The sequence below is a fragment of the Klebsiella sp. KTE92 genome (genome assembly GCF_000398905.1).
In the GTDB taxonomy this organism is placed as follows: domain Bacteria; phylum Pseudomonadota; class Gammaproteobacteria; order Enterobacterales; family Enterobacteriaceae; genus Klebsiella; species Klebsiella variicola.
In genome coordinates, this window is record NZ_KB976100.1 from 3,198,581 (window position 1) to 3,255,090 (window position 56,510).

The 56,510-nt window shown below is 59.3% G+C and carries 46 protein-coding genes, 1 other RNA gene and 2 pseudogenes; 13 read left to right on the top strand and 36 right to left on the bottom strand.

What is annotated here, in order from left to right:
• Nucleotides 1-77: non-coding RNA, RtT sRNA (locus A1WC_RS26380), on the top strand.
• A gap of 201 nt (nt 78-278) precedes the next feature.
• On the opposite strand, the gene A1WC_RS10305 is transcribed toward A1WC_RS26380, so the two are convergent.
• On the bottom strand, nt 279-722 hold the full coding sequence (locus A1WC_RS10305) for an Lrp/AsnC family transcriptional regulator (protein WP_004152249.1): 444 nt from the start codon (nt 720-722) through the stop codon (nt 279-281).
• 107 nt (nt 723-829) lie between these two features.
• Here A1WC_RS10305 and A1WC_RS10300 point away from each other — a divergent pair, with 107 nt between their 5' ends.
• On the top strand, nt 830-1,726 hold the full coding sequence (locus A1WC_RS10300) for a DMT family transporter (protein ID WP_008804405.1): 897 nt from the start codon (nt 830-832) through the stop codon (nt 1,724-1,726).
• On the opposite strand, the gene narI is transcribed toward A1WC_RS10300, so the two are convergent.
• The 5 genes from narI to A1WC_RS10275 all read right to left on the bottom strand — a co-directional run bounded on the left by narI (nt 1,723) and on the right by A1WC_RS10275 (nt 10,176).
• Nucleotides 1,723-2,400, bottom strand: coding sequence for a respiratory nitrate reductase subunit gamma (gene narI / locus A1WC_RS10295; protein ID WP_002910189.1), 678 nt, complete (start codon nt 2,398-2,400; stop codon nt 1,723-1,725). The genes A1WC_RS10300 and narI overlap by 4 nt on opposite strands.
• Nucleotides 2,400-3,110 (bottom strand): nitrate reductase molybdenum cofactor assembly chaperone, encoded by a 711-nt coding sequence (gene narJ, locus A1WC_RS10290; protein WP_012541353.1) that lies wholly within the window; start codon nt 3,108-3,110, stop codon nt 2,400-2,402. The genes narI and narJ overlap by 1 nt, the downstream gene beginning before the upstream one ends.
• Complete coding sequence (gene narH / locus A1WC_RS10285; protein WP_002910193.1) at nt 3,107-4,642, bottom strand: nitrate reductase subunit beta; 1,536 nt, start codon at nt 4,640-4,642, stop codon at nt 3,107-3,109. The genes narJ and narH overlap by 4 nt, the downstream gene beginning before the upstream one ends.
• Nucleotides 4,639-8,382 carry a nitrate reductase subunit alpha gene (locus A1WC_RS10280; RefSeq protein WP_012967818.1) on the bottom strand — a complete coding sequence of 1,248 codons (3,744 nt, stop codon included), beginning with the start codon at nt 8,380-8,382 and terminating at the stop codon, nt 4,639-4,641. Before A1WC_RS10280 ends, narH begins: the two co-directional genes overlap by 4 nt.
• Nucleotides 8,383-8,787: 405 nt before the next feature.
• Nucleotides 8,788-10,176: a NarK family nitrate/nitrite MFS transporter gene (locus tag A1WC_RS10275; RefSeq protein ID WP_016161319.1), complete on the bottom strand. Its 1,389-nt coding sequence runs from the start codon at nt 10,174-10,176 to the stop codon at nt 8,788-8,790.
• Between the two features lie 311 nt (nt 10,177-10,487).
• Between A1WC_RS10275 and narX the strand changes: the two genes are divergently transcribed.
• Both narX and narL read left to right on the top strand, forming a co-directional pair.
• Nucleotides 10,488-12,266, top strand: a complete 1,779-nt coding sequence (gene narX, locus A1WC_RS10270) for a nitrate/nitrite two-component system sensor histidine kinase NarX (protein WP_008804401.1) — start codon at nt 10,488-10,490, stop codon at nt 12,264-12,266.
• A gap of 10 nt (nt 12,267-12,276) precedes the next feature.
• Complete coding sequence (narL, locus tag A1WC_RS10265) at nt 12,277-12,927, top strand: two-component system response regulator NarL (RefSeq protein WP_002910198.1); 651 nt, start codon at nt 12,277-12,279, stop codon at nt 12,925-12,927.
• On the opposite strand, the gene A1WC_RS10260 is transcribed toward narL, so the two are convergent.
• From A1WC_RS10260 to nasR, 7 genes are all read right to left on the bottom strand, one after another.
• On the bottom strand, nt 12,924-14,306 hold the full coding sequence (locus tag A1WC_RS10260; protein ID WP_008804400.1) for a YchO/YchP family invasin: 1,383 nt from the start codon (nt 14,304-14,306) through the stop codon (nt 12,924-12,926). The two genes, narL and A1WC_RS10260, sit on opposite strands and share 4 nt — an antisense overlap.
• Nucleotides 14,307-14,457: 151 nt before the next feature.
• Nucleotides 14,458-17,064, bottom strand: coding sequence for a nitrate reductase (locus A1WC_RS10255; protein WP_016161320.1), 2,607 nt, complete (start codon nt 17,062-17,064; stop codon nt 14,458-14,460).
• Nucleotides 17,064-21,131, bottom strand: coding sequence for a nitrite reductase large subunit NirB (nirB, locus tag A1WC_RS0125210; protein WP_016161321.1), 4,068 nt, complete (start codon nt 21,129-21,131; stop codon nt 17,064-17,066). Before nirB ends, A1WC_RS10255 begins: the two co-directional genes overlap by 1 nt.
• Before the next feature lie 10 nt (nt 21,132-21,141).
• Nucleotides 21,142-21,930, bottom strand: coding sequence for an ABC transporter ATP-binding protein (locus A1WC_RS10250; RefSeq protein ID WP_004145418.1), 789 nt, complete (start codon nt 21,928-21,930; stop codon nt 21,142-21,144).
• Nucleotides 21,931-21,939: 9 nt separating this feature from the next.
• Nucleotides 21,940-22,824 (bottom strand): nitrate ABC transporter permease, encoded by an 885-nt coding sequence (gene ntrB, locus A1WC_RS10245; RefSeq protein WP_008804396.1) that lies wholly within the window; start codon nt 22,822-22,824, stop codon nt 21,940-21,942.
• A gap of 1 nt (nt 22,825) precedes the next feature.
• Nucleotides 22,826-24,082 (bottom strand): CmpA/NrtA family ABC transporter substrate-binding protein, encoded by a 1,257-nt coding sequence (locus tag A1WC_RS10240; protein WP_032691413.1) that lies wholly within the window; start codon nt 24,080-24,082, stop codon nt 22,826-22,828.
• 242 nt (nt 24,083-24,324) lie between these two features.
• Nucleotides 24,325-25,506 (bottom strand): nitrate regulatory protein NasR, encoded by a 1,182-nt coding sequence (gene nasR / locus A1WC_RS10235; protein ID WP_012967812.1) that lies wholly within the window; start codon nt 25,504-25,506, stop codon nt 24,325-24,327.
• Nucleotides 25,507-25,574: 68 nt separating this feature from the next.
• Between nasR and A1WC_RS10230 the strand changes: the two genes are divergently transcribed.
• Both A1WC_RS10230 and A1WC_RS10225 read left to right on the top strand, forming a co-directional pair.
• Complete coding sequence (locus A1WC_RS10230; RefSeq protein WP_012541343.1) at nt 25,575-25,928, top strand: DsrE/DsrF/TusD sulfur relay family protein; 354 nt, start codon at nt 25,575-25,577, stop codon at nt 25,926-25,928.
• A 238-nt stretch (nt 25,929-26,166) separates the two neighbouring features.
• On the top strand, nt 26,167-26,409 hold the full coding sequence (locus A1WC_RS10225; protein ID WP_002910387.1) for a DUF1883 domain-containing protein: 243 nt from the start codon (nt 26,167-26,169) through the stop codon (nt 26,407-26,409).
• A gap of 218 nt (nt 26,410-26,627) precedes the next feature.
• Here A1WC_RS10225 and A1WC_RS10220 read toward each other — a convergent pair whose 3' ends face one another.
• Nucleotides 26,628-27,308 carry a gamma-glutamylcyclotransferase gene (locus A1WC_RS10220; protein WP_004203203.1) on the bottom strand — a complete coding sequence of 227 codons (681 nt, stop codon included), beginning with the start codon at nt 27,306-27,308 and terminating at the stop codon, nt 26,628-26,630.
• Nucleotides 27,309-27,444: 136 nt separating this feature from the next.
• Entirely contained in the window at nt 27,445-27,675 is a 231-nt protein-coding gene (gene chaB / locus A1WC_RS10215) for a putative cation transport regulator ChaB (protein WP_008804392.1), read from the bottom strand.
• A gap of 263 nt (nt 27,676-27,938) precedes the next feature.
• Here chaB and chaA point away from each other — a divergent pair, with 263 nt between their 5' ends.
• Nucleotides 27,939-29,039, top strand: coding sequence for a sodium-potassium/proton antiporter ChaA (chaA, locus tag A1WC_RS10210; protein ID WP_008804391.1), 1,101 nt, complete (start codon nt 27,939-27,941; stop codon nt 29,037-29,039).
• A gap of 87 nt (nt 29,040-29,126) precedes the next feature.
• On the opposite strand, the gene kdsA is transcribed toward chaA, so the two are convergent.
• From kdsA to hemA, 6 genes are read right to left on the bottom strand one after another with little or no spacing between them, the layout of a single operon-like run.
• Nucleotides 29,127-29,981, bottom strand: a complete 855-nt coding sequence (kdsA, locus tag A1WC_RS10205) for a 3-deoxy-8-phosphooctulonate synthase (protein WP_002910393.1) — start codon at nt 29,979-29,981, stop codon at nt 29,127-29,129.
• A 39-nt stretch (nt 29,982-30,020) separates the two neighbouring features.
• A complete protein-coding gene (sirB1, locus tag A1WC_RS10200; protein WP_008804390.1) occupies nt 30,021-30,833 on the bottom strand; it encodes an invasion regulator SirB1 in 813 nt (270 codons plus the stop codon).
• A 3-nt stretch (nt 30,834-30,836) separates the two neighbouring features.
• The gene (gene sirB2 / locus A1WC_RS10195) at nt 30,837-31,229 is read right to left on the bottom strand and encodes an invasion regulator SirB2 (RefSeq protein ID WP_008804389.1); all 393 of its coding nucleotides are present in this window, start codon (nt 31,227-31,229) and stop codon (nt 30,837-30,839) included.
• On the bottom strand, nt 31,229-32,077 hold the full coding sequence (prmC, locus tag A1WC_RS10190) for a peptide chain release factor N(5)-glutamine methyltransferase (RefSeq protein ID WP_016161323.1): 849 nt from the start codon (nt 32,075-32,077) through the stop codon (nt 31,229-31,231). Before prmC ends, sirB2 begins: the two co-directional genes overlap by 1 nt.
• On the bottom strand, nt 32,077-33,159 hold the full coding sequence (gene prfA / locus A1WC_RS10185; RefSeq protein WP_008804387.1) for a peptide chain release factor 1: 1,083 nt from the start codon (nt 33,157-33,159) through the stop codon (nt 32,077-32,079). The genes prmC and prfA overlap by 1 nt, the downstream gene beginning before the upstream one ends.
• A gap of 42 nt (nt 33,160-33,201) precedes the next feature.
• A complete protein-coding gene (gene hemA, locus A1WC_RS10180) occupies nt 33,202-34,458 on the bottom strand; it encodes a glutamyl-tRNA reductase (RefSeq protein ID WP_016161324.1) in 1,257 nt (418 codons plus the stop codon).
• A 271-nt stretch (nt 34,459-34,729) separates the two neighbouring features.
• Here hemA and lolB point away from each other — a divergent pair, with 271 nt between their 5' ends.
• The 4 genes from lolB to dauA all read left to right on the top strand — a co-directional run bounded on the left by lolB (nt 34,730) and on the right by dauA (nt 39,250).
• A complete protein-coding gene (lolB, locus tag A1WC_RS10175; protein ID WP_008804385.1) occupies nt 34,730-35,341 on the top strand; it encodes a lipoprotein insertase outer membrane protein LolB in 612 nt (203 codons plus the stop codon).
• Complete coding sequence (gene ispE, locus A1WC_RS10170; protein ID WP_012541338.1) at nt 35,341-36,189, top strand: 4-(cytidine 5'-diphospho)-2-C-methyl-D-erythritol kinase; 849 nt, start codon at nt 35,341-35,343, stop codon at nt 36,187-36,189. Before lolB ends, ispE begins: the two co-directional genes overlap by 1 nt.
• A gap of 183 nt (nt 36,190-36,372) precedes the next feature.
• Nucleotides 36,373-37,320, top strand: a complete 948-nt coding sequence (prs, locus tag A1WC_RS10165; protein ID WP_002910407.1) for a ribose-phosphate diphosphokinase — start codon at nt 36,373-36,375, stop codon at nt 37,318-37,320.
• Between the two features lie 250 nt (nt 37,321-37,570).
• A complete protein-coding gene (dauA, locus tag A1WC_RS10160) occupies nt 37,571-39,250 on the top strand; it encodes a C4-dicarboxylic acid transporter DauA (RefSeq protein ID WP_071599422.1) in 1,680 nt (559 codons plus the stop codon).
• Here the strand turns inward: dauA and A1WC_RS10155 are convergent, their stop codons facing one another.
• Both A1WC_RS10155 and ychH read right to left on the bottom strand, forming a co-directional pair.
• Nucleotides 39,251-40,297, bottom strand: a complete 1,047-nt coding sequence (locus tag A1WC_RS10155; RefSeq protein ID WP_016161326.1) for a MerR family transcriptional regulator — start codon at nt 40,295-40,297, stop codon at nt 39,251-39,253. It abuts the gene before it with no gap.
• A gap of 220 nt (nt 40,298-40,517) precedes the next feature.
• The gene (gene ychH / locus A1WC_RS10150; protein WP_002910437.1) at nt 40,518-40,793 is read right to left on the bottom strand and encodes a stress-induced protein YchH; all 276 of its coding nucleotides are present in this window, start codon (nt 40,791-40,793) and stop codon (nt 40,518-40,520) included.
• 272 nt (nt 40,794-41,065) lie between these two features.
• On the opposite strand from ychH, the gene pth reads away from it, so the two are divergent.
• Nucleotides 41,066-41,650, top strand: coding sequence for an aminoacyl-tRNA hydrolase (gene pth / locus A1WC_RS10145; RefSeq protein ID WP_004180389.1), 585 nt, complete (start codon nt 41,066-41,068; stop codon nt 41,648-41,650).
• A gap of 117 nt (nt 41,651-41,767) precedes the next feature.
• Complete coding sequence (gene ychF / locus A1WC_RS10140; RefSeq protein WP_008804380.1) at nt 41,768-42,862, top strand: redox-regulated ATPase YchF; 1,095 nt, start codon at nt 41,768-41,770, stop codon at nt 42,860-42,862.
• An 82-nt stretch (nt 42,863-42,944) separates the two neighbouring features.
• On the opposite strand, the gene A1WC_RS10135 is transcribed toward ychF, so the two are convergent.
• The 13 genes and pseudogenes from A1WC_RS10135 to A1WC_RS26400 all read right to left on the bottom strand — a co-directional run.
• Complete coding sequence (locus A1WC_RS10135; RefSeq protein WP_016161327.1) at nt 42,945-43,274, bottom strand: DUF1869 domain-containing protein; 330 nt, start codon at nt 43,272-43,274, stop codon at nt 42,945-42,947.
• 83 nt (nt 43,275-43,357) lie between these two features.
• Nucleotides 43,358-44,272 (bottom strand): annotated as a pseudogene (locus A1WC_RS0125215) (sugar ABC transporter substrate-binding protein).
• 131 nt (nt 44,273-44,403) lie between these two features.
• The gene (locus A1WC_RS10130) at nt 44,404-45,807 is read right to left on the bottom strand and encodes a VasL domain-containing protein (protein ID WP_016161330.1); all 1,404 of its coding nucleotides are present in this window, start codon (nt 45,805-45,807) and stop codon (nt 44,404-44,406) included.
• Between the two features lie 19 nt (nt 45,808-45,826).
• Complete coding sequence (gene tssE / locus A1WC_RS10125) at nt 45,827-46,270, bottom strand: type VI secretion system baseplate subunit TssE (protein WP_004152261.1); 444 nt, start codon at nt 46,268-46,270, stop codon at nt 45,827-45,829.
• A gap of 2 nt (nt 46,271-46,272) precedes the next feature.
• On the bottom strand, nt 46,273-46,809 hold the full coding sequence (tssJ, locus tag A1WC_RS10120) for a type VI secretion system lipoprotein TssJ (RefSeq protein ID WP_016161331.1): 537 nt from the start codon (nt 46,807-46,809) through the stop codon (nt 46,273-46,275).
• On the bottom strand, nt 46,790-47,806 hold the full coding sequence (gene tssG, locus A1WC_RS10115; protein ID WP_172437961.1) for a type VI secretion system baseplate subunit TssG: 1,017 nt from the start codon (nt 47,804-47,806) through the stop codon (nt 46,790-46,792). Before tssG ends, tssJ begins: the two co-directional genes overlap by 20 nt.
• Before the next feature lie 29 nt (nt 47,807-47,835).
• Nucleotides 47,836-49,599: a type VI secretion system baseplate subunit TssF gene (gene tssF, locus A1WC_RS10110; protein ID WP_016161333.1), complete on the bottom strand. Its 1,764-nt coding sequence runs from the start codon at nt 49,597-49,599 to the stop codon at nt 47,836-47,838.
• 134 nt (nt 49,600-49,733) lie between these two features.
• Nucleotides 49,734-53,150 carry an ImcF-related family protein gene (locus A1WC_RS10105; protein WP_016161334.1) on the bottom strand — a complete coding sequence of 1,139 codons (3,417 nt, stop codon included), beginning with the start codon at nt 53,148-53,150 and terminating at the stop codon, nt 49,734-49,736.
• Nucleotides 53,134-54,291 (bottom strand): hypothetical protein, encoded by a 1,158-nt coding sequence (locus A1WC_RS10100; RefSeq protein WP_016161335.1) that lies wholly within the window; start codon nt 54,289-54,291, stop codon nt 53,134-53,136. The genes A1WC_RS10105 and A1WC_RS10100 overlap by 17 nt, the downstream gene beginning before the upstream one ends.
• Nucleotides 54,292-54,294: 3 nt before the next feature.
• Nucleotides 54,295-54,561 carry a PAAR domain-containing protein gene (locus A1WC_RS10095; protein ID WP_004175522.1) on the bottom strand — a complete coding sequence of 89 codons (267 nt, stop codon included), beginning with the start codon at nt 54,559-54,561 and terminating at the stop codon, nt 54,295-54,297.
• A 297-nt stretch (nt 54,562-54,858) separates the two neighbouring features.
• Nucleotides 54,859-55,308: pseudogene (locus A1WC_RS28395) on the bottom strand (DUF6392 family protein).
• Nucleotides 55,309-55,422: 114 nt separating this feature from the next.
• On the bottom strand, nt 55,423-55,650 hold the full coding sequence (locus tag A1WC_RS0125220; RefSeq protein WP_162536011.1) for a DUF6392 family protein: 228 nt from the start codon (nt 55,648-55,650) through the stop codon (nt 55,423-55,425).
• A 134-nt stretch (nt 55,651-55,784) separates the two neighbouring features.
• A partial coding sequence (locus A1WC_RS26400) for a formylglycine-generating enzyme family protein (RefSeq protein WP_016161336.1) occupies nt 55,785-56,510 on the bottom strand: 726 nt, incomplete at its 5' end.

Genomic DNA, 56,510 nt, shown 5'->3' on the forward strand with positions numbered 1-56,510 from the left:
AAGGTTCGACTCGAGCGCCAGCGAGAGAACGTTGCCGCAGGCAACGGCCCGAAGGGCGAGGCGCTTTAGCGCCGAGTTATCCTTCCCCCTCTATTCCCGCGCTCTCTGCAACCACCTGTACTGCTACCTCCTCGCTCGCGCTTCGCTTAGCGAGGCTACACACAATATTCTGCCTTACGGGCTGTACTGCTACCCCCTCGCTCGCGCTTCGCTTAGCGAGGCTACAGGTGGCGCCGTCTGGTAGCCCGGACAGGTGCGCAGCACCGCCTCCGGGAAACTCACAGCGGTGGCAAACGCCTTTTTACCGGCGAGCTTTTCACCACCGAGGTGTTACACTGCGCATACTCGGCCAGACCGTCCAGCAGGGTATCCAGCTGGGCAATATCGCGCACCACGAGGCGCATCACGAAACAATCTTCCCCGGTCACTTTGTCACTTTCAATGCATTCCGGCATCGCCTGGATATATTTATCCACTTTCTGCAGCAGCCCAGGCAGCGGCCGGACCCGCACCAGCGCCTGCAGGCTGTAGCCCAGCGCGGCGAGATTCACCCGCGCCCCATAGCCCTGAATGACGCCCCGCTCCTCCAGGCGCTTCACCCGCTCGGCCGTGCTCGGCGAGGTCAGCCCTACTCGCGCGCTCAATACCTTTAGCGAGACTCTGGCATCCTGAGTCAGGCAAGTGAGGATGGCCCGGTCAATTTCATCAAGTACGTCATTCATGTTTTTCACCTAATTATAAAAGGCATTCGCGTCTTTCTACCTTAATTCAGCCATATCACCCTGTCAGGGTTTTTCGCACAATAACTGAAAAATGATGGAGGTGAAAAATGCAACTTACCCGCGGCGTCTGGCAAATGAGCCTGGCAATGATAATCTCCGGCTCGATCGGCGCGTTCGTGCTGCTCTCTGGTTTGCCGGTGATGGATGTGGTGTTCTGGCGCTGCCTGATTGGCGCGCTAACCTTACTGGTGTTTATCGTGTTAAGCGGCCAGCCCTTCAGCCGGCTAACGCGTTTCACTCTCGCTCTGGCAGTGATTGGCGGCGCGGCGCTGGTCGTCAACTGGCTGCTGCTGTTTGCCGCCTATTCGCGGATCTCAATCGGTATGGCCACCGTGGTCTATAACACCCAGCCGTTTATGCTGGTACTGATGGGGATGGTGCTGGGGGAACGGGTCAGCGCCGTGAAATGGGGATGGCTACTGCTGGCCTTTGGCGGCGTAGTGATCCTGTTGTCAAGCGAGCTGACGTCTGCGCATGGAGAGGGGCTTACCACCGGCGTTTTGCTGGCGCTGGGCGCGGCATTCTTCTATGCCCTGACCGCCATTATCGCGCGCAAATTGCATCCGCTCCCCGCGCAGCATATCGCCTTTATTCAGGTGCTCGTTGGCGTCGTGATGCTGCTGCCGCTGGTCCATGCCCCCGAATGGACGGCCAGCTTCCCCTGGCGCTATCTGCTGATCCTCGGCATCGTCCATACCGGGATCATGTATCAGCTTTTATATAGCGCGATACAGAAACTGCCGACGCCCATTACCGGTTCGCTCTCCTTTATTTATCCGCTGGTGGCAATGGTGGTCGACTATCTGGTCTTCCACCATGCGTTGACCCCTGTGCAGTTGATTGGCGGAATGCTTATTCTGTTTGCCGCCGCAGGGAATAACCTCGGCTGGGGCGAAAAAAAACCCCGCCGCGGCGGGGTCAGTGAGCAATCGCAGGCCAGTTAGCGACGGGCGCGGACAATCTGGTATTTGCGCGTCAGGTATTCGACCGGCGCGCTCCAGATATGAACCAGACGGGAGAACGGGAACAGCAGGAACAGGGTCATGCCCAGCACCAGGTGAACGCGGAAAATAAACGCCACGCCATCCAGATGCTGCGACGCGCCGCCGTGGAACGTCACCACCGACTGCGCCCAGCCGACCAGCTTCATCATTTCACTGCCGTCCATATGCTGGGCTGAGAATGGTATCGTCAGCAGGCCGAGCGCACACTGCACCATCAGCAAGGAGAGGATCAGAATATCCGCTCCGGTGGTGGTGGCGCGAACGCGCGGGCTGAGCAGACGACGCTTGAGCAGCAGTAACCCGCCCACCAGGGTCATCACGCCGCAGGCGCCGCCGGCGATCATCGCCATCTTCTGCTTGACGTCGATCGGCAGAAAGGACTCATACATCCAGTGCGGGGTCAGCATGCCGAGGAAGTGGCCGGCGAAAATACCCAGGATGCCGATATGGAACAGGTTCGACGCCAGGTTCATCCCCTTACGATCCAGCATCTGGCTGGAGGCGGCGCGCCAGGTGTACTGGCCATAGTCATAGCGCAGCCAGCTGCCGATCAGAAACACCGAGCCCGCAATGTACGGATAAATGTCAAAGAAGAACATATTCAGGAAGTGCATTATTGCTGTCCTCCGTTAGAGATATTCAGATATTGCGGGGCTACGGCTCCGGCAAAACGACGCTGGTGAGCGGAAATTTCCGACTCGCCGCAGCCCTGGTCGGCAAAGAATTTGACCTGTTCTTCTTCCCAGACCGCGTCCAGCGCCTGCGGCGTATCGTCGCGCGCCTCGTCGGCAATCTTCTCCGCCACCTTCTGGCTGTCGACCTGAGTATTAGCCAGCTTCAGTAACAGCTCGAACAGCACCGCATAGCGACTTTCGCGCTGCTGCAGGCGCGCGCTGAGCAGGCCGAGGATCGGCGCGACGTCCCGCAGGCCGCCGAGCGCTTCCTCTTCCGGCAGTTGCGCCAGATACTCCAGATACAGCGGCAGATGATCCGGCAGCTCGTGGCTGTCAAGCAGCAGACCGTGGCGCTCATACTGCGCCATCAGATCCACCATCGCCTGTCCGCGATCGCGGGATTCGCCGTGGACATGTTCAAACAGCAGCAGCGAGGTGGCGCGGCCGCGGTCAAACAGTTCGCTATAGGCCGCCTGGGCGTCCAGCGGATCCTGAGCCACTAAATCGCGCAGGAAAACGCCCAGCGCGTGGGCATCCTCTTTGCTGAGTTTCTCTGATGACGCGAGCGCCTCGAACATCTCCTGCTGATGCTGCCATAAGGCAGCGTCAGGGTATTCGAGCAGACGCGACATAATCACGAGTTCAATCATGCGTGCGGCTCCGTTTTGCTGGTCACGTCGATAGCGTCGATGCGACGGCTGTTGAACAGGTTGAACTGGCTGTCCGAGCCGTGGCAGCCATCGCCAAAGCTGAAGCCGCAGCCGTTTTTCTCCGGAAACGCTTCTCGCGCCTGTTCACGGTGGCTGCTCGGCACCACGAAACGATCTTCGTAGTTAGCGATCGCCAGATAGCGGTACATCTCCTGGGCCTGCGCTTCGCTCAGCCCCACCTCTTCCAGCGCGCGGGTATCGACGACGCCGTCAACGGTTTCCGCACGTTTATAGTGGCGCATCGCCAGCATGCGTTTCAGGGCCAGCAGGACCGGCTGGGTATCGCCCGCGGTCAGCAGGTTCGCCAGGTATTGCACCGGAATACGCAGGCTTTCCACGTCCGGCAGAATACCGTTGCTACCCAATTCGCCAGCGTCCGCAGCCGACTGAATTGGCGACAGAGGCGGCACGTACCAGACCATTGGCAGGGTGCGATATTCCGGGTGCAGCGGCAGGGCCAGCTTCCAGTCCATCGCCATTTTGTAGACCGGCGACTGCTGCGCAGCCTCAATGACCCCCTGCGGTACGCCATCTTTTAACGCCTGTTCAATCACTTTTGGATCGTTTGGATCGAGGAACACATCCAGCTGGCGCTGATACAGATCTTTCTCGTTCTCGGTGCTGGCGGCGTTTTCAATCGCATCTGCGTCATACAGCAGTACGCCAAGGTAGCGGATACGGCCCACGCAGGTTTCGGAGCACACCGTCGGCATTCCGGATTCAATACGCGGGTAGCAGAAGATGCATTTCTCGGATTTCCCGCTCTTCCAGTTGAAATAGATCTTCTTGTACGGACAGCCGGTGATACACATCCGCCAGCCGCGGCACTTGTCCTGGTCGATCAGTACGATGCCGTCTTCTTCACGCTTATAGATAGCGCCGCTCGGGCAGGTCGCGACGCAGGCCGGGTTCAGGCAGTGCTCACACAAGCGCGGCAGATACATCATGAAGGTGTTTTCGAACTGACCGTACATCGCCTTCTGCATGTTGTCGAAGTTCTGATCTTTGGCGCGTTTTTCGAACTCGCCGCCGAGGATCTCTTCCCAGTTCGGACCGCTGGTGATCTTGTCCATCCGCTGGCCGGTGATCAGCGAGCGCGGGCGGGCGATCGGCTGATGTTTGCTTTCCGGCGCGTTATGCAGATTCTGGTAGTCATAATCAAACGGCTCGTAGTAATCATCGATCCCCGGCAGATGCGGGTTGGCGAAGATTTTACCCAGCAGCATCGCGCGGTTGCCCATGCGCGGCTGCAGTTTACCGTTGATTTTGCGGATCCAGCCGCCCTTCCATTTTTCCTGGTTTTCCCAGTCGTTCGGGAAGCCAACGCCAGGTTTGCTCTCCACGTTGTTGAACCAGGCGTATTCCATCCCTTCCCGGCTGGTCCAGACGTTTTTACAGGTCACCGAACAGGTATGGCAGCCGATGCACTTATCGAGATTCAGCACCATGCCGACTTGTGAACGAATTTTCATTTTACGCTCTCCTGTACCTGGTCGTTGCCTTCGCCGTCTAACCAGTTAATGTTCTTCATCTTACGTACCACTACAAACTCATCGCGGTTGGAGCCGACGGTACCGTAGTAGTTAAAGCCATAGGCCAGGTGGCCGTAGCCGCCGATCATGTGGGTCGGTTTTGGCGTAATACGGGTGACGGAGTTGTGGATCCCCCCGCGCTGACCGGTGATTTCAGATCCCGGCAGGTTCACGATGCGTTCCTGCGCGTGATACATCATGGTCATCCCGGCCGGTACACGCTGGCTCACCACCGCACGCGCCGTCAGGGCGCCGTTGGCGTTAAACACTTCGATCCAGTCGTTATCTTCGATACCCAGATCTTTCGCATCCGCTTCGCTCATCCAGACGATCGGCCCGCCGCGCGACAGGGTCAGCATCAGCAGGTTATCGCTGTAGGTCGAGTGGATACCCCATTTCTGGTGCGGGGTCAGGAAGTTCAGCGCCTTCTCCGGGTTGCCGTTGGACTTCTCGCCCATCACCGCTTTCACCGAACGGGTGTCGATCGGCGGACGATAGACCAGCAGGCTTTCACCAAAGTCGCGCATCCACTGATGATCCTGATACAGCGATTGACGGCCGGACAGCGTCCGCCACGGGATCAGCTCGTGAACGTTGGTATACCCAGCGTTATAGGAGACATGTTCATCTTCCAGGCCAGACCAGGTCGGGCTGGAGATAATCTTCCGCGGCTGCGCCTGAATATCGCGGAAGCGGATCTTCTCGTCTTCTTTGTTCAGCGCCAGGTGCGCGTGCTCGCGACCGGTGATCTCGCTCAGCGCTTTCCACGCCTTCACCGCCACCTGACCGTTGGTTTCCGGCGCCAGGGTGAGGATCATTTCCGCGGCGTCGATGGCCGTTTCCAGCTTCGGCTGGCCTTTCGCCGGGCCTTCCGCCTTGGTGTAGTTGAGCTTACGCAGCAGGTCCATCTCGCTCTGGGTGTTCCAGGCGATGCCTTTCCCGCCGTTGCCGATGGTTTCCAGCAGCGGACCGATCGAGGTGAAACGTTCGTAAGTCGCCGGGTAATCACGCTCAACCGGAATAATATGCGGCGCGGTTTTCCCCGGAATGAGATCGCATTCGCCTTTTTTCCAGTCTTTGACATCCAGCGGCTGCGCCATTTCCGCGGCGGAGTCGTGCTGGATCGGCAGCGTGACGACGTCGGTTTCTTTGCCGAGGTGGCCCACGCAGACTTCAGAGAATTTCTTCGCGATACCTTTATAGATATCCCAGTCGCTCTTCGATTCCCAGGCCGGGTCAACGGCGGCCGACAGCGGGTGAATAAACGGATGCATATCCGAGGTATTCATGTCGTCTTTTTCGTACCAGGTGGCGGTCGGCAGCACGATGTCGGAGTAGAGACAGGTGCTCGACAGACGGAAATCGAGGGTCACCACCAGATCCAGTTTGCCGTCGAGGCCGTTATCCCGCCATTCGACTTCTTCCGGCTTCACGCCGCCCTGCTTGCCGAGGTCTTTGCCCTGAATGCCGTTCTCGGTACCCAGCAGGTACTTGAGCATATACTCATGGCCTTTACCGGAGGAGCCCAGCAGGTTGGAGCGCCAGATAAACAGGTTACGCGGGTGGTTTTTGCCGTTTTCCGGCTGCTCGGCCGCAAAACGAATCGAGCCCTCTTTCAACGACTTCACGGTGTAATCCACCGGGGTCATGCCGGCTTTTTTCGCTTCATCAGCGATACGCAGCGGGTTCACCCCTAACTGCGGCGCAGACGGCAGCCAGCCCATGCGCTCTGCGCGCACATTAAAGTCGATCAGGTGGCCGCTGTAACGGGATTTATCCGCCATCGGCGACAGCAGTTCCTGCGCAGTCACGGTTTCATAGCGCCACTGACTGGAGTGGTTATAGAAGTACGAGGTACTGTTCATGTGGCGTGCCGGACGCTGCCAGTCAAGGGCGAATGCCAGCGGCTGCCAGCCGGTCTGCGGACGCAGTTTTTCCTGGCCCACATAGTGCGCCCAACCGCCGCCGCTCTGACCGACGCAGCCGCAGAAGACCAGCATATTGATCAGGCCGCGGTAGTTCATGTCGAGGTGGAACCAGTGGTTGAGGCCCGCCCCGACGATAATCATCGAGCGACCATGGGTCTTATCGGCGTTATCGGCAAATTCGCGTGCAGTGCGGATAATGTGCGCGCGGGAGACGCCGGTGATCTTCTCCGCCCAGGCCGGGGTGTAAGCTTTCATGTCATCGTAGCCGGTGGCGCAGTTTTCATCGTTCAGACCGCGTTCCAGGCCATAGTTGGCCATGGTCAGATCGTAAACGGTGGTCACCAGAGCGGTGGAGCCGTCGGCCAACTGCAGGCGTTTGGCCGGCAGTTTGTGCAGCAGAATATTTTCGAGGTCGACTTTGTTGAAGTGCTCAGAACCTTCGCCGCCGAAGTACGGGAAGCCGACGTTCGCCACTTCATCATGGCTGCCCAGCAGGCTCAGACGCAGCTCAATCTCTTCGCCAGTTTTACCGTCGCGCTGTTCGAGGTTCCATTTGCCTTTGTCGCCCCAGCGGAATCCGAGGGAACCGTTCGGTACGGTCATGTCGCCCTTCTCGTCAAAGGCGACGGTTTTCCATTCCGGATTGTTCTCCTGACCAAGGGAATCCACGAGGTCGGAGGCGCGCAGCGTACGGCCAGCGGCATAATAACCGTCGCGCTCCTCGAGCATCACCAGCATCGGCATATCGGTATAGCGGCGCACATAATCGGTGAAGTACTGGCTCGGTTTATCGAGATGGAACTCGCGCAGCATCACATGGCCCATCGCCAGCGCCATCGCAGCATCGGTACCCTGCTTCGGCGCCAGCCACAGATCGCAGAGTTTGGCGATTTCGGCGTAGTCTGGGGTGATCGCCACGGTTTTGGTGCCTTTGTAGCGGACTTCGGTAAAGAAGTGGGCATCCGGGGTACGGGTCTGCGGCACGTTGGAGCCCCAGGCGATAATGTAGCTGGAGTTATACCAATCCGCCGATTCGGGGACGTCGGTCTGTTCGCCCCAGGTCATCGGCGAAGCTGGCGGCAGGTCGCAGTACCAGTCGTAGAAGCTCAGGCAGGTGCCGCCGATCAGCGACAGATAACGGGCGCCGGAGGCGTAGGAAACCATCGACATCGCCGGGATCGGCGAGAAGCCGGCTACGCGGTCCGGACCATAAGTTTTCACGGTATAGACGTTGGAGGCGGCAATCAGCTCATTCACTTCCTGCCAGGAGGAGCGGACAAACCCGCCGCGACCGCGAGCCTGTTTGAAGCTTTTGGCTTTGTCGGCGTCTTCAATAATCGAGGCCCATGCCTCAACCGGATCGCTATGCTGAACTTTCGCTTCCCGCCACATCTTCATCAGACGTTTACGCATCAGCGGGTATTTCAGGCGGTTCGCGCTGTACAAATACCAGGAGTAGCTGGCGCCGCGCGGGCAACCGCGTGGTTCGTGGTTCGGCAGATCCGGACGGGTGCGCGGGTAGTCAGTCTGCTGCGTTTCCCAGGTCACCAGACCGTTTTTCACATAAATCTTCCAGCTGCATGAGCCGGTGCAGTTGACACCGTGAGTGGAACGCACAATTTTGTCATGCTGCCAACGTTGACGGTATCCATCCTCCCAGTCCCGGTTGGTGTTTAGAAGCTGGCCGTGCCCATCGGCAAAGGTTTCACCCTTCTGTTTGAAGTAGCGAAACCGGTCCAGGAATTTACTCATCGGGTTTCTCCTGATATGGAGCCTGACGGCTCTCTGATAAATCGACATTGCTGGATTTGCAGCGAAGGTAACGCTATGAAAGAGGGCGAGAATTGATGGCGATCAATCCGGACTGGCTTGTCAAAGCGGAGGGAAACCGCAATTACCACCAAGGTGGTATGAGATACTATTTTTTAATTTTATGTTTTATAAGCTTTTTTTCCTAAAAAGCCGTCATCATGGAAGGATTTGTTAACAAAGGAGGTATTAAGGGGTAGAGCCGTTTCGCTGGCAAGCCGTCCTTTCCCGGCTCTGTGGCCAATATGAATCAAATCATCCATTAGTATGTTGTAACTAACGAGTAACGTAAAAAAAGGCGCCGCCCTGGGAGCGCGCCTTTTCAAACGTCATGATGAACGCGGCGGATTACTGACGCTTACGGCCGTATACCGCCCAGGTGATGATCACGCAGGCGATATAGAAGATCAGGAAGATTTTCATCGCGCCGGCCGGCGAACCGGTCAGATCCAGCGAGATACCGAATGCTTTTGGAATAAAGAAGCCGCCGATGGCGCCAATAGCGGAGATAAAGCCCAGCGCCGCCGCAGTATCGGTCGCCGCCTCGCGCATCGCCTGCGCTTCGCTGCCGCCCTGGGCCTTCACGCGGTCCATGGTCAGCTTACGGAAGATCACGGAGATCATCTGGAAGGTGGAGGCGCTCCCCAGCCCGGCGGTCAGGAACAGCACCATGAACACCGCGAAGAAGGCGATGAAGTTGCCGCCCTGGCCGTTAGTCGGCAGGGTCAGGAACAGCAGCGCGCAGAAGACAGCCATCACCACGAAGTTGACCAGCGTCACGCGAGTCCCGCCGAGACGATCGGAGATCGCCCCGCCCATCGAACGCGCCAGCGCGCCAATAAAGGGGCCGAAGAAGGCGTAGTGCAGGATCTGCACGTCCGGGAACTGGGTTTTCGACAGCATGGCGAAGCCGGCGGAGAATCCGATGAAGGAGCCGAAGGTGGCCAGATAGAGCAGCGCCATAATCCACAGGTGCAGGCGTTTGAGCACCGGCAGCTGTTCGCTCAGCGAGGCTTTAGAAGACGACAGGTCGTTCATAAAGAACCACGCCGCCAGGGTGAAAATAATCAGGAAAGGTACCCAGATCCACGCGGCGTTTTCCAGATACAGCATTGAGCCGTCCGGCTGCTCGCTGCCGGTCCCGCCAAAAAAGGCAAACACTGAGACCGACACCACCAGCGGCGCGACCAGCTGCATCACGCTGACGCCCATATTACCAAGGCCGCCATTGACGCCGAGCGCCCCGCCCTGCTTCGCTTTCGGGAAGAAGAAGCTGATGTTAGCCATACTGGAGGCAAAGTTGGCCCCGGCGAAGCCGCACAGCAGCGAGATAATCACGAAGACGCTAAACGGCGTGGAAGTATCCTGGACCGCAAAGCCCAGCCAGACGCACGGAATAATCATGATCCCGGTGCTGAACGCCGTCCAGCGACGGCCGCCGAACAGCGGCACCATGAAAGCGTAAGGCACGCGCAATAAGGCGCCAGACAGCGCCGGCAGCGCGGTCAGCATAAACAGCTGATCGGTCGTAAACTGAAAGCCCACTTTGTTGAGATTAACGGCGACGGCGCTGAACAACATCCATACGCAGAACGCCAGTAACAGACAGGGAACTGAGATCCATAGATTACGGCTCGCCACACGGTGACCGCGCTGTTGCCAGAATTCAGGATCTTCAGGGCGCCAGTCGGTAATGACCGAGCGGTTAGCCTTCTCCGGGAGGGAAGATTGACTCATAGATACCTCTGATTATTCATATTTCCTGCCGCTACCTTAGGGGTTGCCCGGGGCGGTAAGTTGATATAAATCAAAGGAAAAGCGCGCACTAATTTGTGCAAAAATAAACCATGCTCCGAAGTGAGTAGAGAAAGGTGAGGAAAAAAGTGTGGTTTTTCACGCGGCTGCCGGGTTGCGTATAACCCCACCCCCAATAGCGCCTACCACCGACAATTAAGGAGTAACTCTTTAGGGGTATGGGTATACTCCAGGGGATAGCCGAGAATAAGCGCCACTCCCGGAGAGATCACCGGTCAGGAGCCACGCATTCCATGTTAAAACGTCTTTTTACTCCGCTGACGCTGGTCAATCAACTGGCGTTAATCGTGCTGCTCGCCACCATTATTGGCGTCGCCGGCATGGCGATCTCCGCGCGTCTGGTGAACGGCGTCCAGGGCAGCGCCCACGCGATTAACAAGGCCGGTTCATTGCGTATGCAAAGCTACCGGCTGCTGGCGGCGATCCCGCTGAATGAAAACGATCAAAAGCTGGTGGCGGACATGACCGCCACCGTCTTCAGCCCCGAGCTGCAGAATTCCGCCCGCCGCGACGGCCAGGAACAACAGTTAAAAGCGCTGCAGCAATACTGGCAGCAGGCGCTGGCCCCCGGCATGCAGCGTGCGGTTAACCAGGCTGAAGTGGCCCAGGATGTCGCCGACTTTGTCGATCGTATCGACCAGCTGGTCACCGCATTCGACCACACCACCGAGCAGCGTATCGAGCGGGTAGTCTGGATCCATCGCATTCTCGCCATTGGTATGGCACTGCTGCTGATTTTTACCATCATCTGGTTACGCGCGCGCCTGCTGCGGCCGTGGAAACAGCTGCTGGGCATGGCGCGGGCGGTCAGCCAGCGCGATTTCACCCAGCGGGCGCACATCAGCGGGCGTAACGAAATGGCGACCCTCGGCATGGCGCTGAATAACATGTCGGAAGAGCTGGCGGAAAGCTACGCGGTGCTCGAGCGGCGGGTGCAGGAGAAGACCGCCGGGCTGGAACAGAAGAACGAGATCCTTGCTTTCTTATGGCAGGCCAATCGCCGGCTGCATGCCAGCGCCCCGCTCTGCGAGCGGATTTCACCGGTACTGAATGGCCTGCAGGGGCTGACGCTGCTGCGCGATATCGAGGTACGGGTTTACGACCTGGAAGACGAAGATAATCACCAGGAGTTTACCTGCCACTCGGATGATGAGTGTGATGATAAAGGCTGCTACCTCTGTCCACGCAATCTGCCGCCGCTGCCGGATGGCGGAACAACGCTGAAGTGGCGGCTGTCGGATGCGCATAATCAGTACGGCATTCTGCTGGCGACGCTGCCGGTTGGCCGCCATCTCAGCCACGACCAGCAGCAGCTGGTGGACACTCTGGTGGAACAACTGACCAGTACCCTGGCGCTGGACCGCCATCAGGAGAAACAGCAGCAGCTGATCGTCATGGAAGAGCGGGCCACTATCGCCCGCGAGCTGCACGACTCCATCGCCCAGTCGCTGTCCTGTATGAAGATGCAGGTCAGCTGTCTGCAGATGCAGGGCGACGCCTTACCGGCGGAGAGCCGCCAGCTGCTGGGGCAGATACGCAACGAGCTGAATACCTCCTGGGCCCAGCTGCGCGAGCTGTTAACCACCTTCCGCCTGCAGCTGACCGAGCCGGGACTGCGCCCGGCGCTGGAGGCCAGCTGTCAGGAGTACAGCGCCCACTTCGGCTTTACGGTACAGCTTGATTATCAGCTTCCGCCGCGCTTTGTACCGTCGCATCAGGCCATTCACCTGCTGCAGATCGCCCGCGAAGCGTTAAGCAACGCCCTGAAGCATGCCAGCGCGACGGAAGTGACCGTGACGGTGTCACAACGCGATAATCAGGTCCGTCTGGTGGTGGCGGATAACGGCCGCGGCGTGCCGGATCACGCCGAGCGGAGTAACCATTACGGTTTAATTATTATGCGGGATCGCGCCCAGAGCTTGCGCGGTGACTGTCAGGTACGACGCCGGGAAACCGGCGGAACCGAAGTGATCGTCACGTTTATCCCGGAAAAAACGTTTTCCATCCAATAAGGAGACCCCCATGAGTCAACAGGAACGGGCAACCATCCTTCTCATTGACGACCATCCGATGCTGCGCACCGGCGTGAAACAGTTGATCAGCATGGCGCCGGACATCCAGGTGATTGGCGAGGCCAGCAATGGCGCGCAAGGTATCGAGCTGGCGGAATCGCTGGATCCGGACCTGATCCTGCTCGACCTCAATATGCCGGGCATGAATGGCCTGGAAACGCTGGACAAACTGCGTGAGAAATCCCTTTCTGGCCGGGTGGTGGTCTTTAGCGTCTCCAACCATGAAGAGGACGTTGTCACCGCCCTGAAGCGCGGCGCCGATGGCTATCTGCTGAAAGATATGGAGCCGGAAGATCTGCTGAAAGCGCTGCAGCAGGCCGCCGCCGGAGAGATGGTATTAAGCGAAGCGTTAACCCCGGTGCTGGCCGCCAGCCTGCGCGCTAACCGCGCCACCTCCGATCGCGACATCAGCCAGCTGACCCCGCGCGAGCGCGACATCCTCAAGCTGATCGCCCAGGGACTGCCGAACAAAATGATCGCCCGTCGCCTGGATATCACCGAAAGCACCGTCAAAGTACACGTGAAGCACATGCTGAAGAAAATGAAGCTCAAATCCCGGGTGGAAGCCGCGGTATGGGTCCACCAGGAGCGAATTTTCTAAGGCGAGTCCGTCCAGGAGACGCCTGGCGTGGTGAACTTGACCAGCGGCTCGGTCAGCGCCAGAGCGATCTCATTGGAGGAGACGCGCTGCCCCTGTTTATCCTCCACCACCACCGACAGGCGCCAGCGGTTCGCGGCGCCCGGTTCACTGTTCCACACCGGCATAATGACGCTCCAGCCATCCGCGCTGCTGGCATCCACCGGCGGCGTCAGGCTGAGGGCCTGGGTGTCACCCTGCCAGTGCAGCGCCTTGATGCCATGCAGACTATGGATCTGCAGCTTCAACTGCACCGTCTCCCCGGACTGCAGATCCCAGGGCGGCGTGGCCAGATAGACCGTCAGATTTTTGCGCTGACGATACTCCACCACCGGCAGATTATCCCGCTCCGGACTATCGAAGCGGCTCCCGCGCAGCGAATTGCTGATCGCTACCTCGTCTGCGGCCAGCTGCTGCTTAAGGGGGACGCCAAAGCGATAGTTTAGCTTCAGGCCCACATTGTTCTGGCTGACGCCATTTTCCCCCTGCTTATGCTTAGCGGTAACGGTGACCAGCGGGACCGGGGTGTAATTGAGCCCAACGGAGACGGCTACCGGGTTATGGTAGCCGGTACCGGTGTGAAAAAGATCGACGCTATCGCCGAAGTACTGTTCGACGCTGACGCTGGTATTAATGTGCTGGTAGAACGGTAGCCGCGCCTGGGCGGTGACGTCATACCCTGCGGCCATCCGCTGCTCCTGAGTCTGATTATCGCGCAGTTGCCAGTCGCCCAGCGGATGGTAATAGTTTGCCGACAGGCGAAGATATTCTCCCCACGCCTCCGCGCCGACGCTGCCGCGCGCCAGGCTTTCGCTCAACACTTTGTCGTAAAACGAGTTATAGCCCAGCAGCCAGCCGCCGACCCGCCAGCGCTGACCAAGCCCGATGTTGCCCACCAGATCGTTCTCGCGCCGGGTCACCGAATATTGGTTCCACGTCAGGTAACGGTCGTTATCCTGCAACGGCACGAACCAGCTCCCTTTACTGCCGGTGAATTTGCCCTCTTTATCGACCAGCAGGTCGACATTGGCGTTGCCCCACGGCGAGAGCCAGCTCTCCAGCTGATGGCTCACTTCATTGCCGATTTTACTGATGGCGAACAGCTGCGCCTGCTCGCCCGCCGTCAGGCCGTTATCGCTCATGCTGGCCTCGCCAAACTTCTTCGCCACCTCAGCAAAGTGCCGGGCGTCGTCATCGACCTGGGGAGCAATCCCCATATCGGGCAGCGGATCTTGCGCTGGCGCGGGGCGAGTGGTGTCGCTGGCGGTCAGCGCCCAGACGGGAACGCCCGGCAGCAGCAGGAGAAAGGTCAACGTTGGCAACAAACGGAAGGACACAGGCATCAACAGATTTTGAGCAGGCTCACAAAAATGGGAAGAAATGTTAGTTTATCGTTTTTTCCCTGCTCCCGCAGCCCTGTGGGCAATTCCAGGAATATACTGAAACCGGTTGGGCAAGGTGTCGCCCAACCGGAGCCGTCGCTGCGCGCCACCGTTACGCCTGGGTTCGGGTTCGTTGCGCCGCCAGCAGCGCGTTGAGTTCCGGCACGCAGGAGCCGCAGTTGGTCCCGCATTTCAGCTTTCCACCCAGCGCCCCGACGCTGGCGCAGCCGCTGGCGATAGCCTCGTTAATTGACCGTTCCCCCACGCCAAAGCAGCTGCAGACGATCCGCCCCCGCGGGGCGACGGCGGCGCCCGGTCGGCCGCTAAGCAACGCATGTCGCTGGACGGCATCGGACGGCGGCGCGGCAAAGGCGGCGCTTATCCATACGCTATCCACCGCCGGCTCGCGCGCATCGCTCCACCAGCCGAGCATCAGACTCCCCTGATGCCAGGCCAGCAGGTTCCATACCGCGCCGCCGTCAGCCACCTGTAGCTGCCAGCCGCGCCGGGCGCACCACGCGCTGATCCACTGTCGGGCAGACGCCTCCCCGGCCAGCGAATAGTGCAGCACGCCAGGCGCCGCCCGCCGCCGCCAGTGCCAGGCCGCTGGAAACGGCAGCGGTTCGCGACAAAGCAGCTCGCTGTGCCAGGCCGGTTGCCAGGCGGCGATGGCCACCGCCGCCTGTTTACTTTCCGGCTGGCCGGAATACGGGTCGGTGACGGCGGCCAGCAGGTTATTCACCCGCCCCTGACGGGCAAACTGATTGTTCCAGTGCATCGGAACAAACAGCGAGCCGGGGCGCTGCCCTTCACTGATCGTCACTTTCGCCACCATCACCCCATGCCGCGACCAGATCCGCGCCAGCCCGTCGGCGGGAAGCTGGTAGCGAACGGCATCCTGCGGCGCCACCTCCACCACCGGCTCCGCGATGTGCTGCATCAGCCGCGGCACCGCGCCGGTACGGGTCATGGTGTGCCACTGATCGCGGATCCGCCCGCTGTTGAGGATCAGCGGATAAAAGACATCGGTGGTCGCCCGGGTCGGTTGAGGCGTCACCGGCACCATCCGCAGCCTGCCATCGCCATGCCAGCCGCGCGCGATATCCCAGGCGGCCTCGCTGCGGCTGACCGGCCAGCGCACCGGCGCCATGGCGTCCCACGCCTCACGGCTGAGATCCGCCAGCGCGCCGATATCAAAGGCCCGCTGACCGTCGTTTTCGAAACCGGACAGCGCCGCATGCTCGCGGAAGACGTCATGCGGATGCTGCCAGGCAAACGCCTCGCGATACCCCAGCGCCTGCCCCACTCTGGCGATGATCCACCAGTCCGCTTTCGCCTCCCCCGGCGGCGGCAGAAAGCTGCGCTGACGGGAGATCCGCCGCTCCGAGTTGGTGACCGTGCCATTCTTCTCGCCCCAGGCCAGCGCCGGAAAGCGGATGTGGGCGAAATGTCCGGTATCGGTCTGGGCGGCGACATCCGAGACGATCACCAGCGGACAGGCGGCCAGCGCCTGGCTCACCGCGTGGCTGTCAGGGAGCGACACCACCGGGTTGGTGCCCATGATCCACACCGCTTTGACCTCGCCGCGGCCAATGGCGGCAAACAGCTCCACGGCGGTCAGTCCCGGGGTCTGCGCCAGCCGTTCCGTCCCCCAGAAGCGGGCCAGCCGCTGCAGATCGGCTGGCACAAAATCCATGTGCGCCGCCAGCATCGTCGCCAGCCCGCCGACTTCGCGGCCGCCCATGGCGTTGGGTTGACCGGTCAGCGAAAAGGGGCCGCAGCCGCGGCGGCCATACTTCCCGCTGGCCAGATGGACGTTGATGATGGCGTTACATTTGTCGCTGCCGCTGGCGGATTGATTGATTCCCATGGTGTAGAGGGTGATCGCCCGCTGGGCGGCGATAAACTCGCGATAGAAGGCCGCCACCTCATCGACAGTCAGGCCGCAAAAATCCGCTACCGTCGCCACGTCCCAGCCTCTCGCCTCGGCCAGCGCCTGTGAGCCATCGCGAAAGCCGTCGATGCAGGCTCCGGCCTCCGCCACGGCGTTAAGCAGCCCCACGAACAGCCCACCGTCGCTCCCCGGGGCCAGCGCCAGATGGCGGTCGGCGATCTCGCAGGTGGCGGTGCGCCGGGGGTCGATCACCACGATCCGCAGTCGGGGATTATCCCGCTTCGCCTGCGCCAGCCGCTGGAACAGCACCGGGTGCGCCCAGGCGGCGTTCGAGCCGACCAGCACCACCAGATCGCTGTTTTCCACATCCTCATAGCTACAGGGCACCACATCGGCGCCAAAGGCCCGTTTGTAGCCGGTCACCGCCGACGACATGCACAGCCGCGAATTGGTGTCGATGTTCGCCGCGCCGATAAATCCCTTCATCAGCTTGTTGGCGGCATAGTAATCCTCGGTTAACAGCTGGCCAGAGGCGTAGAAGGCCACCGCCTGCGGGCCGTGCTGGTCGATAACCTGTTGCAGGCGCGCAGCGGTCTCCGCCAGCGCCTGAGGCCAGGCTACTTGCTGGCCGTCCACCTCCGGCGCCAGCAGCCGCCCCGCCAGGCCCGTGGTCTCCCCGAGGGCCGCCCCTTTGACGCACAGGCGGCCGAGGTTGGCCGGGTGCTGATCGTCGCCGCGCACGCTCACCTGCCCCGCGTCGTCCACGCTCGCCAGCACCCCGCAGCCTACGCCGCAGTAGGGGCAGGTCGTTCGGATGGTCTGCATCAGGAGGCCTCCGCTCGGGCCAGCAGCTGCTGGCTGCCCACCCACACTTTGCCGTTTTCCACTTTCACCGGCCAGGCGCGTACCGCCTGTTCACTGCCGTCGCACGGCCAGCCGTCACGCAGGCGGATCCGCTGTTTGTACAGCGGGGAGATCACCACCGGCTCGCCGCCGACGTCCCCTAACAGCCCGCGTGACAGCACGTTGGCCGCGCTGCCCGGCTCGCGGTTGTCCAGGGCGTAGACCCGATCGCCAAAGCGGAACAGGGCAATCTGCCGCTCCCCTAAGCGGGCGCCGATCCCCGCCTGCGCCGGGATGGCGTCAAGGTCGCATACCGCCTGCCACGGCCGGGATGGGAGTTCGCCCTCGGGCAACGTCTCAGTCAGCAACAGCTGCGGCTGACCACGCAGCTCGTGACGCTGCACCGCCTCGTCCGGCTGGTCGCTGTTCACGAAGGAGCGGAACAGCGCCAGACGCTGCGGATCGTTGAGGGTGGTCTGCCACTCGCACTGGTAGCTGTCGACGATCCGGGCCATCTCCTGCTCCAGCTCCTCGCCAATGCCGAGACTATCCTCCAGCACCACCTGCCGCAGATAGGCGACGCCGCCCTCCAGGTTATCCATCCAGGTGCTGGTCCGCTGCAGGCGATCGGCGGTACGGATATAGAACATCAGCAGACGATCGATGCTGCGGATCAGCGTCGCTTCGTCGAGATCGCTGGCAAACAGGTCGGCGTGACGCGGTTTCATCCCGCCGTTGCCGCAGACGTACAGATTCCAGCCTTTATCGGTGGCAATCACCCCGATATCTTTCCCCTGGGCTTCGGCACATTCGCGGGTGCAGCCGGAGACCGCCATCTTGATTTTGTGCGGGGCGCGCAGCCCTTTATAGCGATGCTCGAGCCGCACGGCGAGCCCGGTGGAGTCCTGCACGCCGTAGCGACACCAGGTTGAGCCGACGCAGGATTTCACCGTGCGCAGCGACTTGCCGTAGGCGTGGCCGGTTTCAAACCCGGCGTCGGCCAGCTCGCGCCAGATAGCCGGCAGCTGTTCCAGCCGCGCGCCAAACAGATCGATACGCTGGCCGCCGGTCACTTTGCTGTAGAGCTGGTAACGTTTGGCGATCTGCCCGATAGCGATCAGCCCGTCCGGCGTCACTTCCCCTGCCGCCATCCGCGGCACCACCGAATAGGTTCCGTCCTTCTGAATGTTGGCGAAATAGCGGTCGTTGGTATCCTGCAGCGGCAGGTGCGCCGGCTTCAGCAGGTACTCGTTCCAGCAGGAGGCCAGCACCGAGGCCACCAGCGGTTTGCAGACATCACAGCCGTGTCCCTGGCCGTAGCGGCTAATCAGCTGCTCGAAGGTATGGATATGATTGACCCGTACCAGGTGGTAAATCTCCTGGCGCGACCACGGGAAATGCTCGCAGACGTCTTTTTTCACTTCGACGCCCTGCTCCGCCAGCTGGTACTCCATCACCTGTTTCACCAGCGCGCTGCAGCCGCCGCAGCCGGTGGCCGCTCTGGTGCAGCTTTTTATCGCCGCCATATCCTCCGCCCCATTGTTCACCGCCTGGCAGATATCGCCTTTGCTGACATTATGGCAGGAGCAGATCGGCGCGCTGTCGGGCAGCGCCGCGACGCCGAGCGCCTTCGGCGCGGCGCCCTCCAGCGCGGGCAGGATCAGGCTCTCCGGACGCGGCGGCAGCGCCATGCCGTTCAGCATCATCTGCAGCAGCGTGGCATAGTCGCTGGCCTCCCCCACCAGCACGCCGCCAAGCAGGGTTTTGCCGTCCTGACTGACGACGATTTTTTTGTACACCTGCTGCGGACCGTCGGTCCATTGATAGCTCTGACAGCCCGGCGTGCGCCCCTGCGCATCGCCAAATGAGGCGACGTCCACCCCCAGCAGCTTCAGTTTGGTACTCATGTCGGCGCCGCTAAAGCAGGCGTCTTCTCCCGCGAGGGTGGCCGCGGCGATACGCGCCATCTGATAGCCCGGCGCCACCAGACCGTAAATTTTATTGTCCCACAGGGCGCATTCGCCTATCGCCAGCACGTCCGGGTCAGAGGTGCGGCACTGGCCGTCGATGTGAATGCCCCCGCGTTCGCCCACCTGCAGCATGCAACCGCGGGCCAGCGCGTCCTGCGGACGGATCCCCGCCGAGAAGACCACCATGTCGGTCCGCAGCGCGCCGCCGTCGGCAAAGTTCAGCCGCAGGCCGTCGGCCTCGCGCACGATGGCGGTGGTCGCTTTGCTGGTATGCACCCCCACGCCGAGGGCGACGATCTTCTCCCGCAGCATCGCCGCCCCGCCGTTATCCAGCTGGACGGCCATCAGGTTCGGGGCAAACTCCACTACGTGCGTGTCCAGCCCCAGCTGTTTCAGGGCGTTAGCCGCCTCCAGCCCGAGCAGGCCGCCGCCGATAACCACTCCGGTCTTCGCCGCGGCGGCATGGGCGGCGATACGGTCGAGATCGTCAAGAGTGCGGTAGACAAAGCACCCGTCGAGATCGTTGCCAGGGATCGGCGGAACAAAGGGATAGGAGCCGGTCGCCAGCACCAGTTTATCCCAGTGGGTTTCATGTCCCTCGGCGTCTCGCACCAGCCGCGCGTCGCGGTCGATCGTCGCCACCGCCTCGCCGAGGCGGAGTTCGATGCCGTGCTGGTGAAAGAAATCATCGGCCACCAGCGACAGCGATTGAGCGCTGCGCCCGGCGAAATATTCGGAGAGATGGACCCGGTCGTAGGCGGCGTAACGCTCTTCGCCAAACACCACGATTCGATATTGCTGATGCAGGTTGCGGCTCACGCATTGTTCGAGAAAATGGTGGCCGACCATGCCATGTCCCACCAGCACTAATACAGGTTTCGTCATCGTCATTATTCCTGCAGCCTGCGGCTGCGTTGAAGAGGGGTCAAAAAGCCAGTCCGCGGTGGCGGGCTCGTCGCTTTCCAGGCGCGCGGTGAGCGCGGCGGCGGCGGTGCAGTCGCCCATCAGCAGCACGCCGCGCAGGCGGCCGTCGCGCAGCAGCAGGCGACGGTAGTGGCGATCAATGGGGTCCCAGCTGGTATAGATGTCATCCTGTTCGCCGGCCTGCTGCTCCCCGACGCTAAAGAGTTCAATGCCGGTAACCTTCAGGCGGGTCCCGGCGTCCTGCCAGACAAAGCCCTCGCCGGGGGCGCCGCACAGGCGATCCGCCAGTACCTCGGCCTGGCGCAGGCAGGGAGCCACCAGCCCCCAGGTCTGGCCGTCAATTTCGCAACATTCCCCGACGGCGCTGATCCCCGGCAGCGAGGCGGCCATCTGGCGGTCAACCACGATCCCCCGCTGACACAGCACGCCGCTCTGCGCCGCCAGACGGCTGTTAGGCTGCACGCCGGCGGCCAGCACCACTCTGGCGGCACGGAAAGCGCGCCCGTCCGCCAGCCGCACGCCATCCTCTTCGATGGCGGCGATCCGGCATTCCAGCACACAGCGGATGCCGCGCGCTTCAAGCTGCTGCCTGAGCTCATCGGCGGCAAAAGCGTCGGTCAGCGGCGCCATTAATCCGCTGCCGCGATGCAGAAGAGTGACCTCCCCGCCGTGGCGACGCAGCGCCGCCGCCGCTTCCACACCCAGAACCCCACCGCCAATCACCACCGCCGGCCCGGGTATCGCCAAAATACGTTCCACGTCCGCCAGGGTGCGGAAGGGGATAACCTGCGGACGATCACTGCCCGGCAGCGGCGGGATAAAGGGCCGCGAACCGGTGGCGAACACCAGCTCGTCCCACGGTAGCCAGGTTTCCGCGATGCGCAGCCGCCGTTGCTCAACATCGACTTCATCGACCGCCTCGCCGGACCGCAGGCACACCCCGTGCCGGGTGTACCACTCCGCCGGCAGCAATGGGAGCTGCGCCGCCGTTTTTTCGCCAGCCAGCAGCGGCGAGAGCTGAATGCGGTTATAGGCCGGATGCGGCTCGTCGCCGACGACAGTAATGGCAAACTGCGCGGGGTCGCGCTCAACCAGTCGCTGCACCAGTCGGGTGGCCGCCATGCCGTTACCGATCACCACCAGTCGCCGCGTCATGACCGCCTCCTCACGCCGCTTTCGGCTGTTTTTCATACAAAAAATGCAGGATCTGCTGGCGCAGATGGTGATACCGGCTGTCGTCCGCCAGCTGAACGCGGTGACGCGGACGCGGCAGATCGACCGCGAGGATCTCACCGACGGTCGCCGCCGGACCGTTGGTCATCATCAGCACCCGATCCGAGAGCAGCACCGCTTCATCAACGTCGTGGGTGATCATGACGATGGTAGTATTAAGCTCCTGCTGGATATGCATCACCGTGTCCTGAAGGTGAGCGCGGGTCAGCGCATCCAGGGCGCCGAAGGGCTCATCAAGCAACAGCACCTTCGGCTTCATCGCCAGCGCCCGGGCGATACCTACCCGCTGCTTCATACCGCCGGAGATCTCCCCGGGACGTTTGTGCAGCGCATGCCCCATCTGCACGCGTGCCAGGTTGTGTTCGATCCACTCCCGGCGCTCACTCTTGCTCATGGTGCGACGGAACACCTGATCCACCGCCAGCGCCACATTATCGAAACAGCTCAGCCACGGCAGCAGCGAGTGGTTCTGGAAAACCACCGCCCGCTCCGGCCCGGGCCCGGCGATTTCCCGGTTATCGCACAGCAGTCCGCCCTCGGTGGGCGTCGTGATCCCGGCGATCAGATTCAGCAGGGTCGATTTTCCGCAGCCCGAGTGGCCGATCAGACTGATGGTCTCCCCTTCGACGATATCGAAGGAAACATTCTGCAGCGCCAGGAACTCGCCGCTGGCGGTGTTAAAGCGCTGGCTGACGGCCTGCACCTGAATTAATGGTTTCATGTTGGCTCCTTATTTGTCCTGCCAGCTAAAGCGGCGGGCGAGCAGCATCAGACCCTGCTCCAGCAGCAGGCCGACGACGCCGATAATGACGATGGCGATGATGATGTTTTCCACATTGAGGTTGTTCCACTCGTTCCAGATCCAGAAGCCGATCCCCAGCCCGCCGGTGAGCATTTCCGCCGCCACGATCACCAGCCAGGCGATGCCGATGGAGAGACGCACGCCGGTGAGCACCGCCGGCAGCACCGCCGGAAAGAGAATTTTGCGCATCACCGTCCACTCTGAGAGCTGGAGGACGCGGGCGACGTTGAGATAGTCCTGCGGGATCCGCCGCACGCCTTCCGCGGTGTTGATCACCATCGGCCAGATGGAGCAGATAAAAATGGTCCAGCTGGAGGCCGGCTCCGCCTTCTGGAACAGCAGCAGGCCAATCGGCAGCCAGGCCAGCGGGCTGACCGGGCGCAGCAGGGCAATCAGCGGATTAAACATGCGGGCGAAGAACAGCGAACGGCCGATCAAAAACCCCAGCGGAATGCCCGCCAGCGCCGCCAGGCCGAAGCCCACCGCCACGCGCTGCAGGGAGGCCAGCACGTTCCAGCCGATGCCCATGTCATTGGGCCCGTCCTGATAGAACGGATCGGCAAACAGCGTCAGCGCCGAGTCCAGCGTGCTCAGCGGCGTGGGAAAACCTTTGCTGTGCATCGCCGCCAGCTGCCAGGCCAGCAGCAGCACCCCCAACCCCAACAACGGGGGCAGCAGGCGCTGAATGAGCTCACGCAGCCAGCGCGTGACGGTTGGCGTGGTGCGCCGGACCTGCACCGGCGGCAGGATAATCACTTCGCCAGGCGCGTTCTCCACGCTGACGACCGGTTGCTTACGTTGTGCCTGCTTCATCTCATGCCCCCTTACGTTGAATGGCAAAATGGCGGGCGTAGCCTTCCGGGTCAGACCCGTTCCAGACCGTACCGTCCATCAGTGTGCTGCTGCGCATCGTGGCTGCCGGGGTGCTGATCCCGCCGACCGCCTGGGCGGCAGCCTGCCAGACGTCGATGCGGTTAATGCGCGACGCCACCGCGAGGTAATCCGGAGCCTGCTTCAGCAACCCCCAGCGGCGGAACTGGGTGAGGAACCACATTCCGTCCGACAGCCAGGGGAAACTCACCTCGCCCCCGGCCCAGAAGCGCATCGGATGGGCATCCTGCCAGCGGCGGCCGAGACCGTTGTCATACTCCCCCAGCATCCGGCCGGTGAGGTACTGTTCCTTGGTATTGAGCCAGCCGCGTCTGGCGAGCAGGCGGGCCGTCTCCTGAGTGTTCTCCGGCGAGGCGGCGATCCAGCGCTGCGCCTCCATCAGGGCCGCCACCAGCGCGCGGGCGGTGTTCGGGTTACGTTCCACCCAGTCGCGACGGGTGCCCAGCACCTTTTCCGGATGCTCGGGCCAGATATCCTGGGAAGTGGCCGCGGTGAAGCCAATGCGGTCGTTAATGGCGCGCGCGTTCCACGGCTCGCCGACGCAAAAGCCGCTCATATTGCCGATGCGCATGTTCATCACCATCTGCGGCGGCGGCACCACGACGGTGCGCACATCGTTAAAGGGATCGATGCCGGCGCTCGCCAGCCAGTAGTAGAGCCACATGGCATGGGTGCCGGTGGGAAAGGTATGGGCGAAGGTGTAGCTGCCCGGCGCGCTGCGGTCGATCAGCCGTTTCAGCCCGCCGAGGTCGGTTACCCCTTTCTCCTGCAGTTCGCTGGAGAGGGTGATGGCCTGACCATTGCGGTTGAGGGTCATCAGATTAGCCATCGCCTGCGGCTTGCTGGCGATCCCCAGTTCAAGACCGTACAGCAGGCCGTAGAGAATATGCGCCGCGTCCAGCTCGCCGGCCACCAGCTTGTCGCGCACCGCCGCCCAGCTGGCTTCCTTACTCGCCACCAGGGTGATGCCATACTTTTTGTCAAACCCCTTCGCCGCGGCGATAGCCAGCGGCGCGCAATCGGTCAGCGGAATAAATCCGACCCGCACGCGGGTTTGCTCCGGTTTGTCCGATCCGCCGGCCCATGCGGCCTGCATCACCCCCGGCAGCAGCATCGCGCCGCCCAGCGCGGCCCCTGCCTGCAGCAAGCGCCGCCGGGAAATTGAAAACTTGTCGCTCATATCCGCTCCACCACGCGCAAAAAAAAAGCGTCCGACAGTGCATACGCACTGCAGGACGCCTTTATCCACGGACACCCGAACCGCCATTGGTTCGTTGTCCGGACTTTTATTCACTCAATAAGTAATGCAAACGGGATGCCAGCTTTGGCAATCGCGCGCTGGCAGGCTTTTTCCCAACGTTGGCCGGTTTTTCACGTAAAAGTGCACCGCCGGCAGGCAAAGAATGCCCATCGATTGTGCATCTACTCCTTTGGTGTTAGCGGCCAAATCGCCTTCACCATCAGCAGCGCGCGGGCTATCTCAACCATGCGCTGGTTTTTGTCCATGGCCATCTTGCGCAGCGTCTGCCAGGCCTGCTCCTCCTGCATTCCCTGGTGCGTCATCAGCAGGCTTTTCGCTTTTTCTATCAGCTTGCGTTCTTCGAGCGCGTCTTTCAGCGAGGCCAGCTGGCTGGAGAGCTGCTGTAGCTCATAGGCCTGCTGGCGCACCAGCGGCAGCAGCTGTTTATCCAGATGCGGCGTCAGGGTATCGACTTCCTCGCCGGGCAGCCAGCCAGGCGCGTCGTCCACTAACAGCGTGTCGGTGGCGTTCAGCAGATCGTCGATCAATTGCTCTTCCACTTCGCGCAGGTGTTCAAGCCTCTGGGTTTGCAGGCCAAACCAGCGCAGCGCCGTTTCCCCGCCGTCGGCGGCCGGCTGGCGGGTGCAGGCGATCCGCCGCAGCTGCTCAATGTCCAGGCCGGCCTGGCATTGGGTGATAAACAGCTGGACGGTCGCCGGGCTGCCCAGCGCCTGAAAGCTGTCGAAGCAGGGCTGCTGACCGTCAATACGGTCCACCAGCTGCTGGCGCAGGCTGTCGCTGAACTCGCCGCGGGTAAAGCCCAGAGCGCCCAGCGCGCGCTCCTGACCCACCAGCTCTTTACCCTGCATAAAGCTGTACAGCGCGACCATGCGGCCGGCCACCGGCGGATCGTCAATGCTGTCATTGAGCTGCGGGACGATATTCAGCAGATGGCGGATGACACGGCTGAACTGCTCCGTCGCGGCTTCCGCGGCAATCTGCCGGCGGGCGATCTGCTCACGCAGCGCCGGAAGCTGCAGCAGATCGCCAACCGCCCTGGCAATGCGCCAGCACAGCGCGCTGCCGGCGACCGTACGTGCCCGTTCGAGGCTGGCATAGAACAGCGCTAACCGCTCATCAACCAGCGCCCCGCCCGCCCGACACTCCGCCGCATACAGTTGGCCGCCCGAGCAAAGAAAAATATTCGATGCCCCGCGCTCACACTGCAGCATATGCACCAGCGCGCTGAGCTGGCTGGCCAGTTCTCCCAGTTGGCTAAGCTGCTGAAGCTGTTGTTTTTGCAGGCGACGCGCCAGCTGCAGCCAGGCCGTCTCATCGTGCGCGTGACCAGTCGTATTATTCATACCCCTCCTCCGGGTTAACGCTTTATACTGCGGTAAAGCAATAACCGTGCCTTTAAGAAGGAGTTTGTATGCAACGTATTGTGATTATCGCCAACGGCGCCGCCTATGGCAGCGAATCCCTGTTCAACAGCCTGCGCCTGGCCATTGCCCTGCGCGAGCAACAGTCCGACCTCGATCTCAAGCTGTTTCTGATGTCCGACGCCGTCACCGCCGGGCTGCGCGGGCAGAAGCCGGCGGAAGGATACAATGTGCAGCAGATGCTGGAGATCCTCACCGCCCAGCAGGTGCCGGTGAAGTTGTGCAAAACCTGCGCGGACGGCCGCGGCGTCAGCGCGCTACCGCTGATTGACGGCGTGGAGGTCGGTACTCTGGTTGAGCTGGCCCAGTGGACGCTGGCGGCAGATAAAGTGCTGACCTTCTGAAGGTAGGCCGTCGAACGGGATGAAATGTCACGTATTGGCGCTTGAAGAGACAAAAAAAACGTTAGCTGAATGCTTTCAGGAACAACGTCATTTTTGTTTAATCTTTATCCCTTTTTTTGATCAAAATCAGCATCCCGGCCCGCGCCGTTTGGTGTGATGCACAGAGCAAAGTGTGAACAATATCACGCGAGGACTGGGTGGGCAGGATGCTGTAGCGGGACAGAAACGGGGTACAAAAATGGCGATGGTTAAAGCAAGTTTGACGTTATTTGGTGGTGACACACTGGTGGTGCGGTGTTCAGAGCGCTGCCATATTCATCTAATGAGCGCGAAGGTCCCGGGCGATAGCCATGCGGATATTCTGAGCGTGCAGGATCGGGATAGCGCCTATCTGACGGTGCCCTACAGCGGCACCTGGAACGTGCTTATCGACAGTCACAGCCAGTCACTGGAGCACTCCATCAGCTACGTTCCGGCCTGACAGTTACTATCAGAACACACGCCCGGCCGTGCCGGGCGTGAGATTCATGACAAACCTCATGCAATCATTGTACTTGCAGATTGCACCAGAAAAATAACAGGGAAAATCAATTTATTGATTTTCGGCTGATAACCACCAGTAAGGAAAAACCACGCTTTTTCCTTACTGGTCAGCAATCGGACGCCCGGCCATGCCGGGCGTTTTTCTTTTGCGCGCGCTCAGGCCAGGCCCGGCGTCGGACTCTCGCCCAACAGCGCGCGTACGCTGGCCACCAGGTCATCGAGACTGGCGTCGTGCATCCCCAACTTGCTTAGCGCCTGTTCCAGCGAAAACAGATACTGGGCGTTGGTGCCGAGCGGCCCGCTGGCCCGGGCGATCAGCGGGGCGATAACCTGGGCGCTGGTATCCGGTTCAAACAGTGGGTGGCGCGGATCCATAATAAACACCAGGGCATTCACCGTCCGTCCGTCATCCAGCTCCAGCTTGCACCAGGTAGGCAGATAGCAGCCGGTGATCATCTCCCGCTTCCACAGCAGGGTCAGTTCTTCTTCCAGCGTGTCGTCAGGCAAACGATAGGCGACGCCGGTGGTTCGGCCGCCCTCTTTGAGAGCCAGCATGCGGCCCGGCTGGCAGGCGCTACCGCGCCCGGCGGTCAACCGCAGGCAAAACGCACGATGCCAGCCCGGCAGCGTACCGGTGCAGGACTCGCGATAATTGAGCGCCGGGTTCCAGATAAGCGAACCGTAGCCAAAGATCCATACTGAGCCATCATCCGGGCGGCAGGCCAGCGTCGCCGCCAGCGAGGCTGCACGTTGTTCTGCCGACCAGAGTAGCGATTCCTCAATAGCGCCAAACGCTGTCTTACAATCCGCATTCATTAAGAAATCACGAGTTAACACTGTTTACTACCTCCGCCACTGCCCGCTTCCCGGCGTTCGTCTCATGCATCCGTCAATATTGCTGAAATATTATCCAGCTTTATCCTTCAATAAGCAATCAGCGGGGCGCTGGCAAGCATAAAAGCGGCGTCAGCAATTATTTTTTCTTATGCCACTTATCATCATCGCCTTTCTCGTAACTGTTCTTCACCGCCGCCCAGGCGACTTTGTGCGCCGTCTCTTCGCGGCTGGCGTCATCGCGCCGCTCATCTTTATCTTTATATTGATCCCAGGCGCTGTTAAACGCTTCTTTATAAATTTCCTGCGCATGAGCAGGCAGAACATGCTGAACGCTGTCGGGGAGTTCTTGTTTATTGCGATAGGGCATACTGACCTCCTGTTTGAGCATTAAATTTAAGTCTGGTACGCAAGCGGCTGGCTATCAAGATCAAAATGAGCAGAAAAATTATTTTAGTAATTATCTGAATAGTAAGAACTAAATAGTGGTAAACATAAATTATAATAAACTAATCAAGATATCACTCGATACCCGTAAATTTAAGTAAAAAACCAGCGGTAATTTATCAAAATCTGTTACTTTACCGCCCTACGTTTTTATAATTATAACACCTGCATAAATGGAGATGGTTCATGACCCATGCACATGAGGCGGTAAAAACCCGCCATAAGGAGTCTTCCCTCGTCTTTCCGGTGCTGGCGCTGGCGGTGCTGTTTTTCTGGGGCAGCAGCCAGTCACTGCCAGTGGTTATCGCAATTAATATCCTCGCGCTGGTCGGTATTCTAAGCAGCGCCTTCAGCGTGGTCCGCCACGCCGACGTCCTCGCCCACCGCCTGGGCGAACCCTATGGCTCCCTGATCCTCAGTCTGTCGGTGGTTATCCTTGAGGTCAGTCTGATCTCCGCCTTAATGGCCACCGGCGACGCCGCGCCGACCCTGATGCGTGATACGCTCTACTCCATTATTATGATCGTCACCGGCGGTCTGGTCGGTTTCTCTCTGCTGCTGGGCGGGCGTAAATTTGCCACCCAATATATGAATCTGTTCGGCATTAAGCAGTATCTTATCGCCCTGTTTCCGCTGGCGATTATCGTGCTGGTGTTTCCGATGGCGCTGCCGGGCGCAAACTTCAGCACCGGGCAATCGCTGTTGGTGGCGGTGATCTCGGCGGCCATGTACGGCGTTTTCCTGCTGATTCAAACCAAAACCCATCAGAGTCTGTTTGTTTATGAGCATGAAGACGACAGCGACGATGACGACCCGCACCACGGTAAACCGTCTGCCCACAGCAGCGGGTGGCATACCGCCTGGCTGCTGGTGCACCTGGTGGCAGTGATCGCGGTCACCAAAATGAACGCCAATCCGCTGGAAACGCTGTTGACCAGCATGAACGCCCCGGTGGCCTTTACCGGCTTCCTGGTGGCCCTGCTGATCCTGTCGCCGGAAGGCCTTGGCGCCCTCAAAGCGGTGCTCAACAATCAGGTACAGCGGGCGATGAACCTGTTTTTCGGCTCCGTACTGGCCACCATCTCGCTGACGGTCCCGGTGGTCACCCTCATCGCCTTCCTGACCGGCAATGAGCTGCGCTTTGGCCTTGGCGCCCCGGAGATGGTGGTGATGGTCGCCTCGCTGGTGCTGTGCCATATCTCCTTCTCCACCGGGCGCACCAATGTGCTGAACGGCGCGGCCCACCTGGCGCTGTTCGCCGCCTATCTGATGACCATTTTCGCCTGACCCCGCTTACCCGCCCGGCGGAGTCCGGGCGAAAAAAAAGCCTGCCGGTGTTAACACCGGCAGGCTTTTTCTGTGATGCGTTCAGGCTTACTTGCTGGTATCCAGCTCGTCGAAGCTTTTCACCAGATCGTCAATCGCTTTCATCTGCTTGAGGAACGGCTCCAGTTTATCCAGCGGCAGCGCGGACGGGCCGTCGCATTTCGCGTGGTCCGGATCCGGATGCGCTTCGATAAACAGACCGGCGATACCTACCGCCATACCGGCGCGGGCCAGCTCGCTCACCTGCGCGCGGCGACCGCCGGAGGCAGCGCCAAACGGGTCGCGGCACTGCAGCGCGTGGGTGACGTCGAAGATAACCGGCGAGTTGTTGGAGGCTTTCTTCATCACGCCGAAGCCGAGCATATCCACGACCAGGTTGTCGTAACCGAAGTTAGCGCCGCGGTCGCAGAGGATCACTTTGTCGTTACCGCCTTCGATAAACTTATCGACGATATTGCCCATCTGACCCGGGCTGACGAACTGCGGCTTCTTGACGTTGATCACCGCCCCGGTTTTGGCCATCGCTTCCACCAGGTCAGTCTGGCGCGCGAGGAAGGCCGGAAGCTGGATCACGTCCACCACGTCAGCCACCGGCTGCGCCTGGCTGGCTTCATGAACGTCGGTGATGATTTTCACGCCAAAGGTCTGCTTCAGCTCCTGGAAAATCTTCATCCCTTCTTCCAGACCCGGACCACGATAGGAGTGGATGGAGGAACGGTTGGCTTTATCAAAGGAGGCTTTGAAGACGTAGGGGATGCCAAGCTTCTGCGTAACGGTGACGTAATGTTCACAGATGCGCATCGCCAGATCGCGCGACTCCAGCACGTTCATCCCGCCGAACAGCACGAACGGCAGGTCGTTTGCTACGTTGATATCACCAATGCTAACCACTTTTTGTTTCATAAGTTCGCCTTATCAGGGTGTAACCGGAATGGTTCCAGACTAATGCAATGTAATTTGTTTGTGCGAAATCGTGTTGATCTGCGCGCGGATCATCTCACTGATCGGATCCTCCGGGCACTGCTCAACGAAATAGCTCAGATCCAACAGCGCCACGTGATCGCAGTCCAGCTGGGCGTATATCAGCCCGCGGTCGCGGATCTCATACGGATCTTCCGGGTTAAACTGCAGCAGCGCTTCGCTGGCGCGCAGAGCCAGCTCCATCTGCCGCTCTTCCATCAGCGCCGACTTCAGGGTGTCCAGCAGCTTGCGGATCACCTCGGCGTTATCCGCTTCGTCGAGATCTTCATTAAACAGTTCCGCCACCGGCCCGATGTTGCCCTTCAGCCATACCTCCAGGGTATGTTCGTCGAGGGTCTCGCCGTTAAACGGATTAATCAGCCACATCTCTTCGCTGGTTTCCGGATCCGCACGCAACAGCATTTGGGTCGGGAAGATCACCGGCACCACCGGCAGCGCCAGGCGCTGGGCGATCCACAGCAGGATCGCGCCTAACGACACCGCGCTCCCCTGACGGTTGACCAGCACTTTATCCAGCCATAACGCGTCGGAAAGACGATAAATGCCCTGCGAAGCGCCAAAGCCCCACTCGTCGTAAAACAGCGCCAGCAGGCGTTCTATCTGGCGTTCCTGGTCCCACGACGGCGCAATCTCCTCCTGCGCGAGGCGCAGCAGCCGCTGCAGCTCTTCCTCGACAAAACGCGACGGAAAATCGTCGCGGACCTGTTCAGAAATGAGGACCATGCCATCACACAATGGCGCTTTGTTAAATTCGAAATCCGCTAATGACCCCATGCCCTACCCCAGTATCGGTATTCTTGTGATGGCGAGTTGAATGATAATAAACAACACCACCAGCGCCAGCAGGAACGCGATAAAACGGCTCTGCTGGCTGCGCGGACGACGGCGGCCCAGCGCGATAAAACCTAATGCGATGTAAATGATAACGCCAAACAGCTTTTCAGTCAGCCATGCGCCGTCTTCGGTGAACGGCAGGTAGTGCGTTATCGCCATTAAACCCGCACCGCTGAGAAACAGCAGCGTATCGCTGCAGTGCGGCGCAATTCGCACCCACCGCTGGTTCAGCAGCGGGCTCTGATGATACATCCACCAGTAACGTAAAACGAACAATCCTACCGACACCACCACGCTGGCGATGTGCAGGTAGAGGACAGCCGTGAATAAGTTCATCAGCCAACGTTCTCCATGTCGGGTAAACGTCCGAGAGTCAGACGTTCATTGTCGCCATAGTCGCGACAGGTCGCGACGTCGAGATAGCCCGCTTCGCGGAACAGGGCGCGAACCGCCTCGCCCTGGGTCCAGCCATGCTCCAGCAGCATCCAGCCGCCGGGCAGCAGATACTGCCGTCCCTCGCGGATAATCTGCGCCAGATCCGCCAGCCCCTGATCGGCAGCAACCAGCGCCGTCAACGGCTCAAAGCGCACATCGCCCTCGGCGAGATGCGGGTCGGCGCCGTCGATATAGGGTGGATTACTGACGATCATGGCAAAACGCTGCCCGGCCAGCGCGCTAAACCAGTCGCTTTGCCGTATCGTCACGTTAGCGATGTCCAGATGAGCGGCATTGCGCAATGCCAGCGCCACGGCGTCCGGCATCACATCCACCGCGGTGACCTCGCAATCCGGACGCTCGCTGGCCAGCGCCAGAGCAATGGCGCCGGTCCCGGTGCCGAGGTCGAGAATACGGCACGGCACGGCAGGCAGTCGCGCCAGCGCCTGCTCCACCAGACACTCGGTATCCGGTCGGGGGATCAGCGTCGCCGGGGAGACGAACAGCGGCAGCGACCAGAACTCACGCTGCCCAATCAGGTGGGCAATAGGTTCTCCGCGCTGACGTCGCTGCAGGAGCGCCTCCAGCGTCGTCGCCTCGTCAGCGGACAGCGTCGTTTCGCCGAAGGCCAAAATCCAGGTGCGCGCCCGGCCGGTAACATGTCCCAGCAGGATCTCGGCATCGCGTCGCGGGCTGTCGCTTTCACGCAGCCGGGCGATCGCCTGCTGCAGCCAGGCCTGAAAGGTCATCATTCCTGCTCGGACAGCGCCGCCAGCTGATCGGCCTGATATTCCTGAACAATTGGCTCAATCAGCATATCGAGTTTGCCTTCCATGGTTTCATCCAGACGATAAAGCGTCAGGTTGATGCGGTGGTCGGTCACGCGCCCCTGTGGGAAATTGTAAGTGCGGTTACGGTCGCTACGATCGCCGCTGCCCAGCAGGTTACGGCGCGTGGAGGCTTCCGCCTGCTGACGCTTGGCCACTTCGGCGGCGCGGATACGCGCCCCCAGCACTGACAACGCCTTGGCTTTGTTTTTATGCTGGGAACGTTCGTCCTGACACTCCACCACGATGCCGGTCGGCAGGTGAGTAATACGGATAGCTGAGTCGGTGGTGTTGACGTGCTGACCGCCCGCGCCGGAGGAGCGGAAAGTATCGATGCGCAGATCCGCCGGGTTAATGTCCGGCATTTCGGCTTCCGGCAGCTCCGGCATCACCGCCACGGTGCAGGCGGAGGTATGAATACGCCCCTGCGATTCGGTGGCCGGCACACGCTGCACGCGATGGCCGCCGGATTCAAATTTCAGCCGACCGTAAACGCCGTCGCCGCTGAATTTGGCGATCACCTCTTTGAATCCGCCGTGTTCACCTTCGTTGGCGCTGAGGATCTCCACCTGCCAGCGGCGCGATTCGGCGTAGCGGCTGTACATGCGGAACAGATCGCCGGCAAACAGCGCCGCTTCGTCGCCGCCGGTTCCGGCGCGCACTTCCACGAAAGCGTTACGCTCGTCATCGGGATCTTTCGGCAGCAGCAGTACCTGCAGTTGTTGCTCCAGCTGGTCGCCTTTTTCTTTGGCGTCACGCAGCTCTTCCTGCGCCATTTCGCGCATCTCCGGATCGTCGAGCATCATCTGCGCAGTTTCGATATCCTCCTGCACCTGACGCCAGTCGGTATAGCAGCGCGCCACATCGCTCAGTTGAGCATATTCCCGCGACAACGCGCGGAATTTATCCTGATCGGCAATCGTCGCGGCATCGCCGAGCAGCGCCTGCACTTCTTCATGGCGCTCGTACAACGCTTCCAGTTTGGCAACAATAGAAGACTTCATAGGCGTGAATTCACCCTGTCCTGAAAATAAGAGAAAGGTGCGCTATTCCAGCCCGAGGCTGTTGCGCAGAATATGCAGGCGTTCGTCGTCCCCGTCACGGGCGGCCTGCTGAAGAGATTTGGTTGGCGCGTGGATCAGGCGGTTGGTCAGCTTGCGGGCCAGATCCTGCATAATTTCCTGGGCATCACCGCCCTGCTCCAGCGCGGCCAGCGCCTTCGCGGTCAGCTCCTCACGGACCTGCTCAGACTGAGAACGGTATTCGCGAATCGTCTCGCTGGCGCTCTGCGCGCGCAGCCAGGCCATAAATTCGCTGGTCTCCTGCTCGACGATCGATTCCGCCTGCACCGCCGCGGCTTTACGCTGCGCCAGGTTATGCTGAATGATGTTTTGCAGATCGTCGACGCTGTAAAGGTAGGCGTTGGCCAGTTTGCCGACCTCCGGTTCGACATCGCGCGGAACGGCGATATCCACCAGCAGCATCGGCTGGTTACGCCGCGCCTTAAGCGCGCGCTCCACCATGCCTTTGCCGATGATCGGCAGCGGGCTGGCGGTGGAGCTGATAATAATGTCGGCCTCTTTCAGCCGTTCGTCGATATCGCTGAGGGCAATCACCTCGGCGCCCACTTCGTCCGCCAGCGCCTGGGCGCGTTCGCGGGTGCGGTTGGCAATCACCATTTTGCGCACGTGATGTTCGCGAAGATGGCGCGCCACCAGTTCGATGGTTTCACCGGCGCCGACCAGTAACACGGTGACGCTGGAGAGCGATTCAAAGATTTGCCGCGCCAGGGTACAGGCGGCGAACGCGACGGAAACGGCGCTGGCGCCGATATCGGTTTCGGTACGCACACGCTTTGCCACCGAGAACGATTTCTGGAACATCCGCTCCAGTTCGCTGACGTTAAGATGACCGCGGCTGGAATCAGCAAACGCTTTTTTCACCTGGCCGAAGATCTGCGGCTCGCCCAGCACCAGCGAATCGAGGCCGCTGGCGACGCGCATCAGATGGCTGACGGCGTCATTATCCTGGTGCCAGTAGAGGCTCTTACGCAGGTCTTCTTCGTTGAGGCCGTGATAGTTGCACAGCCAGCGGATCAGCGCTTCCTGCAGATTGTCCTGCTCTTCGACGCTGAGATAGAGTTCCGTGCGGTTGCAGGTCGACAGCACTACCCCACCCTGCACCATCGGCTGAGCCAGCAAGCTCTCCAGCGCCTGATCGAGCGTTTCCGGCGAAAACGTCACGCGTTCTCGCAGGTCGACCGGCGCTGTTTTGTGATTGATGCCAAGAGCTAAAAGGGTCATTGTGAGGGAGTAGTACCAGCGTTGCTAAGGTTAGTCTGAGTGCATCATACAGGATGCGCGTAATCAATAAAAGAGAGGCTCCCCTTTTGGAGTAATAGCCAAAGCAAGACCGCCATTAACGTTAATTTTTTGATTTCAGACAACTTGAACGTAGACGCTATCGCCCGGCGACGCTAGCATTAAGGGTTATAAATGTAACCTGCTACACAAATCGGCCCGCTGTTCCCCTGCCGCCGTTTTTCCCTGTAGACATCAAGGATTTGTCATCATTATGAATCGACTGTTCCGCTTGCTGCCGCTGGCCAGCCTCGTCCTCACCGCCTGTTCTCTTCATACGCCGCAAGGGCCTGGCAAAAGCCCGGATTCGCCGCAGTGGCGTCAGCACCAGCAGGCTGTTCGCAGCCTCAACCAGTTCCAGACTCGCGGGGCGTTTGCCTATCTTTCCGATGAGCAAAAAGTCTATGCTCGCTTCTTCTGGCAACAGACCGGCCAGGACCGCTATCGCCTGCTGCTGACCAACCCGCTGGGCAGCACCGAGCTGTCGCTGACCGCGCAGCCAGGCAGCGTGCAGCTGATCGATAACAAAGGCCAGACCTACACCGCCACCGATGCCGAAGAGATGATCGGCCGCCTGACCGGGATGCCGATCCCGCTGAACAGCCTGCGCCAGTGGATCATCGGCCTGCCGGGCGACGCCACCGACTATTCGCTGGACGATCAGTACCGTCTGCGTGAACTTAACTACACGCAAAATGGCAAAACCTGGCACGTCACCTACGGCGGCTACACCAGCGATACCCAGCCAGCCCTGCCGTCTAATGTCGAGCTGAACAATGGCGCTCAGCGCATCAAGCTGAAGATGGATAACTGGATCGTGAAATGATGAGCCGCTGGCCCTCTCCTGCAAAACTGAATCTGTTTTTATATATCACCGGCCAGCGGGCCGATGGCTACCATACCCTGCAGACGCTGTTTCAGTTTCTCGACTATGGCGACACCTTGACCATCGAACCGCGAACTGACGGTCAACTGCGCCTGCTGACGCCGGTGGCCGGCGTGCCGGACGAGGAGAACCTGATCGTTCGCGCTGCGCGTCTGCTGATGCGTGCCGCCAGCGAAAGCGACCGCCTGCCGGCGGGTAGCGGCGCCGATATCAGTGTCGACAAGCGCCTGCCGATGGGCGGCGGCCTGGGCGGCGGCTCATCCAATGCCGCCACCGTGCTGGTGGCGCTCAACCATCTCTGGGGCTGCGGTCTCTCGGAAGAGGAGCTGGCGACCCTGGGCCTTCAGCTGGGGGCCGATGTGCCGGTCTTCGTGCGCGGTCATGCCGCCTTTGCCGAAGGAGTCGGCGAAATTCTGACGCCGGTGGAGCCCGAGGAAAAATGGTACCTGGTGGCGCACCCGGGGGTCAGTATTCCGACGCCAGTCATTTTTCGCGATCCGGAGCTACCACGAAATACCCCGCGCCGGTCAATTAATACGTTATTAAATTGTGAATTCAGCAACGATTGCGAGCTTATCGCAAGAAAACGTTTTCGCGAGGTTGATGCAGCGCTTTCCTGGCTGTTAGAATATGCGCCGTCACGCCTGACCGGCACAGGGGCCTGTGTGTTTGCTGAATTTAACACCGAATCCGCTGCCCGTCAGGTGCTGGACACTGCCCCGGCATGGCTAAATGGCTTTGTAGCGCGCGGAGTTAACCTCTCGCCGCTCAAGCAGGCCCTGCTCTGAATCCTGCGCCGTGATGGCGCAACGATAACGAGTCAACCGGGGAAATTGAGTTACGGTGACAACGTCACCCTGTTCCAGACGTTGCATCGTGCTCTTTAAATACACCGACTGGATCGAATGGCGCCAGCCCGCACATTATTGGCCCACTCATCCACCACTGGACGCATGCCTGAGGTTCTTCTCGTGCCTGATATGAAGCTTTTTGCTGGTAACGCCACCCCGGAACTAGCACAACGTATTGCCAACCGCCTGTACACATCTCTTGGCGACGCCGCTGTAGGTCGTTTTAGCGACGGCGAAGTCAGCGTACAAATCAATGAAAACGTACGCGGTGGTGATATTTTCATCATCCAGTCCACTTGTGCTCCCACCAATGACAACCTGATGGAACTGGTTGTTATGGTTGATGCTCTGCGTCGTGCTTCGGCAGGTCGTATCACCGCCGTTATCCCTTACTTCGGTTATGCTCGCCAGGACCGTCGTGTTCGTTCTGCTCGTGTGCCAATCACCGCGAAAGTGGTGGCGGATTTCCTGTCCAGCGTCGGCGTTGACCGCGTGCTGACCGTTGACCTGCACGCAGAACAGATCCAGGGCTTCTTCGATGTGCCAGTTGATAACGTGTTCGGCAGCCCAATCCTGCTGGAAGATATGCTGCAGCTGAACCTGGACAACCCGATTGTGGTTTCTCCGGACATCGGCGGCGTCGTGCGTGCCCGCGCTATCGCTAAACTGCTGAATGATACCGATATGGCTATCATCGACAAGCGCCGTCCGCGCGCCAACGTCTCCCAGGTGATGCATATCATCGGCGACGTGGCTGGTCGTGACTGCGTGATGGTCGACGATATGATCGACACCGGCGGCACCCTGTGTAAAGCGGCAGAAGCGCTGAAAGAGCGTGGCGCGAAACGCGTATTCGCTTACGCCACGCACCCGATCTTCTCCGGTAACGCTATCCAGAACATCAAAAACTCTGTGATTGATGAATTTGTCGTTTGCGATACCATTCCGCTGGCACCCGAAATTAAAGCGCTGGATAAAGTGCGTACTCTGACGCTCTCCGGTATGCTGGCTGAAGCTATTCGCCGTATCAGCAATGAAGAATCTATCTCTGCTATGTTCGAACATTAATCGAGCCGAGCATAAAAACCCGCTGCGGCGGGTTTTTTTGTCTCTGAATTTTTAATTCTTCCACAAAATCATTCGGCATGCGTCAAGGCGGCAAGTGAATGAATCCCCGGGAGCGTACAGGCAGTACGTGACCGGGGTAAATGAACGCAGCCAACACAGAGGCATCCCGAAGGATGACGTGGAAATGACCAATGCCTCCTTCACCTGCCATTTAGTTGACAGATGATGCGCTCATGGATGAAACATTATTGTGAACAGATTATTTTCCTCACATGTGATGCCTTTCCGCGCCCTCATCGACGCTTGTTGGAAAGAAAAGTACACCACCGCCCGCTTTACCCGCGACCTGATCGCCGGGATCACCGTCGGGATCATTGCGATTCCGCTGGCGATGGCGCTGGCGATTGGCAGCGGTGTGCCGCCGCAGTACGGCCTCTATACTTCAGCGGTGGCAGGGATTGTGATCGCCTTAACCGGCGGGTCGCGCTTTAGCGTTTCCGGTCCGACCGCCGCCTTTGTGGTGATCCTCTATCCGGTTTCCCAGCAGTTTGGTCTGGCGGGGCTACTGGTGGCGACGCTGATGTCGGGGGTCTTTTTAATTCTCTTTGGTCTGGCGCGCTTTGGCCGTCTGATCGAATATATCCCGCTGTCGGTGACTCTCGGTTTCACCTCCGGGATCGGTATCACCATCGGTACCATGCAGATTAAAGACTTCCTCGGCCTGCAGATGCCCCATGTGCCGGAGCATTACCTGCAGAAAGTGGCGGCGCTGGCGATGGCCCTGCCAACGATTAACCCCGGCGATGCAGCCATCGGCGTCGTCACCCTTGGCACCTTGATCCTCTGGCCGCGGCTGGGTATCCGTCTGCCGGGCCACCTTCCGGCGCTGCTGGCTGGCTGCGCGGTGATGCTGGTGGTTAATTTGCTCGGCGGCGATGTCGCCACAATTGGCTCGCAGTTCCACTATCAGCTGGCAGACGGCACTCAGGGCAACGGTATTCCACAGCTGCTGCCGCAGCTGGTACTCCCCTGGGATATGCCGGGCTCAAACTTTACCCTGAGCTGGGCCTCGCTGCAGGCCCTGCTGCCTGCCGCCTTCTCCATGGCGATGCTCGGCGCCATTGAGTCTCTGCTGTGCGCGGTGGTGCTCGATGGCATGACCGGTACCAAGCATAAAGCCAATAGCGAGCTGATTGGCCAGGGGCTGGGCAACATCGTTGCGCCGTTCTTCGGCGGGATCACTGCCACCGCGGCGATTGCCCGCTCGGCGGCGAACGTCCGCGCCGGCGCCACATCGCCGGTTGCCGCCGTGATCCACGCCCTGCTGGTGATCCTGGCGCTGCTGATCCTCGCCCCGCTGCTCTCCTGGCTGCCGCTGTCGGCGATGGCCGCCCTGCTGCTGATGGTGGCATGGAATATGAGCGAGGCGCATAAAGTGATCAACCTGCTGCGCCACGCACCGAAAGACGACATCGTGGTGATGCTGATGTGCATGTCGCTGACGGTGCTGTTTGATATGGTGATTGCCATCAGCGTCGGGATCGTGCTGGCCTCGCTGTTGTTTATGCGCCGTATCGCGCGCATGACCCATCTGGCGCCGGTCAACGTCGAGGTGCCAGACGATGTGCTGGTGCTGCGGGTGATTGGGCCGCTGTTCTTTGCCGCCGCCGAAGGCTTGTTCAACGACCTGGAGACCCGGATCGCCGGCAAGCGCATCGTGGTGCTGAAATGGGACGCGGTGCCGGTTCTCGACGCCGGTGGTCTAGATGCCTTCCAGCGCTTTGTGAACAAGCTGCCGGAAGGCTGTGAATTGCGCGTATCTAACCTCGAGTTTCAGCCGCTGCGCACGTTAGCGCGCGCCGGCGTCAAGCCGCTGCCCGGACGCCTGAGCTTCTACCCCGATCGTCAGGCCGCGCTGGCTGACCTGTGATCACCCGGCGGCAGGCCCCTGCGCCTGCCGCATCAAGGCTCCGGTCGCCTGCTGCAGCCAGCTCAGCACCGCCGGCGTCATCCAGGTGCCCTTCATCAAATGCGGCTCCTGCTCCATTGCCCGACGAAACTTCTGCAACGTCTGCGGCCGGGTACCGGCGTAGGACTGAAACAGTTCAAGCCACGCCCGGGCCAGCGCCTGACCCGACGCCGAGTCCGGCGCTACGCCCTCCCGGCACGCCTGATGCAGCTTCGCCACCAGCGCAGGCCACTCCTGTAGCCGGTCGAAATAGTGCCGGCGGGTGAACGCCATCTCCTCGTCGTCGAGGTAACGCGCCCAGATGGCCAGTTTGCTTTCGGCAAAGGCCTCGGTGACAAAGGCGATGATGGCCGGGGTGACGCCGGTCTGTTCAACCATTTGCGGCTCGGCGGCATGCATCTCGTTCAGGCGGGTCAGAAACTCCGGGCGCCCTGCCGTATCCTGCTCCAGGCGCTCCATCCAGCGCGTCGCCAGACTCATCGCCTGCGGACTGTCCGTCGGGCAGCCGCTCGCCATCAGCGTCTGCACCTCCTCTGTTAGCTCGCGCCACGCCTGCGCGCGCTGTTCATCCTGTGCCGCGAACGGCAGCGCGGCTAACTCCTGTTGACTAAACCAACGATCGTACATTTTCATTAACTCCAGCGTCTGTAGCCAGGACTCCAGATCGGGTTCATTGCCGCCCGCCAGCGCCTCGCGCAGCACCAACAGCCGGTCGCGCAGCCTGCCGACATCGCGCAATTGGGCGTTGAGCGTCTCTATCTGCTGCGTCAGCAGCTCGGGTAGCGACAGCGTTTGCCGATCGAGATAGTCCTTGATGGTGGCGAGCGTCAGCCCGGCCTGCGCCAGCGCCTTTATCATATGCAGGCGCTGAACCGCGGACAGGTTATAGAGCCGATAGCCCGCCTCGCTTCTGGCCGAAGGCGTTAACAGCCCCGTCTGTTCATAATGATGCAGCGTACGCACCGTCATTCCGGCGCGCTTCGCCAGCTCTCCCACCTGAATTAACATGACTGCTCCTCTCTGTGGCCAGGTCCGCTACTCTGCTGCCTGACGTAACGTCAGGGTCAAGCGAAAACCTCATTAGCTATTCATTTTGGCAGCAACCTTAGCAGCACGGAGGTCAGGACGGAATGGGGTCGTATGGTGATGGAGAAAAGAGGAGGAAATAACGAGAGTCACAGGAAAACGCATCGGCCTTCAGGGGCCGATGCGGGAAATCATGCTACGGTTAGCTGTGGCGATGCTGATTACGACGGCAGCGTTTATCATAGTGGCGCACCCACCAGTAGCGGTCGCTGACCTGCTCGTGGCCGCCAATACGGGCACCGGCCAGCCAGAGCACGGCGCCAACGAAGATGCTTAAGATTGCGCCATGTGCAAAGAATTGCGGAAGGTTAAGCTGCGGAAGCTGGTTCAGAATGGAGTAGCCTACCCCCACAACCATCACCACCAACCCTAACCCCATGAGTACGTTACCGAGTAACGAAGCGTTTTTGCGTTTCATGTGTCACCTCCGGACTTTGGGTTGCCAGGGAATATCCCCAAATCTTATAGGTGTAGTATAGACAGGGTCCCTGCCCTGGAGTGCGCCCACGATCACATTAGTGAACACCGATTAGACAAATATTTACAAATAAGCCTCTGAACAATATCAAATTCTAATGATTCAGGTGGGTAATCATCAATGCTGGTATTGTCTCGTGGGCAGAACTTTGTCAAGCGCGCCCGCAGACAGTACACTACGCGGCAGAGAATGCCCCATGCAGGAAAGAAAACGTGACCATTAAACTGATTGTCGGCCTGGCCAACCCCGGTGCGGAATATGCCGCCACCCGGCACAACGCCGGCGCCTGGTATGTAGATTTACTGGCGGATCGCCATCGTGCGCCGCTGCGCGAAGAGAGCAAGTTCTTCGGCTACACCTCGCGCATCAATCTGGCGGGCGAAGACGTTCGCCTGCTGGTTCCTACGACGTTTATGAACCTCAGCGGTAAAGCGGTGGCTGCAATGGCGACCTTTTATCGCATTAACCCGGATGAAATTCTGGTCGCCCATGATGAGCTGGATTTGCCGCCCGGGGTGGCGAAATTCAAGCTTGGCGGTGGCCATGGCGGCCACAACGGCCTGAAGGACATCATCAGTAAGCTCGGCAATAACCCGAACTTTCACCGCTTACGCGTCGGGATCGGCCATCCGGGTGACAAAAACAAGGTTGTCGGCTTTGTACTCGGCAAACCGCCGGCCAGCGAGCAGAAACTGATTGATGATGCTGTCGACGAAGCGGCGCGCTGCACCGAAATCTGGTTAAAGGACGGGCTGACCAAAGCCACCAACCGCTTACATGCCTTTAAGGCGCAATAAGCCGTTGTCGTGCGGCATTTTTGCCGCGCACCGTGTATAATAGGCAAAGCTATTCAATTTTCTGCAATCTGTTGCTTATAACAGATTGATTATCCAAAGATTAAGGTGATTTAAATCATGGGATTCAAATGCGGTATCGTCGGTTTGCCCAACGTCGGCAAATCCACCCTGTTCAATGCGCTCACCAAAGCGGGTATTGAAGCGGCCAACTTCCCCTTCTGTACCATTGAGCCGAACACTGGTGTCGTACCGATGCCCGATCCGCGTCTGGACAAGCTGGCTGAAATCGTCAAACCGCAGCGCATCCTGCCGACGACGATGGAATTCGTTGATATCGCGGGCCTGGTGAAAGGCGCGTCCAAAGGCGAAGGTCTTGGCAACCAGTTTCTGACCAACATCCGTGAAACCGAAGCCATCGGTCACGTGGTTCGCTGCTTTGAAAACGACAACATTATCCACGTTAACAACAAAGTGGATCCGGCTGACGACATCGACGTTATCAACACCGAGCTGGCACTCTCCGATCTGGACACCTGCGAGCGCGCTATCCACCGTGTGCAGAAGAAAGCTAAAGGCGGCGATAAAGACGCTAAAGCTGAGCTGGCGGCGCTGGAAAAATGCCTGCCGCAGCTGGAAAATGCCGGCATGCTGCGTTCACTGAAAAACCTGACCGACGAAGACAAAGCAGCGATTAAATACCTCAGCTTCCTGACGCTGAAGCCGACCATGTATATCGCCAACGTCAATGAAGACGGCTTTGAGAATAACCCTTATCTCGATAAAGTCCGTGAAATTGCCGCCGCCGAAGGTTCTGTGGTCGTCGCCGTTTGCGCCGCCGTTGAGTCCGATATTGCCGAGCTGGACGACGCTGACCGCGACGAGTTTATGGCCGAGCTGGGTCTCGAAGAGCCAGGCCTCAACCGCGTGATCCGCGCCGGTTACGAGCTGCTGAATCTGCAGACCTACTTCACCGCAGGGGTGAAGGAAGTTCGCGCATGGACCATCCCGGTCGGAGCGACCGCGCCGCAGGCAGCCGGTAAGATCCACACCGACTTCGAAAAAGGTTTTATCCGCGCGCAGACCATCGCCTATGAAGACTTTATTACCTACAAAGGCGAACAGGGTGCAAAAGAAGCCGGTAAAATGCGTGCAGAAGGCAAAGACTACATCGTGAAAGATGGCGATGTGATGAACTTCCTGTTCAACGTCTGATCCCGCTGGCTGGCATTTTCGCCACCATCGCGCCATAAAAAATCCACGCAGCGGCGTGGATTTTTTTTACCCGGACGACACGCTACTCCACAATATGGGTCTCTTCAGCCGCCTCATAGCCATCAACGATCTGCACAATTTTCTTTAATTCGCCCTCGATGAAAGCCGGGGTGGCGCTTTCCCCTGAGGCCGGGTGATGAAGCTCGACCGAGATGCCGCTGGCGGCATTGGTCAGTGACAGACTGATCTCCTGCTGTCCCGCTGCGGACGATGGTCGCCCGATTTGCTGCACGATGGCCGCCGCCGCCGCGCGCGTATCAACGTCTGCGAGATGCCCCCACCTCATTTCAACATGTCCCTGCTGCCCTGCCTTTATCACCTGCAGCGTATAGCCGCTTCTTTCCGTTGCCATGTCTTTTCCTCCGGTTTCGTTGCCCGGGCGTCACATTATCAGCCCGGTTTTATCAGCAAAGTTCGTTCACGTGCGCCTTGCCGTTAATGACTTTTTTCCACATAGGTCTGCATGTTTTCTTTGGTCACTAACTCAAACGGGATCCAGACATGAGACTCGACCTTTTCTCCTTTAATCAGCTTCAGCGCTACCGCTAAGGCCGTTTTGCCCTGACCGACGGCGTCCTGGAAGACCGTCACCTGGATCTTATCGCTGGCCAGGGCTTTCAGCCCGTCCGGGGTGGCGTCGATCCCACCGATCAACAGCTTCTTCTGGCTCTTCTCCAGCGCCATCGCCGCGCCAATCGCCATCTCGTCGTTGTTCGCCGCCACAATATCAATCGCTTCCCCGTTGCCTGTCCAGTTCTGCATCAGATCCATTCCCTCGCTGCGGGAATAGTTGGCCGGCTGTTTCTGCACCACTTTCATTGCCGGATATTTGGCCACCACCTGCTCGACGTCTTTGGTGCGCTGCAGCGCGCCGGCGTCAGTGAGATTGCCGATCATGATGGCGACATTGCCTTTGTAGCTCGCCAGCTTCGCCAGCGCCTCCATCTACAATGTGCCGGACTCCCGCTCGTCCGAACCGACAAACACCACGCCAGGCGGTAACGTTTTATCCCCCGGCGTCCGGTTCACATACACCAGCGGCATTTTGACCTGCTGCGCCATCTTCGTTAGCTGCGGGGTGCTGGCGGAGTCCACCGGGTCGACGATGATCGCGTCCACGCCGGAGGCGATAAAGCTCTGCACCTGATCGGCCTGACGTCCGGTGTCGCCGCGGGCGTCTTCAAACTGCACATCGACGTGGCGGGCTTGAGCTTCTTTCTCAATGGACTGGCAGATAATGGTGAGAAAGTTTTGATCGAAGTAGGCCATTGAGACGCCGATCTTCTCCGCCAAAGCCGAGGCGGAACAGGCCAGTAACCCCACTAACAGGATGATTTTACAGTGCTTCATAGCATGCCCTCAGAGGTCGAAATGAAATTTTCAATATAAAAACAAATGGTATATTTAAATCATTTTCAGACTACGAAGGGCGTTCGGTTCTTGCAATCATGATGTAAAGAAAATGTTGCCATGCGCACACTTTATTTCACCGCCTCACTCACTGAGGGCTCACCGGTAGGGGGGATCTCAGCGGGCGGCGACTGCTTTCGCTTCAGCAGGGCATACTCCACGATCAGCTGTTGCAGATGCAGCTCCGCGAGGCTTCCCCGGGCGGCAGGCCAGGGTTGATCAACGGGAAGCGCGACCAGCTGGCGTAGCTCCTCCTCCAGCGGAACGGCGCGGTTAAACGACTGCATGATGGCAAACACTGCGGTTTTCAGTTCGCTCACCGTGAGGTATCTCCCCTTCTGCTCGTCGAGGGCATTGAGCTGGCCGGCGAGCCGCTGCAGCTGCTGCATTCCCTCGGACCAGCCGGTGAGGTTTTCCGCGGGCAATGCGGCAGCGCTCAACTGCTGCCGCCACTGCTGCGCCAGCGGTTGTGCTTGATCCGGCCAGCGACTCAGGGCCTGCCGGACCAGCTGGTCGCCGTAGCTTACCGCCCAGTCCGGCGCCAGGCGGGCGAGCTCGCCAAGCTGGCGCTGCGTCTGAGGCAGATCCACCGGCATCAGGGGAGATGCCCCCGGCAGGCCCGGTATCACATTTTGGGTCACCAAAATGGGCGGTAAATCGGACTGACGCAACGCCAGCCATCCACCGACGGCGATGCCCGTCACCGCCAGCATGGTGACCATCCCGGCGACAAACGGCTTCCAGCGCGGCGCGGTTGCCGGAGAAGACGCCACCACTGGCGCGGGCCGCTTTGCAGGTAAAGGCGGCGCCAGCGGCTCAGCCTTTGGTCTACGTTTTAGTTCTGGCACTGGTTCAACCTTCGCCGCATCCTCTTCGCTGACCAGAGCGCCGGGAAGTTCCGCGTCAGACACCGCCACCGGCGGCGCGGTGGGGAGCGCTGGCGCAGGGTCGAGATGCTCGAAGCGGCTTACCGTGCTGTGCAACAGCGCCCGCAGGTCGCTCAGCGAGTCTTCAGGCGCGATCTCAAGGCGCTGGAGCACTGCGTCGAAGCTTTGCAGCGAACGTTCAGCCTGACCAAGCGATTCGAGATCCGCCGGGGCGAGACTCAGAGTGCGGATCACCTGCCGCAGCCGCTTGCTCAGGGTGCGGAAGATCTCTGTCCGGGCCGGGAGCGCCTGCGGCCACAGGTTTTTACCCTGGTGGGCCAGCAGCGACTCCATTAGCGACAGCCCCTCGTGGATCCCTGCCAGCCCGCCCAGCCTGGCGCGGGCCAGCGTATACCAGGCGACAGTCTGCAGATCCGCGCCGTGATGCTCCAGCAGCGAGCGGGCAAGCTGCTCGGCATACGGCCAGTTAATATCCGGCCGCGCCGGGTGGCTGAGCTTGTTCATTTCCGCACGCAGGGCAATAAAATCAGCCAGCGTGCGCGGGTCGCCACCGGTTTTATAGTGGCGTTCGTCGTGTGTTGTCATCATGATGTCTTTCTGCGAGAGATTAGAGGGCGGAGCGGGCGTCAAGGTACTGCTGGCGTTTGAGGTGGCGGATCAACACCCTGCCCTCGGGCATAAACTCTGTGCCGTAACGCACCAGGCCAATATCCTTCAGCTCCGCATCAATGGCATAGCGCAGTTCGCCGGGCGCATGCTGATCGAGCATCACCACCGCGATCCGCTGCAGGCGCGGTTCGTACTTCAATAATACCGCCGACAACGTGCTCATCAGTTGATGCGCCGACGCCGGCATGCCCTGGAGGATAGCGGTCATATCCGGCAGGCCGTAGTCCGGCAGATGCGCCAGCGTTCCAGCCCGACAGTTGAGGATGCGCTGCATGTTATCGAGCACCGACAGGATGACCTGATCCGTTTCGCTGACAGTATTCAGGTCAAGCCCGCCGGCGAAGTTGCCGTACAGGATGTCATACAGGGAGGGACGAGGCATTTTCACTTCTCCTTAAGCGGGTGCAGCGTCAGTTGATTTTGGCTGGCTTCGATAATGCGCGGCCTCGCCGGGTCAAGATCGTCCCGGGTGAGTACCAGCCGCCAGCTGTTTTGCGTCAGGTCTGGATCGATAAACATGGCCGCCACCGCCACAAACTGCGCGCTGGTTTCCATAGGCATATCGACGGTCACCGATTCGCCCGGACGCAGGCGAACATCTTTTTCCGCCACCCGGTCCGCCTGCAGCGCCTGGCCATCGCCAGCAAACAGCGACGGGTAGTCAGTATTGTCGAACGCCTGCCGGTCCTTAAGCTGGTAAATACGCACTACCGTCGCCAGGGAGGCGCCTTTGGCGTTGTTATTCACCCCTTCCCGGGCGCGAAGATCCAGATGAAGCGTTTTCACCTGGGGGTAAAAAATGGACTGGGTCACGGAAACGGCGCCGTCTTTCACGGTCTGCGTCAGGCCGCAGCCGGTTAAGACGGTAACCATAAGGAATGCCAGCAACCTGGCGGAGGGTTTAACTGCGGTAATCGCCATCTTCATCGCTCTCCCTGCGGTGGATATTTTCCCGGACGCGCTGATAGCGCCCCAGATAAATCGTGATCCTGTCGTCAGCCTGTTTTTGCGCATCCAGCGGACGCAGCACAGCGGTACGGCCAAGCTGGACGGCATGCGCCTGCTGGCAGCAAAGTTGCGCATCCGGCAGTAAATGGCGGGCGACGCAAAGCTGCAGCCGCACGTCGAGATGAGATCCGAGCCAGACGTGCAGGAGCGCCATCAGGTCGCTGAACAGTTCGCCGCCGGGCAGCCAGCCGCGGACCTCATCAGGCTTTTCCGTCGCCAGCTGCAGCAACACCTGACCGTTCACATCCGTGGCGTGGGTTCCCATCACTGGCCTATGTTGCAGGCTAACCGGCTGGCGGACGCTCATCGTTAACGGCTGCGACAAGGGGATCCGGCAGGGATCGTGGTGGTACACCGTCGCCCGGGTCCCCGGGGCCAGGAGCGCCACCAGCGCCTCCATGCCTTCCCCGGATCTCCCCGGCAGCATCATCACCGGCAGCAACGCCAGAAATCGCGACAGCGGCGCTGCGGCAACGGCGGCACATCCAGGTATGCCCAGCCCCGCCAGGCCCAGCAGATACTGCGAGGTGTTATCCGTGCCCCCCGCCCGAAAGGTTGCCGGGTAGGAATATTTGCGCCAGATACGGTAATACTGGGCGATCAGCCGATGGTTAAAGATATCGAGGAAATCCTCGGTGGCCTCGACGCCTTCCCGCCGTTGCGCAATGTCATCGCTATAGTGGGTCGGCAGCGGGGATTCCACGCCGTAGAGCCCCATAAAAGCAACGCGCACCGCCGGCGGTCGGGGCGGTTCAGGATCGTCCGTTCCACGGATTTCGCCGGCCGGGAAACCCATCCCCGGATGCGGGCGAAAGCGTATGGGCTCATCACCCAACTGCCAGTCGCTGCCGATGACCGGCGCCTTCGGCTGGATCTCCTCCAGCAACTGGCAGAAGCGGTAAAAATTCATGTATGGCAACTGAGGCCGGAGCTGATCCATCAGCCGGGCAGGCGCAGACTGTGATTCTCTTTCCACCGGATACATTTTCCTTCAGGTTGAACGATGAGCGTCAGCTGGTTGAACTGATTCATATCGGCATACAGCGCGAAAAAGCGGTTGAGCATGTCGCCAAACAGGTGGACATCGCCCGCGCCGGTAAATCCGCTACCGTCGAGCGTCACTTCGATATCCAGCCCGCGCAGCAGGAATCCCTGTTCGAAACGCTGAATTCGGTGATGGCTGACCGCCAGAATAGCGTCCAGACGACGGTTATTGAGCTCATCCTCCCGCCAGTTGTAGAGCGACAGCGTACCGCGCAGTACCTCGGCGCTGCTCATCATGTTGAGAAAACGGGTGCCCAGATGGCTCATGACCCGCCAGTGGTAGCGGTCTTCCGCCGGGGGATATACCGGCAATGTGGGCTTACAGAGATTGCGGACGGTAAGCGGCGTGGCTGATATCGACTCACAGCGATCCAGCAGCGTGCTCTGTAGCGCCCGGCGCGGCAGCTGGCCGTTAGTGCCGGTGATGCGCAAGGAGACCGTTTCCCGTGCCAGCGCCCGGTCAGCCTCCCATTGCTGTCCGCCGAGGATAAGCCAGGTGTCGTGCATACCGGTAACGCCCCGCTTGACGCGGGTGTGGTAGTAGCGCTCCGGCGCATGGCGACGCATCATTCCCCCCTGGTGACGAAAGCGGGTGAAAGGCACATAGCGTGCCTCCCCGGTGCGCCCGGAGCCGGTCACGCTGTCGACAGAATAGATTTCGGTATGCCCGTCCTGCAGGCGCTTCGGACGCAGGAGGTATTCGCTCTCCAGCCCGCTGATGGTCAACGGATCGGCCTCGAGGGTAAACAGGTTAATCACCGGCACACAGTGCAGGCGCAGGCTGCTTGCGCTGACGGGTAAATCGCTTTGCCAGACCTCGCTGAACACCACCTCAAGCGTGAAATGCGATATCCCCGCCGGCAGGGTGATGTTTTCCAGGCCATTTAGCTGCACGAACATAAATTTTTCGCGAAAGGTGAAATACTCGAGCAGCAACTGATAGCCGCTGAAAGCGCTCTCCCCCTTCGGCCATAAACGATCCTCCTCGCTGAATCCCCCCGGGGAAAAATAGCCGTCGAGGCTTATCCGCTCTGTCTGACCCGGCAGGCGCAGGTACAGCGCGGCCTGGCGTCGGGTCAGCCACAGATGGAGGGCGCTGCCGGTAACGGCGTCTTCTCCCAGGTACAGCGCCAGGCGGCGGAGATCGGTCTGCGACCAGTCAGCCAGCTCGCTACAGGCGAATCGTAGTCGCAGAGCCGAACGTCCGTCCGGCTCCGCCGTCATCACCGCCTCCTCTATCGCCAGCGGATTAAGCGTCAGATCGCGGGTGGTTCGGTACCGGCACACGGTATTTTTCGGCCCCAGTGGGCGGGAGCTTATCTCAAACCCGGCGGGCACCGTTTCCACCATCTTCATCGCCGGCAGCGTTGGGGTCAGCGCCACGATCGATAACGACGGAATGGTGCGCAAATAGTGCGGCCACAGCATGCTGACCAGCCCCTCGGTCAGCTCCGGCAGATCATCATCAATTTTTTCGCGCAAGCGACCTACGGAAAAGGCAAAGCCTTCAAACAGGCGCTCAACGTAAGGGTCCGGCGTACCGGCTTTATCGAGATCCAGCATCGCCGCCCGATCGGGGTGAGCCTGCGCGAACGCATTTGCCGCCTCGCGCAGGTAGCGCATTTCAGCGTCAAAATATCGCAGGGTTAAATCGTCCATTATGAATATTCCATTATTCGTCTACAGGGAGACACGCAGCATGGCTGCGCGGTCAGATTAGTTGGCCGCCGGGCGGCCATGAGCAGAGGAGGCCCGGCGTCGCAGGTCAACGCCAATCAGTGAGGGAGGCGGTTTCAGTATCCCTCTTCGCCGGGTATATCGTCGGTCAGCGGAACACGCTCAGCAGGCGCGCGCACGCTGAATATCGTCTCCGGTAGCGTAAAGTTTCGCAGGGCCAACAGCGCCAGCGGTCCTTCCCCCGCCTCGGTACGCAGCGTGTAGTTCAGCAACAGACCATCCGGCGCTTTCCAGCTCAGGCTCCAACTGCTGCTCGTTCCGGGATAAGCGCTGACCACCGCCTTATCCAGCAGGCGGATCCAGCCCCAGGCGCCCGGGAAATCGCCATACTGGCGGGTGCCCGCCCGGGTACTGATCCAGCTCAGACTAGCGCCAGGCGCTTCGGTGTCGGCGGGCCAGCTGAACCGCCGCCAGGCCGGCATCTGGTTCATATAGACAAGTTTCTGACTGTCGATGACCAGCTCCGTCTGCATCACTCCGTCCGCCGTGCCGGGGCGTAGCGCAAAATGTAGTCCCGCTTCGCCGTTGGCGAACGCGACGTCGGAGAGATGGCTCAGGGTATTCATCGCCTGCAGAAAGGCCGGGTTAAACGTCAGCCCCTGGGCATTGATACTGTCCGCCACCCAACGACTCCCCTCTTTATGCAGCACGCCGTTCAGCCGGGTCTGCAGAAAGCGGGCGATGCGCCCGGTCTCGCTATTGAGATATTTTGCCAGCAGCGGCAGAGAGACTTCACTGCTGGTATTTTTAAAGGGGTAGCGACCGCCAAAAGCGCTATTCCAGTCCTCCACCACCGCACTGCGCCACTGGGCGTTGAGACTTTCCGCCGCCGGGGTCAATACCTGCTGCCAGGCCTGCTCCATCGGGTGAACAAACAGCGTCTGCCCAAAACCACTCCACTGCTGGCCCAGTCCCGCCGCCACCAGGCTGCCGTAATCGCGCGTTTCGGTTAGATCCACAGCCTTGCCCTGGAACACCGTCTGCGCAAGCAGGCGCGTCATCGCCTGCGGGTCGGTGGCGTTGATGACCTGCTGCAGGCGCAGACGCACCTGAGTGACGCGGGTCAGGAAGGTCTGCAGGCTGAGGCGGCTGGTGGGCGTCCCGCCGTCGCGATTGTCCAGCAGCGCCAGCACGGGCCCGAAGGTGGCATCCAGAGGACCGCGCGCGCCGGACCGTTGATCGATGGCGGGCGGGTTATCACGGTTAAACAGCTGCCTGGCCGATTTGACCAGCGAATCGGCGATGGCTTCCCCGGTCTGGCCGGTTCGCCCCTGCACGCTCAGGGTGTTCATCAGCGCCACCAGCGGCGACTGGCGCACATCGGCCATCAGTGTCAGCTGGTCGATAGCATCGGAGAGGGTCGCCGCGCGCTGCCAGCGCAGACTGTTGAGGAAATCCAGCCAGGCGCCGCTAAAATCAGCGAAATAACGCTCCGCCAGCCTGGCTCGCAGAGCTTCCGGCGACGTCGACTGCGCGGCAGTCTGCTTCGTATCACTCAGCACCCAGTCCATTTCATCGCGGCGTTCCGCGACCACTTTCTCAATGGCCGGCTGCACGGCCTGCTCCCAGGCCTGACGGGTAAACATTCCCGGCACCACCTCATCAGTGCTGAACAGACGCGAAGCATCGGTGTCGGCAGTCATATCCGCCAGGCGCATATCGGCATACTGATTCGCCACCTGCGCGAGCATCTTCTGGTAAAGCGTGGACTCACTGTTGCGCTGGCCCATCTGTCGAATTAACCGTGTGCGCACCTGGCTGACCAAACCGTCATCGACAGGCAGACGCCACTGCGGATGCGACGCCAGACTGGCGGCATAAAATGCCAGCAGCGAAGGGCCGCTACCCTGCCAGACGCCGTCCGCCACGCCGGAACGCTGCGGCCACTCGCGCATCAACGCTCCCGCAAACCACGCAGCATCCATTCTCTCCGGGCGGGCCAGCATCAGGTACAGTTTCAACTGGTCGTAAGCGGTCTTCGTCATCTTCTCACGCAGCGGGCTGTCCGGCGGCAGCTGTGCGAAGGCGTTCAGCTGCCGCTGAAGGTGCTCCGCCGCCGCATCGCGCAGCAGCGGCTGCGCCCTCTCCCCGTAGCGCGGGAACAGCGCCGCCAGCAGGCCATCATTCTGGCTGAGACCACCGCTGGCATACCACGGCGCGCCGTGCTGCGAGCGGTATTCCAGTTTAGAAAGCGTTTTCTGTAACGCGGAGAGCGCATGCAGGCGTACGGCCAGCGGTTGTTTTCCCGCCGAGGCCTGCTGCACCTGCTGCTGTGCGGTCGCCACCAGCTCGCGGTTGGCGATAAAAGAGACTGTCATTGAGGCGGCCCAGAGTAACATCAGGGCGGCAGCGGCCACGCTCATCCCACGCATCCAGTTGACGCCCTGTTTGCGCGGACGTAGACCGGCTGGCAGCCACAGCACAGAGTCTGGTATCGTTTCCCAGCGGTTATCCCGTCCCCAGTGATGACTGACACTGCGACCAGCCTCTACTGACGCCTCACTAAATACCACCCCGGCCAGCGGCAATGGTCGGTATGGATTAAGCAGTATCGATAACGATTCCACCACCGCTTCCGCTTCCGCTTCCCGAGTCAACTGGTCGGCCAGCGCGAGTAAAAAATTGTGCTGTGGTTGCCCGCATATCTGCTGGATGCCCTGCTCTATCAGTAACGGCGCCAGGGCAGTGAACTGTTCGGCAACTATTTGCGGCGTACAACCTGCGGGTAACAGGCAGCCTACAGGCTGAGTGATACGTCCATTTTTTTCGTTGCCCCCCTCATACAGCGACCAGACGAATAGGGGAAGTTTCCATCCAAGAGCTTCGTAGCGTAGCTTTAGAGAGTGAGACACACTGTCCATTTCATCTGGCGTGAGCCTGGGCTTCGTTCTGTTCATCGTTGTCAAAACGCCGTCAAAGCCCGATGTTACCCACACCATACCATCAGCCGGGCGATAACGCAGTTTACGCAGCGCGGTGAACCAGGCGTTATCTACCGCTGCCCCAGGGTCTCCACCCCACAGCAATAATGTACCCTGATCTTCCTGCCAGAGTTCCTGCGTGAGCTTTGGGGTCAGTTGTTCTACGTCTCTGACTGAGCCAATTATCAGCAGAATACGGACTTTGCGGGACCAGGCGCGTCCATACTGATAGCGTAGAGTCTGGCGAATTTCCCCCACCGTAATATGATGGGGAGGTGTCAGCGCCACGCGCCCTTCTTCGCCGGGTAAGACGCTGGCCTGCTGCGACTGCCGGCGATATAAACTCTCCTTCACACGGCGGGACATTGCAGGAAGGTAAAAAACAAATACCAACGCCAGACAGACCAGGACAAACGCCAGTACCTGCTCGCCCCGCGTATTGATATTCAGCATGCCGCCATAGCGGGTGATCCCCCACCATATTGCAGCCATCCCGGCCAACGTAAGCCCGGCCAGGCCAAACCGGCCCAGGCCATTACCCGGTATATTCATCTTCACTCCCTGGGGTGATGGTACTGATAAAATGTTCCTGTTCGCTGGAAAATAACGCCAGCAGGGGCTGTTTACGGAGGCTGACCAGATCGGCTGCCAGCGCGGTCAGGAGCCAGGGCGCTGCGGGTCCCGGAATACCGCACCATTTTTCCAGCAGCGCGATATCTTCAGCTTTCCATGGGGTATGCATTTTGCCGCCCTGCGTGATAAGCGCGGCGCTTCTTTCCGTCCATTTTTTTGCGTCCCCGATAACGGAGGGCGTCTGGCAGGCGACAGTCTGGGTTTCCAGAAACAGGGTGATATCGTCTTCAAAGTTCGTCATATCTAAGGGCATCGGACGTAACAGCCGTGATGAGTGCGGCAGATGGTATTTTTGCGCCACATCATCGCTGGTCAGCAGCAGCACGGCCAGCCCGTCGGAGTATGCTGTACCACCGTTGAGCTGGATGACCAGGAGTAAATTGACCGTCAGTACAGGCTGCTTCAGGCGCTCCTCCACTTCCGACAGTGAGAATGAGCCGGTAACGGTAATAGCATCAGGCACGGCGCGGCCAGGAATGTGTTCTTTCCAGAGATTACTGAAACTGCTGGTCAGCTCAGGCGAGGGATTATCCGTGATCAGGGTGACATACAGCGGTAGCTCTTCCGGCAGGCACTGCACGCGCTCTTCTATACTGGTCAGCAGCGCATGCATCGCACTCAACTGCACGGGCTCTTCTGCCGGAAGGTAATTAATCCTGCGGGTAAGTCCGTATTGCTGAGGCCGCTCACTCCCCCAATGCGCCGCAGAAATATGATCCGGCAACAGCACTGCACTGCCCAGAACGGCCAGCCAGCGCCCGGCCCAGTCTTCCCACCTCTGCTGTCCGTATTCCGCCTCTTTCAGCAAGAACTGATGCGCTTTCAGATCCCTGTCCCACAGGTAGCAACGCAGACAAAAAATCAGCAACCAGCATCCTGCAGGCATCAGGGATACCCACCAGATATTTATCACTGAGAGAATTTTTACGGTGCCGGAAGCATGGAGGATAAAGAGCAGGACACCGATAATCGCCATCAGTACACCGGCAAACAGCCATCGGGTCAGTGAAGGAGCCGATGGCTGCTCCATGGTCAATGCTTTTGTTCGTACCCAGCCCATTTTTTATCCTATCGCGCATTCCGGCGCGCCGGAAATCACCTGGCAACCGCACTGACATTTGCAGCCATCGACCACGATGGCTTTACCATCGGAAGACCATTCCGGCGCTCCCTCAATAATGGCATTAGTGCCATGTCCCGGAATCGGGCAGCTGACTTTATCCCCCACCAGCGCTACAGGCTTTCCATTTACAATCATGGTGGAGGATGCGGAAATAACAGCACCGCCGTGCGTAGTTTTATCGCCGAGTAATACAAAACCTTTGGACATTGAATTTCCTTTTATATATCAGCGATACAGTAGTTATTAATTAGAATACTCAATCGCATCTATTTCAACCTAAAGAGTGAGGCAATAACATTTAATAACAGACAAAAACCGGCTACTCCTATCAAAGAAAGAATAATAAACATAAAATAATATCTGGAATATCTGCACGCCTCTCTTTACTTAATATATACTTCTTCCCCCAGATGATATCCCCTACATTAATAACTTTTCACTTCGAACGCCAATTGCCAGACGACCTTATACTCGCGAGATCCGCCTTAATTTCTATTGCATGCTCTATACAATAAAAAATACACTAACAACAAAATAATCAGAATTATAAGAAAATAAAACAGACATTTTCTGATTAGGTGGCAACAGTGGGTATACCTCGCTAATACGACGACTATAGCTCTCTATCGTTTTGCGTTCGCCATAACCTATGGGAAATCCGAAGCGTTCGCGCATCCATCGCTGCGTCATTACTGATTCAAGACTAAATGGCAGCGGATTAGGAAATAACCAAGCCGTTTTTTTTCATCTTCTAACCGCAAAGTCACTTCCTCAAGATTTTTTCTAGTTATTGATAAAAGATAAAAATATTCCTTACCGCCTCATATCCAGCCTGAAAATATCATCACCAACAGTAATCGTTGGTTTTGTTTTGTAGGGAATTAAACCTTGTTCATAAATATCCTGATAAGGTTTACCTAATTGCTTCACAAGTGTTTCGATATCAATATTCATTTGCCACAAAGTCGCTTTTTCTCCAGCGCAATATGAATCTCCTTTGCTCGCTTCAGTGGATAAAAAGTCACGGTTTCTGCAAATAAATCATTGTTATAGATAAATCCGACAGAACTATTTTGATGAGGCATAGGTAAGGTATATATCTCTTCCCCCCCTATAAGCAGTCATAACAATTTTTGCTTCAACGTAAACCATCGGAAATCCTAGATAAGCCCGCACCCACTGCTGAATCATAACTCGTTCCAGACCAAACGGCATAGGATTAGGAAACAGCCAGTCAGTTTTGGCTTCATCTTCAAACCTTAACATTTCTTCTTTCAGATTTTTAATGAGCACCACTTTTTTCCGTTGACAATCATCGTTGATGACGATGAAATAATTTCACTACTGTACATGATTTTACCATCCATTAGAAAAAAAACCTTATATGTTGAACGCCACCGATTTTTTAAAATAAGATATAGCATCACACATTATTTATTAACGACACAACGAAATACATACTGCGGACCAACACCATATTTTTCATAGTCATCGTCTTTATCGATCTTCGGAACTGGCAATTTTGATTGCCTGAACATGGTTAAAGCGTACTGTCTGTCGCCGCCAATATATCCACGCAGGACTTTTTTAGTACCCTGCGCAGGCCCCTGAGGATCGTTTACCGGAGAATGAGAGTAATAATCTGCTGCATACCAGTCATTAGTCCATTCAGAGCCACTAAGCCCCATATCATACAGACCCAGGGGGTTTGGGGGATATTTGCCTACTGGGTAAAATGGGAAACCAAAACCATCTGTATATTTATCTAATTCATCTTTACCCGGAACATTTTTTCCAGGTAAATAGTCACCATTATTTGTTGGAAACTGAAAATATTGACCTCTGGATCTTGCTGCATATTCCCATTGCGCCTCTGTTGGTAAATCAATCTTTTTACCAGACTCCTTACCTAACCACTGACAATAGTCTTTTGCCTGTTGCCAGGTAACACCAACAGAATAATATCCTTTTTGCAAGGATGGATAATTTTTTAAAAAAATATGGATGGGTGCTTTTTTTACCCCTGTTATCTGCAAATATTTATTATAATCATCATTGGTGATTTTGTATTTTGATATCGAAAAATCGCTTAATACAACCTTATGTAATACCTTATCATCCTGGTTTATGCTGAAAGGCAGTTTTTCACCGACTAA

Bases quoted from the DNA above. Each gene is read 5' to 3' on its own strand.
- A1WC_RS10305 (WP_004152249.1), bottom strand. From the start codon at position 722: ATGAATGACGTACTTGATGAAATTGACCGGGCCATCCTCACTTGCCTG.
- A1WC_RS10300 (WP_008804405.1), top strand. From the start codon at position 830: ATGCAACTTACCCGCGGCGTCTGGCAAATGAGCCTGGCAATGATAATC.
- narI (WP_002910189.1), bottom strand. From the start codon at position 2,400: ATGCACTTCCTGAATATGTTCTTCTTTGACATTTATCCGTACATTGCG.
- narJ (WP_012541353.1), bottom strand. From the start codon at position 3,110: ATGATTGAACTCGTGATTATGTCGCGTCTGCTCGAATACCCTGACGCT.
- narH (WP_002910193.1), bottom strand. From the start codon at position 4,642: ATGAAAATTCGTTCACAAGTCGGCATGGTGCTGAATCTCGATAAGTGC.
- A1WC_RS10280 (WP_012967818.1), bottom strand. From the start codon at position 8,382: ATGAGTAAATTCCTGGACCGGTTTCGCTACTTCAAACAGAAGGGTGAA.
- A1WC_RS10275 (WP_016161319.1), bottom strand. From the start codon at position 10,176: ATGAGTCAATCTTCCCTCCCGGAGAAGGCTAACCGCTCGGTCATTACC.
- narX (WP_008804401.1), top strand. From the start codon at position 10,488: ATGTTAAAACGTCTTTTTACTCCGCTGACGCTGGTCAATCAACTGGCG.
- narL (WP_002910198.1), top strand. From the start codon at position 12,277: ATGAGTCAACAGGAACGGGCAACCATCCTTCTCATTGACGACCATCCG.
- A1WC_RS10260 (WP_008804400.1), bottom strand. From the start codon at position 14,306: ATGCCTGTGTCCTTCCGTTTGTTGCCAACGTTGACCTTTCTCCTGCTG.
- A1WC_RS10255 (WP_016161320.1), bottom strand. From the start codon at position 17,064: ATGCAGACCATCCGAACGACCTGCCCCTACTGCGGCGTAGGCTGCGGG.
- nirB (WP_016161321.1), bottom strand. From the start codon at position 21,131: ATGACGCGGCGACTGGTGGTGATCGGTAACGGCATGGCGGCCACCCGA.
- A1WC_RS10250 (WP_004145418.1), bottom strand. From the start codon at position 21,930: ATGAAACCATTAATTCAGGTGCAGGCCGTCAGCCAGCGCTTTAACACC.
- ntrB (WP_008804396.1), bottom strand. From the start codon at position 22,824: ATGAAGCAGGCACAACGTAAGCAACCGGTCGTCAGCGTGGAGAACGCG.
- A1WC_RS10240 (WP_032691413.1), bottom strand. From the start codon at position 24,082: ATGAGCGACAAGTTTTCAATTTCCCGGCGGCGCTTGCTGCAGGCAGGG.
- nasR (WP_012967812.1), bottom strand. From the start codon at position 25,506: ATGAATAATACGACTGGTCACGCGCACGATGAGACGGCCTGGCTGCAG.
- A1WC_RS10230 (WP_012541343.1), top strand. From the start codon at position 25,575: ATGCAACGTATTGTGATTATCGCCAACGGCGCCGCCTATGGCAGCGAA.
- A1WC_RS10225 (WP_002910387.1), top strand. From the start codon at position 26,167: ATGGCGATGGTTAAAGCAAGTTTGACGTTATTTGGTGGTGACACACTG.
- chaB (WP_008804392.1), bottom strand. From the start codon at position 27,675: ATGCCCTATCGCAATAAACAAGAACTCCCCGACAGCGTTCAGCATGTT.
- chaA (WP_008804391.1), top strand. From the start codon at position 27,939: ATGACCCATGCACATGAGGCGGTAAAAACCCGCCATAAGGAGTCTTCC.
- kdsA (WP_002910393.1), bottom strand. From the start codon at position 29,981: ATGAAACAAAAAGTGGTTAGCATTGGTGATATCAACGTAGCAAACGAC.
- sirB1 (WP_008804390.1), bottom strand. From the start codon at position 30,833: ATGGGGTCATTAGCGGATTTCGAATTTAACAAAGCGCCATTGTGTGAT.
- sirB2 (WP_008804389.1), bottom strand. From the start codon at position 31,229: ATGAACTTATTCACGGCTGTCCTCTACCTGCACATCGCCAGCGTGGTG.
- prmC (WP_016161323.1), bottom strand. From the start codon at position 32,077: ATGACCTTTCAGGCCTGGCTGCAGCAGGCGATCGCCCGGCTGCGTGAA.
- prfA (WP_008804387.1), bottom strand. From the start codon at position 33,159: ATGAAGTCTTCTATTGTTGCCAAACTGGAAGCGTTGTACGAGCGCCAT.
- hemA (WP_016161324.1), bottom strand. From the start codon at position 34,458: ATGACCCTTTTAGCTCTTGGCATCAATCACAAAACAGCGCCGGTCGAC.
- lolB (WP_008804385.1), top strand. From the start codon at position 34,730: ATGAATCGACTGTTCCGCTTGCTGCCGCTGGCCAGCCTCGTCCTCACC.
- ispE (WP_012541338.1), top strand. From the start codon at position 35,341: ATGAGCCGCTGGCCCTCTCCTGCAAAACTGAATCTGTTTTTATATATC.
- A1WC_RS10155 (WP_016161326.1), bottom strand. From the start codon at position 40,297: ATGTTAATTCAGGTGGGAGAGCTGGCGAAGCGCGCCGGAATGACGGTG.
- ychH (WP_002910437.1), bottom strand. From the start codon at position 40,793: ATGAAACGCAAAAACGCTTCGTTACTCGGTAACGTACTCATGGGGTTA.
- ychF (WP_008804380.1), top strand. From the start codon at position 41,768: ATGGGATTCAAATGCGGTATCGTCGGTTTGCCCAACGTCGGCAAATCC.
- A1WC_RS10135 (WP_016161327.1), bottom strand. From the start codon at position 43,274: ATGGCAACGGAAAGAAGCGGCTATACGCTGCAGGTGATAAAGGCAGGG.
- A1WC_RS10130 (WP_016161330.1), bottom strand. From the start codon at position 45,807: ATGATGACAACACACGACGAACGCCACTATAAAACCGGTGGCGACCCG.
- tssE (WP_004152261.1), bottom strand. From the start codon at position 46,270: ATGCCTCGTCCCTCCCTGTATGACATCCTGTACGGCAACTTCGCCGGC.
- tssJ (WP_016161331.1), bottom strand. From the start codon at position 46,809: ATGGCGATTACCGCAGTTAAACCCTCCGCCAGGTTGCTGGCATTCCTT.
- tssG (WP_172437961.1), bottom strand. From the start codon at position 47,806: ATGAATTTTTACCGCTTCTGCCAGTTGCTGGAGGAGATCCAGCCGAAG.
- tssF (WP_016161333.1), bottom strand. From the start codon at position 49,599: ATGGACGATTTAACCCTGCGATATTTTGACGCTGAAATGCGCTACCTG.
- A1WC_RS10105 (WP_016161334.1), bottom strand. From the start codon at position 53,150: ATGAATATACCGGGTAATGGCCTGGGCCGGTTTGGCCTGGCCGGGCTT.
- A1WC_RS10100 (WP_016161335.1), bottom strand. From the start codon at position 54,291: ATGGGCTGGGTACGAACAAAAGCATTGACCATGGAGCAGCCATCGGCT.
- A1WC_RS10095 (WP_004175522.1), bottom strand. From the start codon at position 54,561: ATGTCCAAAGGTTTTGTATTACTCGGCGATAAAACTACGCACGGCGGT.